At 35.2% G+C, this 57,671-nt stretch carries 29 protein-coding genes and 1 pseudogene (2 of these 30 only partly in view); 1 reads left to right on the plus strand and 29 read right to left on the minus strand.

The genetic code is table 11. From position 1 onward, the window contains the following. The 14 genes from BN1058_RS06915 to BN1058_RS06980 form a co-directional block, all read right to left on the minus strand. Window positions 1-2,624, minus strand: the beginning of a protein-coding gene (locus tag BN1058_RS06915; protein ID WP_090854809.1) for an NPCBM/NEW2 domain-containing protein. Its footprint begins 4,225 nt before the window's first position; 2,624 of the gene's 6,849 nt are visible here — the first part of the coding sequence; its start codon is at window positions 2,622-2,624; the stop codon falls past the left edge of the window. A gap of 318 nt (window positions 2,625-2,942) precedes the next feature. After that, window positions 2,943-6,116, minus strand: a complete 3,174-nt coding sequence (locus BN1058_RS06920) for a glycoside hydrolase domain-containing protein (protein ID WP_090854811.1) — start codon at window positions 6,114-6,116, stop codon at window positions 2,943-2,945. 151 nt (window positions 6,117-6,267) lie between these two features. Then, window positions 6,268-11,700, minus strand: coding sequence for a discoidin domain-containing protein (locus BN1058_RS06925; RefSeq protein ID WP_176694455.1), 5,433 nt, complete (start codon window positions 11,698-11,700; stop codon window positions 6,268-6,270). Window positions 11,701-11,842: 142 nt separating this feature from the next. Beyond that, window positions 11,843-17,410 carry a discoidin domain-containing protein gene (locus tag BN1058_RS06930; RefSeq protein ID WP_141652126.1) on the minus strand — a complete coding sequence of 1,856 codons (5,568 nt, stop codon included), beginning with the start codon at window positions 17,408-17,410 and terminating at the stop codon, window positions 11,843-11,845. A gap of 473 nt (window positions 17,411-17,883) precedes the next feature. Then, window positions 17,884-22,041 carry a family 20 glycosylhydrolase gene (locus BN1058_RS06935; RefSeq protein ID WP_176694456.1) on the minus strand — a complete coding sequence of 1,386 codons (4,158 nt, stop codon included), beginning with the start codon at window positions 22,039-22,041 and terminating at the stop codon, window positions 17,884-17,886. 530 nt (window positions 22,042-22,571) lie between these two features. Beyond that, a complete protein-coding gene (locus tag BN1058_RS06940; protein ID WP_090854823.1) occupies window positions 22,572-25,217 on the minus strand; it encodes an NPCBM/NEW2 domain-containing protein in 2,646 nt (881 codons plus the stop codon). A gap of 309 nt (window positions 25,218-25,526) precedes the next feature. After that, entirely contained in the window at window positions 25,527-26,750 is a 1,224-nt protein-coding gene (locus BN1058_RS06945) for an amidohydrolase (protein ID WP_141652135.1), read from the minus strand. 51 nt (window positions 26,751-26,801) lie between these two features. Continuing rightward, on the minus strand, window positions 26,802-28,079 hold the full coding sequence (locus BN1058_RS06950; protein ID WP_090854829.1) for a purine/pyrimidine permease: 1,278 nt from the start codon (window positions 28,077-28,079) through the stop codon (window positions 26,802-26,804). A 246-nt stretch (window positions 28,080-28,325) separates the two neighbouring features. After that, window positions 28,326-28,667 (minus strand): hypothetical protein, encoded by a 342-nt coding sequence (locus BN1058_RS06955; RefSeq protein WP_090854831.1) that lies wholly within the window; start codon window positions 28,665-28,667, stop codon window positions 28,326-28,328. A 195-nt stretch (window positions 28,668-28,862) separates the two neighbouring features. Further along, window positions 28,863-30,095: a Zn-dependent hydrolase gene (locus BN1058_RS06960; RefSeq protein WP_090854836.1), complete on the minus strand. Its 1,233-nt coding sequence runs from the start codon at window positions 30,093-30,095 to the stop codon at window positions 28,863-28,865. Window positions 30,096-30,483: 388 nt separating this feature from the next. Further along, a complete protein-coding gene (locus BN1058_RS06965) occupies window positions 30,484-31,209 on the minus strand; it encodes a transposase (RefSeq protein ID WP_255307016.1) in 726 nt (241 codons plus the stop codon). Window positions 31,210-31,501: 292 nt separating this feature from the next. Next, a complete protein-coding gene (locus BN1058_RS06970) occupies window positions 31,502-35,029 on the minus strand; it encodes a YhaN family protein (RefSeq protein WP_090854839.1) in 3,528 nt (1,175 codons plus the stop codon). Further along, entirely contained in the window at window positions 35,026-36,294 is a 1,269-nt protein-coding gene (locus BN1058_RS06975) for a metallophosphoesterase family protein (RefSeq protein ID WP_090854842.1), read from the minus strand. The genes BN1058_RS06970 and BN1058_RS06975 overlap by 4 nt, the downstream gene beginning before the upstream one ends. 187 nt (window positions 36,295-36,481) lie before the next feature. Continuing rightward, window positions 36,482-38,068: an L-lactate permease gene (locus BN1058_RS06980; protein ID WP_090854847.1), complete on the minus strand. Its 1,587-nt coding sequence runs from the start codon at window positions 38,066-38,068 to the stop codon at window positions 36,482-36,484. 196 nt (window positions 38,069-38,264) lie between these two features. On the opposite strand from BN1058_RS06980, the gene BN1058_RS06985 reads away from it, so the two are divergent. Continuing rightward, a complete protein-coding gene (locus BN1058_RS06985; RefSeq protein WP_255307017.1) occupies window positions 38,265-38,531 on the plus strand; it encodes a YuzF family protein in 267 nt (88 codons plus the stop codon). A gap of 242 nt (window positions 38,532-38,773) precedes the next feature. Here BN1058_RS06985 and BN1058_RS06990 read toward each other — a convergent pair. From BN1058_RS06990 to BN1058_RS07060, 15 genes and pseudogenes are all read right to left on the minus strand, one after another. After that, a pseudogene (locus BN1058_RS06990) lies at window positions 38,774-38,954 on the minus strand (glycerate kinase); the annotation flags it as partial. Window positions 38,955-38,984: 30 nt separating this feature from the next. Continuing rightward, on the minus strand, window positions 38,985-39,599 hold the full coding sequence (locus BN1058_RS06995) for an alpha/beta hydrolase (RefSeq protein ID WP_090854852.1): 615 nt from the start codon (window positions 39,597-39,599) through the stop codon (window positions 38,985-38,987). A gap of 83 nt (window positions 39,600-39,682) precedes the next feature. Then, complete coding sequence (locus tag BN1058_RS07000) at window positions 39,683-40,627, minus strand: ring-cleaving dioxygenase (protein WP_090854855.1); 945 nt, start codon at window positions 40,625-40,627, stop codon at window positions 39,683-39,685. A gap of 320 nt (window positions 40,628-40,947) precedes the next feature. Then, window positions 40,948-41,112, minus strand: a complete 165-nt coding sequence (locus BN1058_RS07005) for a tRNA-dihydrouridine synthase (RefSeq protein WP_090854859.1) — start codon at window positions 41,110-41,112, stop codon at window positions 40,948-40,950. Window positions 41,113-41,269: 157 nt separating this feature from the next. Next, window positions 41,270-41,902 carry a YesL family protein gene (locus BN1058_RS07010; RefSeq protein ID WP_176694457.1) on the minus strand — a complete coding sequence of 211 codons (633 nt, stop codon included), beginning with the start codon at window positions 41,900-41,902 and terminating at the stop codon, window positions 41,270-41,272. Window positions 41,903-41,964: 62 nt separating this feature from the next. Continuing rightward, window positions 41,965-43,044, minus strand: coding sequence for a sialidase family protein (locus tag BN1058_RS07015; protein ID WP_090854865.1), 1,080 nt, complete (start codon window positions 43,042-43,044; stop codon window positions 41,965-41,967). A gap of 296 nt (window positions 43,045-43,340) precedes the next feature. Next, complete coding sequence (locus tag BN1058_RS07020) at window positions 43,341-44,693, minus strand: sialidase family protein (protein WP_090854869.1); 1,353 nt, start codon at window positions 44,691-44,693, stop codon at window positions 43,341-43,343. Window positions 44,694-44,786: 93 nt separating this feature from the next. Then, a complete protein-coding gene (locus BN1058_RS07025; protein WP_090854872.1) occupies window positions 44,787-46,481 on the minus strand; it encodes a type 2 periplasmic-binding domain-containing protein in 1,695 nt (564 codons plus the stop codon). A gap of 23 nt (window positions 46,482-46,504) precedes the next feature. Next, window positions 46,505-47,383 carry a carbohydrate ABC transporter permease gene (locus BN1058_RS07030; protein ID WP_090854875.1) on the minus strand — a complete coding sequence of 293 codons (879 nt, stop codon included), beginning with the start codon at window positions 47,381-47,383 and terminating at the stop codon, window positions 46,505-46,507. Window positions 47,384-47,401: 18 nt separating this feature from the next. After that, on the minus strand, window positions 47,402-48,355 hold the full coding sequence (locus BN1058_RS07035) for an ABC transporter permease (RefSeq protein WP_255307018.1): 954 nt from the start codon (window positions 48,353-48,355) through the stop codon (window positions 47,402-47,404). 258 nt (window positions 48,356-48,613) lie between these two features. Then, complete coding sequence (locus BN1058_RS07040) at window positions 48,614-51,445, minus strand: sensor histidine kinase (RefSeq protein ID WP_090854878.1); 2,832 nt, start codon at window positions 51,443-51,445, stop codon at window positions 48,614-48,616. Beyond that, window positions 51,427-52,971 carry a response regulator gene (locus BN1058_RS07045; RefSeq protein WP_090854881.1) on the minus strand — a complete coding sequence of 515 codons (1,545 nt, stop codon included), beginning with the start codon at window positions 52,969-52,971 and terminating at the stop codon, window positions 51,427-51,429. The genes BN1058_RS07040 and BN1058_RS07045 overlap by 19 nt, the downstream gene beginning before the upstream one ends. Before the next feature lie 242 nt (window positions 52,972-53,213). After that, a complete protein-coding gene (locus BN1058_RS07050; RefSeq protein ID WP_090854884.1) occupies window positions 53,214-54,959 on the minus strand; it encodes a glycoside hydrolase family 35 protein in 1,746 nt (581 codons plus the stop codon). Between the two features lie 42 nt (window positions 54,960-55,001). Beyond that, window positions 55,002-56,273 carry a Gfo/Idh/MocA family protein gene (locus BN1058_RS07055; RefSeq protein ID WP_090854886.1) on the minus strand — a complete coding sequence of 424 codons (1,272 nt, stop codon included), beginning with the start codon at window positions 56,271-56,273 and terminating at the stop codon, window positions 55,002-55,004. A 638-nt stretch (window positions 56,274-56,911) separates the two neighbouring features. Further along, window positions 56,912-57,671, minus strand: partial view of an AAA family ATPase gene (locus tag BN1058_RS07060; RefSeq protein ID WP_090854889.1) — the 3' end only. 2,441 nt of this gene lie beyond the right edge of the window; 760 of the gene's 3,201 nt are visible here — the last part of the coding sequence; the start codon falls outside the window, past its right edge; it ends in the stop codon at window positions 56,912-56,914.

Raw genomic sequence — 57,671 nt, forward strand, 5'->3', positions numbered from 1 at the left:
AAACTAGGATCTGTTAATGTACTAGCTTGTAAATTTTCAGCCTCTGAGATCTTAGCATCGAGGGCTGATTTATCCGTATCTGGGATTTCAGTTAATTCAAATACTTTAATGGAATGTGGTTCAATTGTTGTATTGACTACATTTCCATCCGATCTTAAATCTGCTAATTTTTCTACTTGAACCCGATCACGATTCTCAACTGTATTAACCGAGAGAGGACTACCGCTTTCAAGCGCATACACCTCCGCACGATACGCTCCGTCAGGCAGATTCAAATTCAGCCCTTTCGCATGATTACGATCTGTATTGATAACAAGTGTATAAATTTTTCCATCATCATCTTTAGTTGTTAGTGCTTTAATAGCGTCCACATCAGAGAAATCTGCAATTTTTGTATTGTTAGATATCGTATTTTCTATCCTCATGTTACCTGTGTGATTATTTAAAAGCTCATACAGTCTGGCACTTGGAGTAGATACATATTCATATGTTCCATCCGCTTGTTTAAAGGCTTGAATGACCGCTTGCTTTCCAGGTCCAAGCGAATCTCCTGCTGGATAATCAATTAATGCATGTTTATTTGTGTAATCAACTCCCACATCCATAAAGTCAATAATGGAGTTAGCGATATAGATAGCATGCATTTGCGAGCTAATAAAATCTTCACTATAATTGTAAATTCCGAATTCAGAAAGTGCTGCATTCAACGCTTTACCAGATGCATCTCTCATATAGTCTACTAGATGCTTCACTTCTCCGAGTGCTTTATTTTTTCCCACTTTCATGATTTTTTCATAAAAATAAGAATCACTTGCATTTACACTATTCCCTGAATAAGGGTGAATAGCCATTCCATCGTATGGGTATTTCGCTCCCATTAAATCTAAGAATGCTGTACTCTCATACCCAGCATAAATTTGAATACTTGGATCGACTGCTTTCATTTGTTGATAGACCTCGTTAAAACCATCCTGAATGGTCTTATACTTAGCCAACAATTCAGCTTCATCCGCTGGTATGTTTCCATTTTCGCCATCACCAAATGTTATCTTGCCAGTTTCATAATCAATTTGATAAACATCTTCAGATCCTGCAGAGCTTAAATCATCCACACGATCCCATGACTCACCATCTACTAAAATTGTCTCTGAACCTTTGACAACAGGAGTGTAACGAATATATTTAACCTGATTGGAGGTTCCATCTGAAAACCTTTCTGATCGTCTCCAATCCTCCCTATCTACTAATTCTTGAGCTAGTCGATAGCTATTTATACTATTCACCGAATCTCTAGTGAAATCCATCTCTCCACCAAATACATAAGCATCTAACTTGCTACCATACGGATTTCCGCTCATCCAATAATCTTGAATCCAGAGTTGCATTTCATTTCCTATTTCAAATTGATTTACTCCATACGGCTCATAATGACCGTTTTCAGCTCTTACTTTAGCCCAATCCTTTCCACCGTTTGGATTTTCTCCAACCTCGGCATTTAAATACTCAACAAGGTCTGCAGCATCTTGAGCTGATCCATTACCTAAGCCATACACGTAAACCATTTCACTATTATTCGCTTCAAGCCATCTTGCAGCTTCATCTACTCCAAAGTTAGGCGAAATTGGTTCGTTAGCTCCAACATATGGTAATCCGTGTATTGTTTTTAGCCTATCCTCTTTAGGTCCAATCGAATTTTTCCATTCAAATAAATTGGATACTGTACCACCTGGGTACCGAACCGAACCAAAATTTGCTTTGTCAAATTCTTTTTCAAAATCCGCAAATATTTTTTCATTCTCAGAATCCCAGGAACTATAACCATCATTTGCATATCTGTGATTAATTCCAAACATTTTGTTTGGAATTACACCTAATTCATTTTCAGGCTGGATGGAAATAGTAGTTGTATCCTTAGGAGGACTTGGTTCATTTACAATACTATCTTTTTCTGATTGATAGTTGCTTTGTATTTCTTCAGAAGTTACTGGATTAGTTGATATATGTAACTGATCCAGCAATCCATCATATTTATTGACAGTGGAATCATTTAAATTTTTATGCGCACCAACCCTCAATGTAAAGTCTCCTGTACTTACATTGTTTGATTCTAATGGTTGTTCATCTGCCTTTTCGCCATTAATAAAAAGTTTGATTGTTGAATTCGCTCTATCAATTGTTACTGCTGCATTAACCCATTCACCTAAAGGAATATAATAATCAAACAAAATATCTTTACCATCAATAAATGTTCCAAACTGCCCTCCTCTGTGGAAAAGCACAGTTCTCCCTTTGTTTGATCCATCATCTAAAAACTGATAGATAATATTCGACATTGATACACTAGCATCAATATTTAACCAAAATTGCAATGTCAATGTGTCTGTTACGTTTACCTTACTTGTTGAATCTAAATAATTTGAATCTGCAGCATCAAATGATATTCCTTCTCCCCAAGGTGTCTCTGTTTTGTAAGCGGTTCCAAAAAAATCAACATCATCCGACAGTGTTGTTACTGTTTCTTCAGCAAACACTGTACCAACTGGGGGGAACATCGAAAACAATAAATTAAAGGCTAAAAGAATTATTGCAAATTGCTTTAATCTATTATTCTTCGCTTTTTTCACTATCTTTCACCTCCAAAGATATTAATTTCCAGTTTTTTTAGGGATAAATTTAAACACTCCTCCTTCTGTAACCATTAAGTTACTTCATCCCAAAAACTAAAATTATAGGATGTATATTCTGAAGATGTTAAAAATAACCTTGTTCACATTCATTATAAATGATGACCATTAATTTACAAGGGTGGTAATCTGTAGGATTTCAGAGAAAAATGTCGAGATTTTATTTATAATGAAGCTGGGGACAAATACTATCATAATTATTGCCCCAGCTAGCAAACTAATTTTTTATCCTTAACCCTTGTGTTCTGAAGAATATTATTATTCTTGTAACTTTTTTCTTTGATTCACTGTAACATAAAAGAAAATTCCCAATCCAGATAATAACAAACCTAAAATCATCCAATTAAAAATCGATGTTGACGTATTAGGAAGTTGCTGCCCATTACTTGAAGTACCCTTATCGTCAGCTTCGCCATCAGTTGTTACGGTTTCTTTATCATCATCTATATCGGCTCCTGGATCAGCCTTTTTCTTCTTTAATTCTTTTATCGCGTTCAAAAGCTCTTCTTGTATCGTGTCTACTTCTTGTTGTGCAGCATTTTCATCTGCAATAACTGCAATAGCTTGATGGAGTTTTGATTCAAATTCTTCGACACTTGACTCCGTATACACAGATGTATCAATGCCTTCTGCTTTAACGATGGCCGATTCTAATGCCGCTTTGTCTATAGATTGAGGCGGATCTTCCTTTATTTCGGCATCAGCATATATCTCTAGTGCTAAGCTTAATTCATCAACCACTTCATCTACTTCTTTTTGGGTTGCAAACTCACTTTTTAGCACTTGTTCAGCTCTTACAATCACAGCCTTAAACGCATCTCTTGCCTCACCGGGATACTGACCAGCCTCTGTTCCTTTTTCTGTTTCATCCAGTTTATTTTTTGCATCATTAATCGTTTGATCTAATAAAGCTTTATTCGTTTGCTCTGTCTTATTCCGATCTATATATTCTTTTGTAACATCATGTAAAACAGTCCTTAATTTATTAACCTCATCTGGGATACTTACATTACCAGACCCCTTAACTCCCCCAAATGGATCACGTGCAATTCCTACCTTTTTCATATTCCATAAAGCATTTGTAATTTTCTCACCTAAATCTTCTTCACGTTCAGAAATATACCTTACTTTTTCAGCATCTCGAATCCCTTCTTTCATTTTTTCAAAACGCACCGAGCTTGTAGCACCTGGATATACTTGGAATGAATCACCAGATTCCCACGTTCTAAAATCAGATGTTTCAAACGGATCCTCCACAAAAGAATCATACGCCCATCTTAAAAAGCCATCTACATTATGCCGCATTGTATTCCAAATGACCCAAACCGGTTCAGCAGGATTGGAACGGACAAAATTACTAGGATAAGTACCTACCATTGTATATAATGTTGTATTCAATCCAAGCGATCTTCTGTGTTGCGCTACATTACTTAACTCTTTACTGTTATGATTCACTAAGATCTGTGCCAGTGAGATATTATCGATACGATCTATTCTGTTATCAAAAAGATTGTTGTAATTCATTGCTGCAGTAATTTTTAAGCTACCATCGGATTTTTCATCAATTAAATCAGCAGCCTCAATCAAATGATTTAATGCTCTTTCATCATTGGCCATATATGTTTTATCGAGCCATCCTTTTTCTTCTAGATGCGGTACGAATGCTTCCAAAAATGCGCCCCACATCGTATACCATTCTGTAGTTCCCACTTCAACCTTCTTTATAATATCTTTCTGCTGTACTTCATCATAATACTTAATCTTACTTGCCCAAGAAACCATACTGTACGCATCAATTTGTTGATCTATTCCTAAATCCATCATAAATTGAACCCATTTATCAAACACTTCAAAATCAAACGCATACGAACCATCACTCTTCTTTGTCCATTTGACCATACTTTCGTAAGGATCATACGTCTGTGAATTCCATGGGTCATGTGTAACCGTTGTGGTGATAACTTTTTGCCCTGCGTCTGCCAACAATTTGTAATGAGGTCTCATCACATCAAAATGTTCCTTTGACCAAAGTTTGTCTTTTGATATACCATTAATTCTTGCTACTGCAAAAGGATTTTGCCATAAATCCAAGAAATATTCCCAATCCTTTACTTCTGGCAATGTAATATCAAGCACTTCCAATTTCAGCGTGAAATCCACTTCTTCTCCTGACTTTGTTTTTACTGAGAGTTCACCCGTGTAATCTCCCGCGACAGCATCCCTCGGAATATCAACTGAAATCCAAATTGGCTGAACATTAAATTTTTCTATATTTACCGGATCATCCGAACCAAGAATATCGGGAATCAATTCTTGTTTCCCTTGGGCTGGGTTACCTCGCGCCGCTTTCGTCGATTTAACAAAATTAGCTGTAATATTGGAGGAAGCTATTTTATTTCCCTTCCCATCTACTAAATCTTCTATATTCATAGAGACATTCTGTTTCGTTTTATTCGTAGTCCATAATACGAACTGTGCACTGGCACGATCACCTTTCCACGCAGTTCCTTCCCACGCTTTATCGGTCATCGTTATAATTTCATCAAAATCTATTCGCTTATAATCTTCTCTGAATGTATTTTCTTTAACATAATGCATGTCGGTTGTACCAACAGCACCTTTTAAAGAGTGCTCACCTTTTGTTACATTAACTTCTCTAGTTGCTGTAAAATCACCATCTTCTGTTTTCGCTGTAATAGTAGCCGTTCCAATAACATTTCCTGCCTTTAACCTTCCTTGGTCATCAACGCTGACTACATCCTCATCACTTGAAGACCAACGCACATTTTTATTTGTTGCATTTTCAGGTAATACATTTGCTGTTAACTGATAAGGCATTCCATCTTCCAATTGTAGTAATTCGCCTTCCATTTCAATACCTGTCACATCAATAACTTTCTGTTTTACTTCTGCATAATCAATTTGAACGTCTGGTCGTGTCGCCTGCTCATTTTTTTCACCAGTTGCTCTTAATTTCAGCGTATGATCTCCTTCTGTCAAATTCCCACTATCGTAAATCAGTTGTTTATATTCTCTACTAGGAGCATATGCATCTATTTCTTGCTCTTCCCCACCATCGATAGATATAGCGTAGATACCATGCGCCGGAGCTTTAATTCCAAACAACTTAATTTGTTTACCACTGAATTTGATTTCAAAGTATACATCTTCTGGCCTATCCCAACTACTTGAAGTGGACCAATGTTCATCATTATTATGATTGCCACTTCCAGCTGGACCTGTCGTAGTCCCCCATGTACCATGGTAGTTAAATTGATTTTGACCATCACCGATATCAAAATCATTAATTACCTCTGTAAAATATTCTTCATCTTCTTTGGCATCTACCTGTTGTAAAACAAATTGATTTTGTGTAAAAATGGTAAGCAATAGACACCATATAATAAGATTTGATAATATGGTTTTTTTCATTAGTATGATCCGCTCCCAGCTCAATTATTTTTGTTTACTTTTTATCGTAAATGAAGCAACATTTTTTAAGAGAAACCCGACTATATAACGAATGCCGAGTTTCTCTTATACTAGCTTTTATTGCATTTCATATGTTCCTTTAACTATTATTCTACGATTCTCTTCTGGAAATGTAAGTAATAAACACTCCAGCAATTAAAAGTAGTAAGCCTAATAGAAGCCAGTTAAACATGGATGTTGCTGTTTCTGGCAATTCATCATTCGTATTTTTGTCATCTTTTACGACTACATCGTCTGTTTTGATTACTTCGAGATCTTCCATTGCCGATTCTAAGGTTTCCATTATACTGCGAACGTGTTGTTGAGATTTTACTGTTTCTAGTTCAGCTTCTGCCTCAGTAATTGCTGCTTGTAAGGCTTGATAGGAATCTTCTGTGTACTTGCCATTTTTATTAGAGATAGCTTTTACTTTCTTTATTAATGCATTTACTTCTTTCATATCTAGTTCATTATCTGGGTCTGGATCTGGATCTGGGTCTGGATCTGTTAGTAGTTTTAATCCCTTTATCGCATCTTTTAATTCTACAAGTACATCATTTACCTCCGTTTGGTTTGCACTTGAATCATGAACAATATTTTCTGCTTTGGCAATCTTATCTACTAACACACTTACCGTTTCGTTCGTGTATTTACTTACATCCACTGCTTTTGCTTCTGCTAGCTTAGCCTCTAATGCTTCTGTGTTTACGGATTTAACTTCTAGTTTATTGAAGATAGCTTCGAAGTTTTGATTGTAATCAGAAAATACTTCATCAATATCCTTCTGGGAAGCGTTTGGATTTTCATAGAGATCTACAACTTTTTCTTTCAGTTCATTAAATCCAGATTTTTTCAGGCTTTTACTCGTATATAGCTTCTCATCTACTTGCAATATAGCTTGATAAGCTGTTGCTAATTCCGTAAAGTCTGATGCACCTTTTACCTTCGTATGCAATTTAATTTCTGCAGCTGATGCAAACGTATTTGCTGGATTTCCATAGGTTTCCTTAATATATAACCTGAAAAACTTAGCTTCAACTGGCTGATCAAACGCAATCAATGTGTTACCACCGTTCTCCATTTCTCCTGCTTTCAGTGTTTCCCAGCTATCATCTTCATTTGTATCAGAAACTTGTAGTTCGTACTTCTTCACATTTCCGTTTCCGTTTCTACTTACGTATTCATAAGCATCCACTGGTCCAACTTCCGGCATCTCTATCGTTATCCAGTGAGGAGGTTCAGGTGTTGCCCCATTATATTGTGTGTGCCACCATGTAGATTTTTTTCCATCTAGCACATTATCAGCAGAACCTTCATTTGCTCCGGCCTGTTTCTCTTCTGAATTTGCATAAGCCTGATATTCTGTTCGATCTAATTCTTTATATCCCTCAGTTAATTCTAAATCATTAAAAGATTTTTCAGCTTCATCATATGCGATTGCTTGATTCTTTACTTCTACTTCCCCTACCTGCATATTTGTCTCTTTACTACCAAGTGTAATAGTACCTTTCGGTAAAGTGAATTTATCTTTTACATATTTTGAGGAGACTAATTCTCCATCTACATAAAGCTTTAGCATGCCGTTTGCTTCTCTAACAGCTTTTATATCATGTAGGTTCCCATCATTAATTTTCCCTTTTACTGTTTCAATGGTAGTGGTTGGTTTGTAGGCATCTGTCCCAAATGTGCCTGATGCCTTTTCATCAACAGTAGTTATAGTGGTCTTTGAATTTATCACATTGTCTCCGACAGCAAAGGTAAGAAATCCATTGTCGTCAATGTTAAGCGCGTAAGCACCTTCTTGTTTCAAAATGGACTGGTTTTTCCCAGAAGCCCGAAGTTTTAATGATATGGAAAAGTCTTGTTTTCCAACCAATGGCGTTTGGTTATTAAAAGTATACGTTGTGTGCTTCATATCAAATAAATCAAGGTCAGGTCCATCAAAACGGATAGCTTCTAAACCTTCTCCATTTTTAATATCATCACTTTCAATTAACTTCGCAGCGTAACCATCTTCATACTCCAAAAATGTTTTTGTATCCGTATTTTTACTACCCCAGATAGTTTCAACAGTAAATGCTAACGTATTTTCTTCTTTAATCTTCTTATTAGATGTAAGATTAACTGTACGATAGTCTTCTAAAATAGTTACATCTGTCGATTGACCATTAATTGTAAAGGATGAATTTTGAATTCTTTGATCAAACTTAACTTGAAGATTGTGATCTCCTGTGTTCTTTAAAGATACAACCTTAGGGATTGGCTTATCCATTTCTGTAAATTGATAAATTCTTGATTCATGAGGTTCTAATGTGACTTCAAGCGTATCACCATAATTTTTCGTTTCCACACTCGTTTCTTCAACTCTAGGAAGTATTTGAACCATTTTCGCATTTGCTAATTCAGTTGATACGCCTACTTTGTTATCCAAGGTTAATGTATAGGTTTGTTCTTTATCACTAGCGTTTCTAAATGATACAATACCTTCCCCATCATTCCAGCTCGAATATCCATAAACACCACCTTGATCTGGTCTTTCTCCAAATAATTTTGCCTTTTCAAGTATATCGAAATTACTCTCTGCCCAATCTAAGACATCTGCGGTAATTCTCCATTTACCATTATTCATCATACTTGGAGAGAAGTATAGCTCCCAGAATGCTGTACCTCTTGTCGCATTAATCATTAAATAGTTTCTAAAATCATCATCACTGAACTCAATGCCTGCTGAAACGCCGTAGATCGGATCATGATTATATACATTTTTTAATGGGAATTGTAAATCATTTTTCTTAAAAATATTAAAATACACATTGTCTCTATAAGACATCATTTGTTCTGCTTGTGTTCCGCCATAGGTGTCTAAGAACCCATTGTCACCAGAATCCTGAATCCAGACAGCGTTTGCCCATTGAAGCAACCAAGGACTCGGATTCACATAACATGTTAGATTTAAAAATAAATCTCGGCCTTCATCCACTCGTTCTTGTCTCATTTTTTCAAAGGTTTTAATCCATGTTTCCCAAAGGTCTGAGGTATAGTACATCCCATCATCTCCACCAACCATATGGTCATTGTTTTCATCTGATGATGGTCTTAATGCAAATCCATCTAACTTCCAATATTCGATATCAAATCGATCTTGATAATCTAAAAATAATTTAGTTAAATTGTTTACATATGTCTTTGAACCGACATCTACACTTTTCCAATAATCATTTGTTACGTGTCCAGTACCATTCTTTTCTAAAAATTCAGCAAAACCACCAAAATAATTATATCCACCTTGAGGCCCCAGCCATAGTCCAAATGTTGATTCAAAGTTTTTTGCCATTCTACTTGCTGTATACAATTCATTAGGAAACTTTTTATTAAATTCCCAGAATCCTGTTTTATTATCGTATGGTAATTTAGTCTCTTCCCCGCTGGCATTAACCGTCTCATAAGCATTCCATCCGTCATCAACAACATAGGAATCTAATGGCTCTACACCATTTTTACTCAATTCTTTTTCTGTACCATAAAATGATTGTGCAATACTCTCATCCGTAATATCCATCATATTGTCATACCAAGAGTTGTACTGCTTCCTAAATTCAGTTGTCGTAGCTATTTCCTCGATATACGCAAATAAATCCGTTTGCACGACATCCTTTGCAGTTCCAGCCGCAGCTCCCATCACACTATTCCACGTGGTAAAAATTCCATCTTCATTAAGCTGATTGTCTACAGCTAACTTATTAAAATCTTTTCCAGAGTAGTAGCGAACCTGCATACTGTTATCTACTACATTTGTATCTGAAGCTGGAAATTCCGATCCAAAAAACATACCATTTGCATAGATAGGTTGACCTAAAACGAGTTCGTGTTTTCCAATCCACATGGAAGAAATTTCACTCAATGGTGGATGGTGAAACAGCCCTTCGACTTCATTAGGCAGTATGAATTTATCCACATCGATATAATCAATGGCGACTTCCTTGTTTGAAGATGCAATTTCTAAATTACTTCTTAAATATGGAGAAGCGTCTTCCACAAACACATTATATTTAATTGACCAGGTAGATTCATCGTTTTCGTATTCTTCAAATATAAATTGAACTTGTTTACCTGTTTCGTAATTCACTTCTTTCACTTCTTTAATGGTCAAATCACTTGCTTTGATTACATTTTCCGTTGTCTCCTCTTCCTGCTTAACACTTGTTGCAATTTTAAACCGGTATGGATCCTCATAAATATTCAACTCTGCTCCAGTAAAGGATATATCTTCAGATAAAGAACCACTTAATTGGATTATACGTAAATATCTGGCTTCCCTTGGTTGATCTAGACTTGCATAAACCAAATCTCCTACATTAAAAAGATTATCTTCTTTATGAAGGTTAAAATCTTCTTCGGTAAATTCTGACTCTCCAGCGTCAGTCCAAGTTTCTCCATCGTCACTCACTTGAAGCTTAAATTTTCCGATGGTTCCATTTAATCCCCATCCATCTTCATGAAATCCCGGTCTTTTCTGGTAGCTAAAAGAGCCAACTGTTTCCACTTCACCCATATCCACAGTCACGGTGTACGGCCATTCTTTAGCGCCGTCATAAAAATCTACGATGGTACTATCGTCTCCATCAATTAATTGTGATCCACTTTTTTCTTTTCCACTTGTATCTGTTACTTTTACATTCCAATCCGTACGGTCAATAACATTTTGTGGTGTGTTTTTTAAGGTATCTTCAAATAAAAATAGTTCTGCACCAGTAAAGGAAATATCATCAGAAAGTGCTCCACTAAGCTGAACAATCTTTACATATCTAGTAGTTGTAGGCTCTGTCAAGTTTGCATATACCGTATCACCTACATTAAAAAGTTCACCTTCTTTATGGAGATTATAATCATCCGATGTAAACTCGCCAGATCCTGCATCTGTCCATGTTTCTCCATCATCGCTTACTTTTATTTCATATTCACCTATTGTTCCATTGGTCCCATAGGCCTTATCTTCGTAACCCGGTCTCTTTTGATACCCAATAGATCCAATTGTCTTTTCTTCCTTTAAATCAATAATCACCTCGTATGGCCATGCTTTACTTCCATCCCAAAAATCTACATAGGTGCTGTTATCTGCATCAATCATATCTGCACCATCTTTAGATTCACCTTTAGAATCGTAGACATTCACTAGCCAATCTGTTCGTTCAATTTCATCTTTAGGCTTCTGTGCATCAGGAATACCTACATCAGCTACTTTAGATGGCTCTTCTGGCACCTTATCTTCAGAAGTCAAATGAATTGAAAAATCCTCTGAACCATCTTGTGGTACTAAATTTTTCTCAATTCTTTTATTTTCAACTACTTCCGTTTTTAATTTAGAATTTGTTAAATCAATGACCCTTTCAATGGAGTTATTCCCAATTTCCACTTTATTTTTGGTAATGTTAACAAAACTTGATCCCGCAGCTGAGACTGTGTTTTGATTAAAGTTATCAACAATTGGAAGCATAAGTTGGGCAGTAAGTACAACAGATGAAATAATCAAAAATGCCTTTTTCAATGTTTTCCCTCCGAACCTTTTTATAATAAACAGATAACTTAATATTGATAGAAATAGGAATGGGGTTCCCATTCCTATTTCTCATTCATTAGGTTAAAACATCAATCAATGATTCACATCACAACTATCATCGCTTCACCTATTATTCTTTTATTCTTTTTCTTCTTATAGCAACATAAGCAACGATGATTCCTGTAACAGAAAGAAGTAAACCAACGATTAGCCAATTATACGTAGATGTAGCAGTTGATGGTAATTCCTTATCCTTGCTATCATCAGATTCTCCCATTCCATCATCCGTATCCGTTGTCACAAGATTATCCAACGCAGACTGTAACGTATCCACAGCTTGATCCAATGCTGCTTTTGTTTGAATGCTGTCTAATTTAGATTCTGCCTCGGCGATTGTTGTTTGTAATGCTTGATAAGAATCTTTTGTGTATTTCTCATCTTCATTAGCAATAGCCTTCGCCTTCTCAATTAATTTTTCTAACTCCGTTACATCTACATGATCACCTTGGTTTTGATCAGATTTTTTCTCTAAATGATCCATTGCTTGTTGTAATTTAGTTAATGCATTTTCTACCTCTGATTTGGTTGCTCTTGCTTTTGCAATAACAGCTTCTGCTTTAGCTAACTTTTCATTTAAAGCCGTGACACTTGCTTCCGTATATTTTTCTTTATCTATTGCCTTGGCTTCTTTAACCTTAGATTTTAATTTTGATTTATCCACTTCTACTACTTTTTCTTCCAGATCATCCAATGCAGCTTGTAATGCTGCAATTGCTTCTTCTACAATCTCTTTAGTCGCGGTTGTATCTGCAAGAACTTTTTCAGCTGCAGCTTGTTTTTCTTTTAAAGTATCCACACTTGTTTCTGTGTATTTACTCTCATTAATTTTTTTTGCTTCTTCTACCTTCGATTTTAATTCAGATTTATCTACTTCTTCTACTTTTTCTTCTAGCTCATCTAATGCAGCTTGCAATTCTGCAAGTGCAGCATCTACCTCTTCTTGAGATGCATCTTCATCTGCAAAAACAGTCTGTGCATGAGTAAGCTTTTCATTTAAAGTAGTAACTGTTTCTTCTGTATATTTGTCTACGTCAACAGCCTCTGCTTCCACTAGTTTGTATTCTAATTGAGACTTATCTACCTCTTCTGGCTTCTTTTGTAGACCTTCAATCGCAGCTTGTAGCTCTCCAAGCGCTTCATCTATCTGAGCTTGCGTCGCACTGTCACTTGCTACGACATCTTTAGCTGCAGTAAGCTTTTTATTTAAGGCGTTTACTGTTTCTTCCGTATATTCAATTGTGTTAATCGCCTCTGCTTCTGTTATTTTTGACTTTAGTTCTGCTTTATCCACTTGGACAAGGGCAGTAAACTCTACTTCAGCTACAGAAAGCATTAGTGGACCGCTATGCGATTCTTCAAAAACAATATCGATTTTCGAGAATTTCGTCCCATTAGGAACTTCACTGACAGCATCATCAATGTTAAAAATTACCGATTCATCAGTTGAAGCCACATTCTTTGTACCAAGATCATATTCGTTATTATCTTCATCGTAGGCTTTAGCACTTAGAACTTTGAGCTTTCCATTGGTATATTGTGGACGATTGTAAACTTCAAACTTAGAAATTTGCTGTGGTTCTTCAAATTCAAAGTGTACATCTAGTGGCAATGAAATGCCATCCTCAGGAGTAAGGCGCCATTTTAATTCCGCTAGTGAACTCTCACTTATTTCTCCATCAATTAATCTAGCAAATGCATCATCGCCATCCTGCATCTTGCTACCATCACCGCTTACGATAATGTCTTGATTTGTTAATAAAACTTCTACTAAATCAGGATTTTCAGGTTCCTCTGGTTCTTCTGGATCATCAGGATCTACTACTTTTCCTATTGTGTCGATCGTATCGAAGCCAGTATTAACTAGCAAAGATCGTGTAATTGGTATGTTAAAATCGGTATCCTCTAATGACTTTAACTTTATTGTTGCTAATGTTTCTGTACCATTTAGGGTTTCTTGTTTTCCTTTATTTGAGAATGCAGCCATTACACGTTGTTCTGCATTTCCTATCCCTGAAAGTGTGGAATAATCTAGCATATCTTCTGTTACCTTTGTAGGTAATACCTCAATCAACTCATACTTATCTGAGTTAAAAGTTAGTTCTAAATTAAAGGCATTAATATCATTTAAGTCTTTTCCGACAATATCTACAGAAAATTCTTCTCCAGCTTTCAACTGTTTCTTATCTGGTTGAATATTTATTGCCCCTTTAATATCTTTACCTGTATCTTCAAGTGGTGTTTCACCTAATTGTCCTGCAACATACATGAGATCATAAGCATCAATCACACCATTGTAATTAATATCTACCTTTGATACTTGATCCCAAGCTGTATCTGTTTGATCCACACCCATATAGCTTGCAAAGAAGAGTAAATCTTCGTCATCTATTGATCCATTTGGTATATTCTCCCCTACAACTACACCTTCTGTTTTATCTTTCTTATACGGACGAAACTCTTGTGCGCTACCAAATCCACCTACAGCATCTGTTATTGTAAGCTTTATATATCGAGCAGTAACAGTTTCATCAAAGGTAATCGTTTTTAAATCACCATTTCTTTCGAATGTTCCCTCTTTTATAATGTTTTTGTACGTTTTCCCATCTAGACTTACATCCATGTCATATTCTAAAATGGTTCCATTTCCTGCATCTGTTCTTGGCAAATACTCAAATTTATCTAACTGATAGGCTAATTTCATATCAATGGTAAACGTATGTGGTAATACATTTCCATCAAACCATTGCGTATGCCATAACGTGTTTTCATTTCCGTCTACAGCTAAGGAAGGTTCACTACCTGGCTGATGACTGTTTGCAGTTGCTGACATATCTTTAGGAACATTTCTAAATCGGTCGAGGTTTGTTCGAATTTGTATCTCATCAGACCAATCGGATGCTCCCTTTGAGTTTACTGCACGAATTCGATAGGCATAATCTGTATCACTATTTAACCCTGTATGATGATAATATGGTACTTGCTCATCATCTTTCATTGAATAAACATTTGAGTAAACAACACCGTCAATCATTAAATCATACGTGACATTTTCACCATCAACTTGATCCCAATTTACCGTAATAGCGTTATCACTTATTTTTTCATCATTTGCTCTTAAATTACCTGGAATATTAGGTACTGTTTCATCAACTACATCTTTTTCTTGGATATTGTTAAATCCATCTACGGTTAGCACCACTTCATTGGCTGTAATATCTGTCTTTTCAACCTTTACGAATAATTTTGGTGACGTAGTAATTTCCTTCTCTTCAAAGGTCGAACCTGGTGTAGCATATTTATTTAAATTCGGATGCTCATTATAGAAGTACACATTATTACCACTGTTGTATGCTTCTTCTGACGTAACTTCTTGTAATGTGATTTCTTCTCCGCCTACAGTAACCGTAACGTTTTGTGGATCTTTTCGTGTATTCACTAAGAATTCTGTTCCTCGTTCTTTCACCATACCGTCGTACCCTTTTCCTTTTGCAGTACCAACGGTGATAACTGCTTGATTATCTGTAGCCTTGGAGGTAATTTTAGTTCTTGTATTCTTTCCTTCTTTATAATCGATCGTTTTTCCATCATCTTCATACAATGTAAACGTTGATTCTCCAGAAGGATAAATATCAAATATTCTATTTTCTGATCCATCTAATCCATTGATAGAATTATTTTCAGGTGCCATCGGAATAATTGCACCATTTTTCACAAATACTGGTGTCTTCCAAAGTGGAGCATCAAAATTGTTGACCACTGAGCCACCTTGATATTGATCACCTGTGAAATAATCAATCCAAACCTGATTCTCATCTGGTAAGTAAATCTCATTTCTTACTCCAGCTGCATGATCATCACCGTCATAGACTGGAGCTACTAATAAATTTGGTCCCCACATATATTGATATTGCGTTTGTGTACCATAGGTATATGGATCTTCTGGGTATTCTAACATCATCCCTCTAACCATTGGCATTGACTCTCGCGTTGACTCTTCAGCAATCGTATAAACATATGGCATCATTTGTGCTTTTAACTTTAAATACATGCGATTAATTGATGCGTATGGTTCTCCATAATTCCATGGATCTTTCTCATCATTTGTAGATGCCCATCCATCCATATCAATTTGAATTGGTGTAAAGGCTTTCCACTGGTGGTCTCTTGTTTGAATAACTGCATCTCCGCCAAAGATTCCATCCATATCAGAACCTACATTAGGATTTCCGGATAAACCTGCACCAATGTATGTCGGAATGTGCATTCGAATATATTCCCAGTTTCCGCCATACTGGTCACCTGACCATAACGTAGAATAACGCTGTGTACCTGCCCAACCATCAACAGTGATAACAAACGGGCGAGCACCACCTGAATTTTCCTCTTTCATAATACCCTCTGCTGCTTGCCGAGTCGCATTTAAAGCCATGGAATATCCTTGCCCTACCCAAGCTACATCTGTTTTTATCGCTCTTGTTCCTGCTTGCACTTCTCCATTAAGATCTCTTCGCAATGGACTATCTTCTGGCAAACTAGGATCTGGATAAAGATTACTTTGTGTCCACAAACCAACTTCTACCTGTTCATCATCTGCTTCATCAACAAATTTTTCAAGATTATCCAGACCACCATACCCACAACCATAACCATCATTTGGCAAAAACCAACCTAATGGCATATCATTGTCCACATATTCATTCAACTTATCTAGCCCTTTTCCGAGTAATGTCCGCTCATCTCCTCGGCCATTATGCGTACCATTAAAACAATCCGCATGACCTAAATAGAAACCAAATTCAGGCATAAGCGCTGCCTTACCCGTTAATTCTGTATACTCATTGATTATTTCGGGGATAGCATCCTCTACAAAATAATAGGCATCAAAACGATCTTCTTTGTGGCTAAAGGATGCGGTCTTTGAAAAATCATATACCCCTGGTTTAAAGGTGTTACGCATCACGCCATACCCTTCCGTACTTAAATAAAACGGAACAGGACTTGATGCAGCTCCAGCATCCCATCCACCACCTATAGCAATATTAATCGTATTATTTTTATGAGCGTAGTAGCCATTTTGTTGTCCACCACCATAAAAATATTCACTATCTTTCGTTTTTAATGTTTGGATTGTCTTATTCCCATCATATTTCAATGGTTCACTTTCACTCCACAATAATTCTTCCTTATTTTTATTATATAGACTCATTTTTGAGGATTCTTTTTCAATTCTTAATTCTACTGCCTTCGTAGAAATTTTATAGTAGGTATCATCACTATCATCAACTGTCACGTCAATCAGACCGTATTCCTCTTTGTATTCATTAAAATCTTTATCAACCATTTTTGTTACATGGTCAGGACTATTAGGTGTTGGATATTCTGGAAATTCCCCTTCCTTATCCAGATGGATACGTAATAAATTGTCTTTTAAAAAACTTATTTTCATTTCCTCACCCGTTGACAATTCCAAGTAAACATTACTATCCTTCTGTGTAATATTATTTATTGTACCGATTGTCATAGGATCATTCTGGCCTTCAATTGCTTTAACATCTGTTGCCGAAGGAATACTAAACAATAAATATCCTAAAAGCAACAGTCCAGCTAATTTTTTAAACATATTAAAATTTTTATACAACCTGACACCTCCATTACCAAATGTTAATAAGAACTTATTAATGTTGAATGGAATATAACTTTGTAAAGTACCTTCTTTAATTATGGTTTCTTCTAATGATGTTTATTTACAAATTATGTACTCCCATAACAGCTGAAGTTCCATTCTCTAAAGATTAAATTAATACCGATCCCCCTTTCCTTTTAAATTCATATAAATTAAATTAAATTTATATATCTAATACAGATAACTACATAACAATTTTAATAAGATTAGTGATATAAAATTGTTAGTTAAAGAAAATAATTCAAAAACAATCGTCCTGTTTTCAAGATACTAGAATCAAAACGAAAATATGCATACCAATCTTTAACAAACTATTGGCATTTTTGTTTTAATAAGAAAACGGGCATGAGTATCCTGTATCTATGGATGTACTCATGCCCGTTTTGTATTATTCTTTTAATGATAGTTCTTTAGATTCATTGAATCTATCAACTTTCTTTCTGCTTTTTTCGTCTAGTAACAAAGATGGATATTCCACCTAAGCTTAATAAGAGAAGACCCATAACTAGCCAATTATAGATAGACGTCGCTGTGTTAGGAAGCTCTTTATCCTCATCTTCCTCCGCTTCATCTTCATCTTCATCGGTATCATGCTGATTTTCTTCTTCTTTACCAGTTTCATCTTCACCAGTATCGCCTTTATTCTCATCACCATTCTCATCTGGATCATCTTGGTCATCTTCGTCATCATCAGGCTTTTGCTCTATTTCTTCTAGATCATCTATGGCTGTTTGTAACTTAGATAACATATTGGTTACTTCTTCTTGATTAGTTGCATTTTCCAACACATTTTCAGCTGAAACGATTGTATCTTGTAATGCTTGGAAACTTGCTTTTGTATACATGTCATCTGTGTTTGTATAACTTTTAGCTTCAGTAATCAAATCCAATAGTTCGCTCACATCAACTTCTGGATCAGGTTCCACATGTTGATCAACTAATGTAGTTAATCTTTCAGTAGTTTTATCAACTTTTTCTTGATTTGCAATCGCATTATTCACCAATGATTTTGCCAACACAAGTGTATGGAAAAGATCCTCATTTTCAGCTGTTACATTCTCAAATGCTAATTCTTTAGCAACTGCTTCAGCTTTGGCAATAGATTCATTTAAAGCTGTCTTATCGACATCTTGTAGTACGAACATTTCATACAAGGAATAGACTTCAGCATTCATGAAAACCCCTTGAAGTTTCACATATCTAGCTTTTACCGGCTCATCAAATGCCACAATAGTCTTGGCAGCTGTATTTCCAGTTACTGTTTCTGCAACAGTGAAATTCTCTCCATCATTAGACACTTGGATTTCAAAAGAATTCCCTGCCTTTTGAGCCCACCAATGTAGTTCAACTCCATCTAGCTCTCTTTCTTTCTGCAAGTCTACCATTAATGAATCATCAGCATTCCCTGTACCTTCCCACATGGAATCTGGCTCGGTATATTCGGTTGTACCTTCAAGATCTAAACCATCACCATCAAATGCCTTCCAGCCAACATGTAGCTTCTTCCAACCTACATCCCAGCCTCCTTGGCCAGGTCTCTGAGAATCATAGCTATTTGGCATGTTTTGCGCAACATTTGCCTGGTCTTCAATTGTACCAGCTATAATTTCTGGTCTTAATGCTTTATTATAAACTTTTATATTTGCAATATTCCCTTTAAATCCTTCACCAATTTTTTCTAATGGTAGAGGGAATGATCCATAGGTATTATTACCACCTATTGCTTCAGCTTTATCCAATTTATTTGCACTTATAATTTGCCCATCAACGTAGAGCTTGGTATTTTGTTGTGTTCCTACGACCGTAACATGAACCTTTTTATTTAATGGAACATCATAGCCAAAATCAAACGAAAACATTTTTCGATTGTTTGAAATGTTTCCATTCTTCCCAGCAACTTGTAACCTACCATCATATCCAGAGAATATAGATGCTTGTGCATCATTTTCCTCCGTTATCAATAAATCAAATTCAGCTGTGTACGGATATTTAATCGTTTTTAATGGTGTAGTCATTACACCTTCTCCATCAAAAGAGCCGTAAAATTCACCATCAATTTCAGCTATTTCCACCCCATCTAATACAGCATCATAACCATTTCCACTAGCATCATAAACCTTCTTATCTGTAGCATTTTCAAAATCAAATTCCATCGCTACCTCTGTTTTGCTATCAATATCCATTGCAATTGCTGTTCCTGGTCCTTCTTCTAACGTTTCTACTCTTGTCCAGTAATCTTCAAAAGGAACTGTATCTTCTTTATCACTCCAAGTCTTTTCAGCAATCACTGCCATTGAACGGAAATGGCGATCATTTGTATCAGATTCTAAAATACCTCTTCTATTCTCATCACCCCAAATAGCCGTTTTAGCACCTAAGAGTAGTGGCTCACCTCGAAGTACATTATCATTTGCAGCATCAAAATTATAAGGCGTCCAATTCTCATACGTATACTCATAGTTCATCACGTCTCTGCGATCGCGCCCAGGATTTCCGTAAACCCAACGATTAGATGCATTAATAATCTTATTCCCTCTATCAATCTCAAAGTTTGGATCATCATAACCATTTGACCAAATATCAATAACTACATCCTCAGGAACTGCATATGACCTGTTTCCCCACATTCTTACTGTTTTCCCTGCATCGTTAGCAATATCATATAGATCGCTAATATAGTTATCTACTTCAGCATCTTCTGCTGCTGTTGCGCCCCAATATTCGTCCGCACCGATATGTACGGTATCACTTGTAAATACTGGATCTTCACCTGTTACATACTCTGATAATAAAGTAGTAATAAATTGTCTTGCTCTATCAGCATTATCCCCAACCAAATCCAACAGTTGGAAATTTCTTGGGTTTTCTGTTCCGCCTTCTAACCATCCAATGTTATCAGGATTTTTATGCGCATAACTATTAAATGCTGCAGAATGTCCAGGACCATCAATTTCTGTTATCATATCTATTCCATAGTGATCAGCATTTTTCTGCCATGTTTTGTATGTTTCTTGTGAATAGTGTGGATCACCAAAAACATCATAGTAATAATTAAAATCATATTTGGTTGCATTTCTATCATTTTTTGTTGTTTTTAAACTTGGAAATTCTTTACTTTCTAAACGAAACATCCCTTCAGGTAAGTTCTCCCAACTCGTTCCACCACCGAAGTCATCATTTATATGCATGTGTAGTTCATTTAACTTATACCATGTCATCATTTTTATCGTGTCTTCGATAAACTGTTCACGTTGTGGATTTCTTGCTATATCTGGCATAATTCCTCTAATTTCAAATTTAGGATAGTCTCTCATAATTCCCATCGGAATCGTGTCATGTGTCTTATCTAACCAAAGTATTTGCTCTAATGAAATCGTTCCATATAAAGCACCCGTTTGAGTCGTTGCTTCAATAATGATTCCATTCTCATCTGTATTAATCATATACCCTTCATTACCAGTTCCATAGGTATCTGTATCAGTTGTTTGAATAAAAATATCATCAGCACCGTACGTTGTTCCTGGTTGTACAGATAACTCCATTCCAGTTATATCTAGTAGATCCGCTTGCATATTATTCGCAACAAATTCTAGGCCTGTAGAATTAGTATCATTGTAAATAATTTTGGATGCTGGTGTTAATTCAAAATCACCCTCAAATCCATACCATTCTTGTATCTCTGGTACTACTCCTGGAATCTCGTTATGTGTCTGCGTTGTTTGATGATACGCAGCATAATTTTCATAATGATCAGGTACAACGACTGTAAGATTTTTCTTCGCGACATCACTTTCATCATTCTTATTTTTCACTTCAATTAATAACGAAACTGTTTTCTCTCCAATATTGTGAGACGTCACTGTACCATCATTAGCAATGGTCTGTTCATCATCGGAACCTTTAACATATATAGAATGACTCTCTGGAACTTCTGGCAACTTCACCTTCGTATCCGATGAGGATAAGGCTTCAAGCTCCGTTATTCCCTCCAAAATATTTTCAGCTGTTAACTCAGGTTCAACCAAACCATCCTGTGCCCCATAAATTTCAATTTCTCTCACAGAAATTGCATTCCCCCATGCGTTCGTATTCATTTCATTAAAATAAACACGCATATACCTTTTCAATTCCAATGAAGTAAACGTATCAGTTGGATTCTGTTCATTAGATGAACCTTTACTTTTTTGATCTACTGTTTCCCATGTACCATCCTCAGCTGTTGCAGAGGTTTGGATTTCATAATCAGTACCCCATACTAATTTGTAAAAACTTATCTTTATTTCATCAGCAGTCGTCTTATCTGCTTCTAAATCAATAGCTATCCAAGATGGTTCTTGAGGTCCATCCGATCCTTTCATTACGTTTCCTGACCATCTTGAATTATCTGATTGTTTATCTCCATCTACTGCCATTTCCCCTGTCCATTTCCCATCAACTTCAAGTCCTGAAACGGTTACAGGTTGATTTAATGCTAAATTGGCTTCTTCAGCAGATGTAGGTGTAGATATCACTGAAGAGAATTGACTGAAAACCAATAAAAAGGCAAGAGTCATATAAACTAAACGACTAATTTGTTTCTTTTTCACCAAAGCTTTCCCCTCTTTCATTTTTAGTTACTATACTGGAACAACAATTTCAACTGAACGTAAATAGGCTGTTCATATCTATACATTATGTTGTTGACCTTTATTACTAAAAACCATCTATGGAAGCGTTATCATTTTTCTGCATTTTTTTTTGAACAACTTATTTTGTTTTCTATCATTTGTCGAAATTGTAACTATAATCAATATGAATAGCATAAGTAGGTAAACATTAGCTATTTAAAGCCTTCTTTATTAATTATTCCCCCTCTCTTTAAGATCAATTTTTTCGTCTTTCCATTTTCACCCTTTTAAACCACCTCCTTTAAAATCATTTGATTTCATGCAAACAAGACAATGTGAAAAATCCGTTATTTTTAATTGAAACTTAACATAACTTTAATGCAAATGTTGTCGTTTTTTATCTTTTTTATTTTTTGCTAAACATTATATGCTTTTCTTGAATCATTGAAAAAACGGGCATGTGCAAGATTGCATAAACATACCCGTAATTCCCCAAAAAATTCTTAAACTTATAGATGTCGTCTTTTTCTTTCAGTTAAAAAATAAACCGTTGTGATTCCTGCGAAAATCAGAAGAAAACCTATTATCATCCAGTTAAACATTGCTGTTGCTGTATTTGGAAGTTCAGTATCTTCTCCTTCTATTTCCTTATCATTTGATTCTTGATCCTGATCATCTGGTTGTTTGGTCAGTCCATCGATCGCGGCTTGTAGCGCTGCTAGTGCATCTTTTAATTCTTGCTCTGTTTCGATGGTTGCTTGCGCATTTTTCGCTGCTACAATTACTTCTTCTAAGGCACTAAATGACGATTCGGTATATTTACCCGTTTCATTCGTGTAGCCTTCCGCTATTTCAATTAAGGAAGTTAATGCTGCTTGATTAATAGTTAACCCATCGATTGCGGCTTGTAGCGCTGTTAATGCATCATTTAAATCTTGTTCTGTTTCAATCGTTGCTTGCGCATTTTTCGACTCTACAATCGCTGCTTCTAAGGCACTAAATGAGCTTTCTGTGTACTTACCAGCTTCATTCGTGTACCCTTCCGCTGTTTCGATTAAGGAAGTTAATGTCGCTTGATTAATAGTCAATCCATCGATTGCGGCTTGTAGCGCTGCTAATGCATCTTTTAATTCTTGCTCTGTTTCGATCGTTGCTTGCGCATTTTTCGCTGTTGCAATTGCTTCTTCTAATGCACTAAATGAGCTTTCTGTGTACTTACCAGCTTCATTCGTGTACCCTTCCGCTGTTTTAATTAAGGAAGTTAATGTCGCTTGATTAATAGTCAATCCATCGATTGCGGCTTGTAGCGCTGTTAATGCATCTTTTAATTCTTGCTCTGTTTCGATCGTTGCTTGCGCATTTTTCGCTGCTACAATTGCTTCTTCTAATGCACTAAATGATGATTCGGTATATTTACCCGTTTCATTCGTGTAGCCTTCCGCTATTTCAATTAAGGAAGTTAATGCTGCTTGATTAATAGTTAACCCATCGATTGCGGCTTGTAGCGCTGCTAGTGCATCTTTTAATTCTTGCTCTGTTTCGATGGTTGCTTGCGCATTCTTCGCTGTTGCAATTGCTTCTTCTAAGGCACTAAATGACGATTCGGTATATTTACCCGTTTCATTCGTGTACCCTTCCGCTGTTTCGATTAAGGAAGTTAATGCCGTTTGATTAATAGCTAAACCATCAATCGCTGCTTGAAGCGCAGCTATTGCATTATTCACCTCTTGGGCAGTTTCTGGATTTGCCTTCACAGTTTCTGCATCCTCAATTGCTTGTTGTAACGTATTATAAGAGTCTATAGTATAAATATTTCCTTCATTAGAAATATTTTCCGCAGATTCAATAGATCCAGCTAAATCATCTATATTAAACGACAACCATGCATCAGCCCAATCGCCATGATCATTACCGTTACCATTTCCTCCATCCGTTACAATTAGTTTAAGTTCGTTTACACCTTCAACATTAACATCAATTTTTTTCGTTTCTGAATTAACGTTCATATGCCCACTATCATAGGTTTTTGTACCGTCTGCCCAAACCTGAAAAACAATTCTTGCATTTGCAGACGTTTGTTGATCATCTACCCCCACAAAAGAAGTAAAATTAGAATATTTTCCATCTAAGTTATAAATTACTTCTGAAGGAGCATGAACACCCAATCCTTTATCAAACACTACTCCATTCAAAGTAAGTGGTGCACCATCACCTGTACCTTGACCACCATTACTTTGATCTTTTTCTACTGGCCCCCACCCGTTAGCTTCAGATTCCCAATCTAAGTTACTGAGATAGACACCTTTTTTCTTTAACTTATTTAGTGATAACTGTAATTCCCCTACTAATTGATCAACTTGAGCAGGGTTATTAATCGTATCAAGAGACGTTTCAACGGTATTAATCGTACTTTGTAAAGCTGTATATGAATTCTCATCATATGTTTCATCTATATTAGAAACAGCCTTAGCTTCTGTTAATAAATTTTCTAATTCTGTTGTATCTAGGCTTAAATCTGGATTACCAGTCATCTCTACTAATTGTTGATCAGATAATGGTTCACCATAAACCTCTGCCTTATAAATATCACCAGAAAAATCATATTCATCTCCTGATGATCTTTCGGTATGCCCTAATTGTGCACTATTTGCTTCGGTAATCTTACTTAAGAATTTAACTGGAGTACTTGTATCTTCATATACTAACCCACCATCGTAAAACATCTTATACCCTTCACCTATCGTTGCTTTAAATGCAACCGTATGTAAAGTGTTTGATTCTACAGATAATGAACCAACGGATACGGCATCATTTGTACCTGCATACCTATTTTCTACCCCTACTTTCGTTGCTGGCCATGCATATAAGTGAAAATGATCATTCGCTACTTCATTATTACTCAGAGAAAAAAGTGACATAATACCTGACCCTGAATGATTAAAACTAATCACAATCGTTCCTTCATCTAGCTGTTTTAATTCATCAACATACGTATTTAAATTTGTGAAATTATTACCACCAATGGATTCATTCTCCACCCGCAAAACTGGTTCTATTCCATTATCAACGGCTAAAGTCCGCATTATTGGTACTGTAATCATTGCTACGACAGCTACCAATAAAACTACTTTTAAAAAACTTTTGTGCCAATTCATAAATAGGCCTCCCTGTTTATAATCTCAAGGAAATAATCTAGATGCTAGACGACTGAAAAATAATTTTTCACTGGTCTTTTTATGAAGTTGTCAACATTTCCTATGTTTTTCGTATTAAAAAACAATTAAATTTAAAACCACCCCCCCTTTTTTTAAAACGCTTACATTTATAGCGAAGTATTTATTCACCTCCATTCTTACAAACTGGTTAAAAAAGACCAGTCAAAATAGGTACTTCTACTCAAATAATATTCAAGCTAAATCATTTTTTTTCCTTCTTTTTAAACAAATTCTTCACTATTTTGTTCATCACTTACTTAAACTACCTGCAACAATGTTCCCTTTATAAAAAACAACTTTTCTTTCGGAACGTCTTGCAATGGTCTCTGCTGAACAACTTGCATCAACTAAAATCATATTTGCCTTAACTCCTGGCTTTGGCCAAGCCTGATTTCCATCTTGGTCTAACGATGTTATTCCCCCAGTTATATAACGTAAAGCCTGTGAAAGGGCAAATTCGTTCGTCCATCTGTATTTTTCAATTAAACGTCCAACTCTCTCCAGAATATCTCCATTTCCAGTCGGCCACCAAGAATCAAAAATATTGTCATTTCCAATCATCACTTCGACACCACATTCATCGAGCAAATCTACAGGCACCCCTCTACCTATTGGAAGACTTGTAATAATTGAGATGCCTGCATCCTTCAACATATCTGCCATACTGCGTGCTTCTTCCTTTGAAACATCTCCTAATCCAAAGGCATGACTAATAGCAACTCTTCCTTCCCACCCAGCTTGCTTTGTTAAATACGCAAAACGTTGCATGGTAAAAACACCTAAATGACCCGGATCATGTAGGTGTAAATCAATATCTGCGTTTCCTTCAACTGCTATATCAATTAACTGTACTAAAGATTCCTCAATATTATTATCCGCCGTAGCCGGATCTACCGAACCTACAATTCCTGCGCCACTTCTTACTGCTTCTCTCATTAAATTTACTGTTCCGTTTCCAAGCAAGCCATGCTGTGCAAATGCTACAACTTCAGAACCAACTTTATCATCATATGAATCAAGTGCTCGCTTAACACCTTCAAGATTCTGAAGCTTTACCTCTGGATAAATATCAACATGCGTCCTTACATGTGTCGATCCAGCTGATAATAAAACATCTAATAACGCTTTGGCGCGCGCCTCTATACTTGAAGATATTGATGCTAAAATATCTTTTTCAATTTCACATCTTTCTAAGACACCATTAGCTGGTCTACTAGCTCTCCACTTATCCCCCATGTATGTTTTATCTAAATGAACATGCTTTTCAACAAACGAAGGAATTAATAACAAGCCCCCAGCATCCTTTACTTTACTATTAGAAGGTATTTCTTCTAAACAGTCTACAATTCTACTAATCTTTCCTTCACTAATAAATAAATGTTTTATCTCTGTTTCTGTACCAATAACTTGTCCATTGTCTTTTTTATAACCGATCTCTAACCGTACATTTTTCAACCAGTAACTCATAGTAATCATCCTTTCTATAATTAAATAGCCAGTTCATATGTATGTTGTCTTTTTAATTCACCTCTTTATCTTTAAAAACTGTTCAAGGGAAATTGCCATTATCGTTCCTATTAATAATCCATTCGAAAGTATATACTGAAAAACTGTTGGTAAATCACTATAGATTTCCCTAGGAATGTTCATTGAAGTTACTCCTACGACAAGTGAAACGACAATTATTATACCGTTTCTTAAATCAAATGGTTGTTTCCTTAACGAACGATATGCAATACCATACATTTCAATCAGCGTAGCTAATAGTGCAGCACTGGCAACTTGTAGTGGAAGTGATGATAGTATACCTACAATACTAGGAAATAATGAGATTGCAATTAATAATCCACAGGCAAAAATAAATGGAGTTATTCGATATTGCTTTGTTAACTTTACAAATCCAGCAGTTGCTGGTAACGGAACTATACCTACGGTTGAAAAAATAGAAGTTAATAAATGTGTAATCCCTCCAACCCATGTTCCAGAATATAGTCTTTCTATATATGGCTTCTGGGAACTAGGGATAGCTTCTTCAATCGAAGAGATCGAAGCAATTGTATTTGAAATTAACAAAAATGTAAAAAGGATTGCAGTAATTACAATACTTATATTCATCTCCGGAAATCCCCATACAAATAATTTTGGTAATTCTATTATTTCTTTTGATATTGATAAAGAACTCGCATCTCGTTTCAAAATGGCAAATAGTAACCATCCAAATAAAATACCTATTAATACAGCATAACTTTTTATCCATCCTTTTCCCTTTGTTGATAAAAGAATAATAAGAAAAAAGACCATTAATGATAGCATAAAGCTTCCTAAATCCATTTGACTCTCATTATCAATAGCCATCCCCTTCAGAAAAACACCACTTAGTTGTATGGCTAATATTAATAGAAATGTACCTGTTACTATTGGAGTAAACAGGAAGACGATGCTTCGAACCCATTTTGTGATTCCTAATAAAAATAAAATTAATCCAGAAATAAACAAACCTGCCATCAAGATTTGTAGGACCTCCGTCATAGATTTTCCTACCTCCATGCCGATACTGGCATAGATAACGAAAATACTTACCCAAGATCCAGCAGGTCCGTCAGCAATCGGATAACGATGACCAAATTTTGCTTGTATAATTGAACTAAGTCCAATAATGAAAAACACTCGTTGCATAAGTGAAGATATCTCCGCAGCTGACAATTGAAAAATATCTCCAACAACAATTGGAATTGCAATAGAATTAGCTAGTAAATAAATAAACCACTGAAATATACTTAATATTTTATTCTCTTTCTTCATTAGATATTTTTTTCACCCTCCACAAACCAGAATCATCCTTGTATTTTTACTATAACGGAAATGATAAAATTCGGCATTAAAAAAACCGGATTTTATCTATTATAATAGAATACAAAAAAATGGCGCCCAACGGACACCAAAACCAACGTCTTTATTAAATTTTCAACTGGTCCTGTTTATTTTTTTATTTATATAATTGCTTTTCAAAAAGTTTTCTTTTAAGTCTAGAGGACACACACTCAACCTTTAATAGTCTAATTGCCGCAAATAAAGTAGGAGCTCATTGTCTTTCCAGCCTTTTAAGATATAGTTACGCATTTTACTATCAATTTTCTTTTGTTGCTTGCTTCCTTTGCTAAAGAAATTAATGATAGCAAAAATAATTCCTCCACCAATTGCTGCACCACCATGTGATCCGAGTTGCAATCCCATAAGCTCTTTTTCAGTAAAGGGGAGCTCTGTATTTTCTAGGAATTCCTTCTTATATTCTTCTTTAACAATAATATAAGATTCCTTATTATTTAAAGCAGTAAGTAGTTCTTCGGCATTAATTACTTCTACATATTCATTGCTATCTTTCCATTCCATTCAATATCATCTCCTTAGGAAAAAGTAAATCAGATATTCTAATCACTTTTCATTTTAAATTTAGACCTACTACTCACTACGAAATATCTGAGCATAAGTTTCATTTACTCATAAGAATCTAGACTTACTATTGATCAATAATGGAATAGCAATATGAATTGCTTTCTGGTTTGTACATTCATTTTCGATTAATCTTTATTCTTCTGCCTCTGTTAATTGCTTCGCTGTCTGATAGAAAATTTCTACTGCATTTGCAATATCTGCGGCATCAGACCATTCCTCAGGACAATGACTCAAACCCGCTTTACTTGGAATAAATAGCATCCCCACTTCAGTAAAATCAGAAAAGACCATCGCATCATGACCTGCTCCACTATTAATGGAACAGTAGGAGATATCTTTATTCTCGCTTTTCTCTTTTAGCAGTGATCGGATCGTTTCACTAAGCGCTTTTGGTTGAACATATAATTTTTCTTCTATATCGATTTCAATTCCATTACCCTGGTGAGCCTCAACACTTTGTTGCATTTGTTCAATCACATGCTGTACATTTTCTTCTTTACCGGAACGAATATCCACTGTAAAGATCACCTTGTCTGGAATAACATTGGCCCCATTTGGAAAAACATTTAACTTTCCTGTTGTTAAAACTGTTCCATTTCCTTCTGCAATCGCAAAACTAGGTAATTCACTAATAATCTTAGTTGCTGTAACCAATGCATCAGATCGCTTATTCATCGGTGTTGTTCCAGCATGACCAGCCTGGCCTTTTACAGTGATATGATATTCGGCTTGCCCCACAATGGATTCTACTACACCAATTGGTATATTTTTTTCTTCTAAAACAGGCCCTTGCTCAATATGCAATTCTAGAAAAGCCTTCATCGTTTTAGGGTCTCTTACTTTAGGAAGCGAAGGATCTAACCCAATTGATTGCATGGCTTCTTTCGGCGATATGCCATTCTTATCTTTTAACTGACTGAATTCCTCTTCACTTAATTGTCCGGTTATTCCTCTGGATCCCATTAATCCACCACCAAAGCGAGAACCTTCTTCTTCCACTAATGCAACGATTTCCAATGGATAGGTTGGTTTTATATTGTGCTGGTAAAATAGATTGGCAACTTCAAGCGCAGCCACCACTCCTGCTGGTCCATCATAGGAGCCACCATTTGGTACGGAATCAAAGTGTGAACCAATCATCACACTCGGAGCGTCTGGATTACTACCAACTAATTTACCAAAGATATTACCTAATCCATCTTCTTTAACATTCAGACCTGATGCCTTCATTTGTTCTTTAATATAATTTCGGGCTTGCAAATCCTCTTTACTGTAAGTAAGACGGCTTGTTCCTTTTCCAGGTGTTGAAGTAAACGTTGCTATGGTCTCTATATGTCTTTCAATTCTCTTTTGTAAGTGTTTCATTATAACATCTCCCCTTTAAAAGAACTCTAGGAACAGCAGCTACATTCCAAATATAATATGTATCCCTATATTTCTCTTTCATCCGAAATGAAAGAATATTCAAACATAAAATATGATAGCATGATAATATACTTGTTAGATCTAGTCAATTATTTCTCGGGAAATATACGGTTCTCTGTCAAATGTGGTGGTGTGGTTCTCGCTCCAGCATCTCTTTTATAAAACGTTTATTATAAGCAATGCTTGTACCTAAACCGCAGGGGAAATACACTCGCTTTCCGCGGGCACGGCCGAAGCTAACTTGGTAAAGAAATTCACTTTACCAAGTTAGCTTCGGACTCGTGCTGTTCCCGCAGGAGTCTCGCATATTTCCTCTGCTAAGGCGCTTTTATAATAAAACTTTTCTTATCTCTTGTCGCCATAGTATTTTCTTTTTCAAACGCTCAAAACTCTTAATTCCATAAGACATGCGTTTCGTCACTTTTATCGTGTTGTTCACACCCTCGATGTATCCATTATTAAAGGGGTACATAAAAGATTGAAGGATCTCTTGTTTCCAACGTTTAAATGTCTTCACGACCTTGTGAAAGGATTCAATATTTGACATCCTCATTTCTTTCAGACATGTCTCTAATCCTTCTTTGGCAGTCTTTTCATCACTTTCTTTAAACCACTGATCAAGCTTGTTCTTCAATTGGTATGCTTCATCTAATCGGACATCTATTTTGAGTAATTGCTTTACTTTTTCTTGTTCTTCTTCGGTCAATTTATAGCTGGACTTCCAAAGTAATTTTTTACTTCGTTTCATACGAATGCGAGCCTTCTTATCTAACGTTCGTTGCACTTCACGCCTTACTTCATCTAGTGCCCAATACACTGCCGTATAAGTTAGCGCAGTTGTTTGAATGGACCGTGTACTTCGTTGATATCTTTCCACCATGTCAAGTTTTTCGTAGAATGTATGATGGCCTGGTTTATTTGAAATAATAGGCCCTTGAATATGCTGGGTACGATAATTATGAACACGCTTTGTTTTCTTTTTACAGATCGGGCATTGTTGTTTCTTAACCGCTGTAATTAACTTTACATAAAAGGCATCTGATTCACTACGCATATCCCAAATATCTATATGCTTGTCTTAATCCCTAACATTTCTATGATAAAATTGTTTTGCACGCTTTCCCTCTCCTTTTCCTTTTTGTCTACAACTTTAGGGTAACAAAAGAGAGGGGAATGCGTGTATTTTTTTGCTTCTATTGATGCCTTGAAAGATCAAGGGGGCACCACCACATTTAGTATAGAGCCAAATATACTTGTTTGCTAATTGTTCGCTATTGGTATAAAAAAGTAGAAGTTTACTTCCTTATGAAGTTAAACTTCTACTCTTTTTTTAATCCATCAAACATTTACATGAATACACTTTGTTTGCTGTTGTTAAGTTCAATGGATTCAAATAAGTTTTCGGCAACTATGTCACGCATTAATTCTACGAGTCTCTCGTGATGTGTAAAAAATATAACTTGGGTTTGATGGGATAACCCTACTAAGATCTTTAACGTTTCCTTTGCACGTGCATCATCAAAATGAACAAGAATATCATCAACAATAAAAGGGATCGGCTCATTTTCTGAAACGTATTTTTCAATACTTGCTATCCGAAGTGCCAAATATAGTTGATCTGTTGTTCCATCACTCATTCCGGCTATCTTGATTTTTTCATCATTACGAATCCCCATCATTACGGGTTGATCTTTTTCATCAAAGTCGACGATAATGCCATCAAAAGAATCAAGAGTTAATCTCCTAAATAGTTCACTTGCTCGACTCATAATTGGACTTTGATTCTTTTCGCGATAATATTCTATTCCTTTTTGCAACAATAAGGAAGCTAACTTATGGTTGACATATTGATCTGTTAGCTTTGTGATATTAGCTAATACACTCTCCTTCTCCTCTGCAGCTTGAACTGCAGCAGAATTGGCTCCTGCTATCTTGTCTTTATATTCTTGTTTCACTACACCATGGCTTTGTTCAAGATCAGATCTAGTTTTATCTAACTCCTGTTTCTTTTTACTTATTTCCTCTAAATGGTAATCTATTGCATCATGATCGACAGTTTTTGCTTCTTCAAGTAATTGTTCTAACGTTAAACCATCGCCCACTTCTACTATCTCTTCTTCTCTCCGTGCTAATTTTTCATGTTCCGATTGTTTTTGTTTAAATGCTTCTTCTATTTGTTCTAGTTCTTCTAATGTGTCACAGCCTGCTTGTTGCATCAATTGGCTTAACGTTTCGTTTGCCTTTTTAATAATACTTTCTTCTGTTCTTTTCTCTTGTTGTAGTTCTTGTTTTCTTGCGGTTAAATTTTCCAAATTCACTTTATCCTGTTTTGCATTATTTAACTCTTTATATGCTGTTACAACAATCATCTCTATTGACATATCCATAAATGACTGCGGTAGAGCCTGCTTAAGTTCTAAAACTTTTTGTCGGAAGTTTTCCACCTGATTTTTTGTTTGTTTAATTATTTCTTCGTTTTGCTGCAATTCTTCATACTGTTGCACAGCAGCTTCAAATGTTTCTAGAAGATCTGGTGCGATAGTTGGCATTGTTGTTACGGAGATCGGGACTCCATCTAATATATTTACCCACGCTTCATGCCATTGTTCAATCTGCGTAATCGCATTATCTTGTCTTTCCTTCGCATGATCCAATTTCTCTTTTAAATCTTTTTTTCTATCTTGTAGATTAACCCTGTCATTCTCTTTTTTAGTTACCTGTTTTCTTATTTCTTCCGCTTTATCTAGCAACTCAGCTAATGTCAAATCTTTAGATAATGTAATGAGGGCTTGTAAAGAAGATTGTAATAACTTTCTACATGTATCACGTTTCTCTACTAACCTAGTAACCTCTTGTTCTAACTTTTGTTTATTAAAAATTAACGAAAGAATATATTCATATTTTTCCATCCATTCAATCATTTCACTAGGTGTCAACGGATCAATCTTAGCTGGTCGCCATTCATTTTTCCATTTTTCATGCCAAGCTTTTTGTTTTTCTTCTATGCTAGCATATTCCTTTTCTAAACCATCTACCTTTGCTCTAGTCACTTCTATATCAGCAATAAGCTTATTTTTCTCTCCCAGCTTTTCTGCCTCTCTTCGCATCAGATCAGCCGTATCATCTGCTTTACCTATACTTTTTTCAAAAGCTAAATCTAGTGGAAGACCTTGGGTAAATGCTTGAAGATCTTGATCTTCGACAGATTGATTGTTTAGTCTATCTCGAATAATCAACCACCCTTTATCTCGATGCTGCCTTAAGTCTTGCAAGAGTTTTTCTGTTGGAATATCAGCCAATGATTCCAGTTCTCGTATCCGTTTTTCATTTACTTCTATTGACTTATTCCCCTCGGATATTTTTTGTTTAATTTGCTGCAATTCTTGGGTGAGCGCTTGCTCCTTTTGCTCATATTTCTTAATGGTGTTTTTTAAGTTTGGTATTTGTAATTGCGTGAGCTCATCACTCGTTCCATTCCAAAGCGAAAGACGATCAATTAAGGTGTTGATTTCTTGCTCCAATTGGACTAATTCTAGTTGTTTTTCATGAAGTTGTGTTTCTATTTTCCCTTCTTCTTTCACTTTATTTATGGCACTTTCCAATGATGTAACATCAACCGATTCATCAAGTTGCGCCAATCGTTCGTTTTGCTTTTGGAGCTCCTTCTTTATGTCGGCAACTTCTTTCTCTGAATTCTTGCTCTCTTGTTCCAGGAGTGGATATTGCTCGCTTAGTTCTCGAATTGCTTTCTTATCTACAGCAGAAATGCGATACTGCTCAATATTTTCTAAACGAGTATGCTTTGCGTCTATTTCTTTTAATGCAGAAAGAACTTGTTGCTCAAGCTGACGCTGTTTTCCTTCTAAACTTGGTAACTGCTCACTATTATGTTGGTAACCATCTAGTTGTCGATAAAGCTCTTCAATTCGCATTTCTTGATTAAGTATCTCCGTTGGAATAGAAAGATTCTCTATATCTTGCTGGATATTATTTATTTTTCCTTCTACTGTTTTCCAATTTTGTTGAGCACTTTCCTTTTGCTGCAAGGCTGCTTTTTTATCTTGTTCCGCATGATCAGGAAGATCTGGTGTATCGCTTAATTCATATAATTTTTCGATTGTTTTGTGGCGAAGTGCAATCTTTGGTAATGTTTGTTTTAATCGACGGTATTTTGTTTCTTCTATTCCTACATTCTTTACTTCTTCTTTTATCTCTTCTATTTGTCTTTCTCCATCTAAATAGCTTTGCTCTAATGCTTTCCATTCCTGGACTTTCAACTGACTTTCCGTGATTTGTTTCGTTAGTTCTTTTTCTTTCTTTATCGCTTGATTAATCCTTGGTTTTGAACCGCTTTTTAGATAAATACTTCTAGCGGTATTATCCAATTCTTCTAGTACTTCACGAAGCTCACTAATTCCCGATGCTGCAGAAAATAAACTTTCCCCAACATTTCCATCGCTCTGAAACAGACTTTCGCCACCTTGACGCAATCTAACATGATCAAGGGCAAACATATTGGAAAATTGTTGTTCACTTATGCCATTAAGAAACTTTTCTACTTCTTTTTCATTCAATGGTTGATTATCGCTATCAAGCACTGTGTTCTTTCGGCCTTTTCTACGATAGAAAACTAATGTTTCCCCGTCTCTTTTTCTAAGCTGTCCTCCAATCCGTAATTTTTGATTACTGTGAAGAAAGGAATCTGTTGTTTGTTGCGGGAAACCATACAATAGGTTAGATACCGAACGAAGAATGGTACTTTTACCTGCCTCATTTCGACCATAAAGAATATGGATGTTTTTTTCACTATCAAAAGGAAGTTCAAAATTTGTAAAATGCCCAAATGCTTGTAGATTTAAATGATCAAACCTCATTTTCCAACACCTTCTTTCGTTTGAAAATGATATAAAATTAAATCCTCTACCTCTTGTAATCTATCTTTTATCGATAATGGATCAGTGAAATGAAACCCATCTTCCCCACGCTTTAATTCATATGGTAAGGCATGATGGATGTCCTTGAATTCCTCAAGCAACAATTGTAACGTTTCTTCATCCTCTTTCACGTTCTCAAGAAACTCTAAAATTGTTGCGACAGGCGTATGTTGTTCCTTTAATTGATCCAAATCAATTAAACGTGTCGTATGGAACTTTACTTTTTCTACCCACACATCACCTATTGTCATCGCCAGGGAACGAAGATTATTCATCACATACTCTTTATTTACGATTAATTGGTTATGCATTGAACTTGCACCTGTTAACTGAAAACGAACAGCTAAAAATCTTCCGTCAGCTTGTTGTTGCAATTGCTCAAGTTGCATCCTTGCTTCCTCCATCACATCATCCATTGTCTCAGCAAAAGATACATCTACTTTACAAACTTCCCAACGTATGACATCCAAAGAATGATGTGCATAAGAAACGATTTGTCCATTTTCTACATCTACAATGGTACATCCTTTATCTCCTGGCTCACGAATATGTCTTCCTTGAATATTGCCAGGGAACAAAATAACTGGATCATTATCGTGTAATACTTCTCGCAAATGAATATGGCCTAATGCCCAATAATCATATCCTTTAGCAACCAGTTCCTCAACAGAACAAGGAGCATAATTTTCGTGACCCTCCCGTCCAGTGGCACTTGTGTGTAAAATACCAATGTTTAAATATCCATCTAATTTCTGAGGATAATCTTTAGCAAGGTTTTCAGTTACAGAGCGTGTCATAAAACCTTGTCCATGTAAAGCAACTTTACATTCCTCATCTACTTCCGTTATGGCTTGATTAACAGAAAATTCTATTACATTATCTGGTAGATTTAGCTCTTTTGTGATAATACTTTGCGCATCATGATTTCCACGAATCATATATACTTTAATACCTGCTTGCTTCAGACGCGTCATCTGGCTCACAAAAAACAAACCTGTATTATAATCTTTCCAATCCCCATCATATAAATCACCAGCAATAATCAGAAAGGCAACTTCCTTCTCTATTGCTAGAGTAACTAAGTTTTTTAGCGCTTCTCTCGTCGCATTTCTTATTTCTTCTACTGGAGCTCCTTCATACTTTTCCAAGCCCTTTAGTGGACTATCTAAGTGGATGTCAGCAGCGTGTATAAACCTGAATGACATACCGATTCTCCTCTCCATTTGAAGCTTCGTCATTCCTTTTCCCTTGTAAATGCATGAAATACATTTATCCATCCTAATTTTACAATTATATTATTTTTCATAAAATCATTCTATACTTACAGAACATTTACCTTCTTTTTCTTGTTCTGAAATAATCGATAAAGACTCTAATAACCATGAATCCTTTTTACAATAACTGAATTGCAACAAATCCTGCTATTCCGATCAATACACCATAAATGATGGCAGGTACTAATGTTTTTTGAATAATTTCGCCTTCTTTTCCTGTTAAGCCAACAACTGCACTAGCTGCCACCACATTATGAACACAAATCATATTCCCGGCACCAGATCCAAGCAGTTGAGAGGCCAACACCACATTATGGTCCAATTGGATTTGGCTTGCCACACTATATTGAATTGGTGCAAATGTCAAGGTCGAAACTGTTGCACTTCCTGTAATAAAAGAACCAAGTTCACCTAAAAATGGTGCAACAAAAATCCAAATGGAACCTAAGTTATTCGCAAATGACAATGCAATATATTGCGGCATGCTCGTCATATCAGTCATATTCAATCCAGAGTTACTAAACACTTGTACCATGGCAAGCGTTGCAAATAAAGCAAATACAGTTGCTTTAATCGTTGAAACAGACTGTTTTGCTGCCCTTGTTATCGTAAGGAAGGATTTACGTTGAATAACAAGAGCTATCAAAGCTGATACAGTTAAGATCGTTCCTGGTGAGTATAGAAATAACCAATCTGAATGAATTGCTTCGATTCCTAATATATTATTCCATGATAAATTCAATACTGTTTTGGTAAACGTATTTAACCATGGAATAATACGAGTGAAAAGAAGTAAGAGTACGACGACAAGATATGGTGCCCAAGCTGTAAAGAGACCCATCTTTGATTTTTGTTTATCCATTTGAAAATTTTCATTCTTAGCTTCTTTCCATTCATCTTTTGGTAATAACCAACCTTTTCGAGCTGTTAAGGTCGCTATCACTAAAACGGTTAGTGATGCTAAAACAGAAACAAATTCGTGGCCAAATAAACGTGCAAAAATAAATGCAGCACCTGTGTAGGTAATTCCAATAAACAAGGTCCATGGTAACATCGATAAAGTCGCTTTTAATCCACTTTGTTTACCAAAAAAAGTTGTTAAAATTACTACTACTATAAACGGAATAAATGTACCTGCAAATAAATCAAGTAATGTTGCTTGGCGTGCAATTTGATTAAAAAACGGCACGCTAGCACCTGAGATATTACTTAATCCAACCGCAACTGGTGTTCCAACTGCTCCAAATGCGACTGCTGTACTATCAGCTATCAAAGCAGTTGTTGCTGCTGCAATTGGTTTAAATCCTAAAGCAATTAGGAGTGGACCCGTAACCATTGCTGGTGTGCCGAAACCCGCAGCGCCTTCAATAAGTGATCCAAATAAAAACGCAACAATGACTGCTTGTACTCGCATATCCTCAGAGATAATTTGAAATCCTTGATTGATTCTCGTAATAGCTCCGGTATTTTGCAATGTATTTAATAAAATAATAGCACCGAATAAGATCCAAAGAATCGTCAGTGTTTTATGCCCTGCTTGAAGAATTGAGGAGAAAATAACCATCGCTTCCATTCCCCATGCTGTATAAGCAACAAGAATTACTACTAGTGCACTAATAGTCATTCCTCTTGTTGCAGGCATTTTTAATAGGACTAACGTAATAAACGGAACAATAATTGCACTTAAAGCACCAATCAATAACATACTATCCACTCCTTGCTTTTTTGTATAAAATCGTTTTTTTCTTTTAACATGCCACATCATTCTTATAACATGTACAATTACTGGTTTTTTATTTTTATGACTAACATGAAATGAAATGGGGGAATGACTATGGCAATTTGTCTTGCCGTTGAATAACCTAACGTGTATGAACAACAAATTAACGGAGGTAATAAATATGAACGACCCTTATATGCAAATGTTTTCACCAAACCAACCAAATACACCTGATCAATTAAAACAAGTGATGGTAGTGGAACCATTTGTATTTGCAGCTGCAAGCTCCTTAGTAGGTAAATATGCAGTTATAGAGACAACCAGAGGCAGTGTGTCTGGTATGGTTAGAGACGCAAAGCCAGATCACATCGTTATTCAAGAACGTGATTCAACCTTTTTTGTACGTCTTTGCGAAGTTATTTGGATTATGCCAGATACTACAAATTAAATAACTATAAATAAAAGGACGAATCTTATACTACGCTTGGTGTAAAGATTTGTCCTTTTTCATTAAATGTCTTCTTTTTATATAACCCCTTTAGCCTTTCGAGAAACCTAAGATTCAGATAATTTCGAATTAAATTGGGGTTTTTAATACGTAAGATATCCATTCAAAGAGGTATTTTTTAGTTCGAACAGTTTGTGGGTAATTAAGGGGCTAAATAAAGAGGAAAAAGTCATCTATGTCATATTTAATGACATCAGTAAAGATTGAATTATGCCTTCCCCACCATCTGCCATTGGAATTACATCATAGATTACAGATCCTTGATAACCTAATTCAAATCCTCTTCACTGCCTCTGCCGCCTGTTTTGCAGTCATACTTTCTTTAAAAGAATCTGGTGCAATGACAATTTTCTTAATACCCATTGCTCTCTCCCCCTTTAACAAGAAACGCTGTTATTCTTTAAAATTTAAACTACGATACCATTCACTAGCAGAAGCTACCTCTGCATGTGTTAATTGATGTCCACTGTTTTCCCAATGTAGTTTAACATTCGCATTCGCGTTTCTGAACAGTGATTGCAGCTCTGTCGACTCCTCTGAGGAACAGATAGGATCATTTGTTCCAGCTGCAATAAATATCGCTTTTCCTGTTAAATCTGGCAATATAATTCCTCTTCTTGGAACCATCGGATGATGAAGAATAGCGCCTTTTAAGGCATCCTGCTCATGAAATAACAAACTCGCTGCTATGTTTGCCCCATTTGAATAGCCAACCGCTATCATATTATTCCTATCAAAACTATAATCCTTAGCCGCATCATTAAGAAATTGATTTAATTCATTCGTGCGATATATTAAATCCTCTTCATCAAATACACCTTCTGCTAATCGTTTAAAGAAACGTGGCATGCCATTTTCAGAAATATTTCCACGAACACTTAAAACAGATGCTTGATCATCTATTCTTTCAGCAAGCGGTAATAAATCTAATTCATTCCCACCGGTTCCGTGTAATAATAGTAACGTTGGTTTCTTAGGATCTTTTCCTTTATTAAATACATGCTTCATTATCTATCCTCCTAAGTACAATCGGTTTAGTTGTAGTACGCTTTTTGTTGATTTTGCATTCTAATCAATGGAAACTTTCAAAATCATTTTTTATCAAGTTTTCTTAGTTTTATTGGAATCAATCTTTCTTCTAATTTTTCTCTGTATTTTTCATATCGAGTGGGTAACATTAACCTTTCTCCCATTCTTTCATGAGGTTCATCAAGGGCAAAGCCAGGAGGATCTGTTGCAATTTCAAATAAGATTTCCCCATGTTCTCTAAAGTAAATCGAATTAAAATAGTTTCTGTCTTGCACAGGCGTCACACCATATCCATGTTCTGTAAGATATTTTTGCCACTCTAATTGATCATTATCATCAATCGCTCTCCATGCAATATGGTGAACCGTACCTGCCCCCATCATTCCATTCCCTGAAGGCCTTAACTTTACATCAACCACATTTCCAATGTCACTAGAAGATCGAAAACGCAGCATATCTCCTTCTTCTGCCACTTTGTTAAAACCTAATACCTTCTCCATTAATTCTGCCGTTTTTTCTGGGAGTTTGGATAAAAGTGTTGCTCCTCCAAATCCTTTAATTGCATATTCTGATGTTACTTCACCAAACCCCCAAATATTTTTTTCTCCTTCTTCTCTTTCAACCATTTCTAAGTGAAGCCCATGTGGATCTTCAAACGACAAGTATTCCTCGCCAAAACGTTTTATTTTTGTATAAGATACATTGAATTTTGTTAATCGACTTTCCCAAAAAGCCAATGCGCCTTCTGGAACGACATAAGATGTAACGCCAACTTGCCCATCTCCAATGACCCCTTGACGGGCACCTGCCCAAGGAAAGAATGTAATAATCGTCCCTGGCTTACCACCTTCATCACCGAAATAGAGATGATATGTACCTGGATCGTCAAAGTTAACCGTCTTTTTCACTAAACGTAAACCTAGAACACCAGCATAAAAATCCACATTTTCTTGCGGATGACCTACAATAGCAGTAATGTGGTGAATCCCACTTGTTTTCTTCATCATTTCACTTCACTCCTCGTACATGTATTAAAGATTGTTGTTCAATTATTTTTTATTCCAAAGTCATATATTCTGAATTCGAGATATTATATTAAAAAAATTTTATGTTTTGCACATGGAAGCCTAGCTTTTTCAATTGTACAATTTAATGACAAATCTCTTCATATTTCTCTATATATTCATTATTCATTACATCTATTTCTTTTTATTATCTTGAATTTGAGATAATTTTATATTATTAAAGTACTTCTGTCAATTTCTAATAATGATGGGTTGGATGGATTTGTTATCCTCAGAGATATCAAATGCTCAGTATTGTTTTGTCACGCTTTTAATCCTTTCGTAAATGATTTAGTAATTAATTGTGGCCTAGTAATTGCACTTCCAACTACAACAGACCAGGCACCAATCTCCAACATTCTTCTAGCCTGCTCCGGTGTCTGAATTCGCCCTTCGGCAATTACAGGAATAGATGTATTTTCAACCAAGTATTCTACAGGACGTTAAAAAGGGAAAGAAATGATTTCGTTAGTAATGGTTAAATCTGAAGACTGATATGAACGAAACTCCTCATAAGTATCATAAGTAACTATTTCTTCCCTTTTTGAAATTTTAAAATTCTAGTGGCTTTCATTCGCGTTTCAATCAGACATGCTGTTCATTAATCTTTTTCTCCACACTGATAAATGCTGCAATAGCTATTCGCATAAGTATATAGGTGAATACACTAATTCCGATAAAAGGAAGTAAAACTGGAACCATATCGGTTAAAAACCAAAATCCAATAAAAGTGAGTACCATAAGTAAGACATGTAACGGATTTGATATTGACATAACTAGTGCATGCTTAACTACTTCTGGAATGCTAATATTAAAGTGAACATAAACCGGAATGATAAAGAGCAGTGTCATTAAAAATAATAGAATAAAGGTAAAAGTAATCACTACTAACACAATTGAAGTAATTCCACCAATAGCACTAAACAAGTTCATATAATATATAAAACTTGCTCCTACTAAACCAAGACCAAAGCCTAATCCATTTGCTTTCAGAAAGTTTTCTTTATAAGTTTGAAAAAAAGTTTTTCCTACAGCGAAATCCTGTCCTAAAACCCACTTTCGATTAATCGCAAACATTGCAAATGTAGCAGGAAATATACCACCTATAACAAGTCCAAGCAAAGTACCTAACACCCATAAGATTTGAACGTGCAACATTTTTGTTATCCATTCCATAAACTGCATTAACTTACTATCGCTACTAAAAATTGAATTCATTTTTACACCATCCTTTATGTTCCAACACCTGCTGATTCTTAATTTCATAAATCAAAACTAGGTTATGAATGTACAAAAACATCCTCTGTAAAACTATATCCCCGTATTTGACAGTTGTTTGAGTCATCAGAAAGATACTGAACGACATAGATTTCCCCATCATCAAACTGTACCCAACCAGAATAGCCATTATCAGCTACTGGTGAAGGATCATAATCAATCGGAAGAACTCGGATAAATTGCTTATTACGTTCTATTTCTAGTGCAGCATCCTGATCGAACCAAGCTGCAAAGAAGTTCTGAGTCGTACCATATCCTGTCGGTCCACCAGGGTAAAAGCGATACGTAATCATAATCTTGCCACTCTGTAATAAACGTGCAACAGGTCTTTGGCATCCTGGAATAGGCATACGATACGGACCTTCCCATGTCTTTCCATTATCTTTTGATATTGCCTTATAACAATCCCATCCTTCGCCGGTATTTTCCCTAAGAAATGCAACTAAAAATTCGTCTGGTAGCTCAAGAATCGATACCTCACACAAATTCAACCCCTCAACACTTGCCAAAGTAATCGGACCAAGCCAATCCTTACCCTGATTGTCTGTAAACCAAAGCATTTGTTCTAAGCAGCCATGGTCCTTACTTTTTCGATGTGCAGATAATAGCCATCGACCAGATTTCAATTCACAAAGGGTATCAGGAACGATTCCTTTTACTGGCGTTTCGATTGGTTCCGTCCAATTATTACCTTCTGGATCTCCAATGTATAAATAAGTTAATGCTTCATGAAAAAAACCTTTACGATAATCCTCATTAAAATAGATTTTATTCATTGCAATAACTAATCGACCATCTGATAATCTTGAGATACTTGGACAATCATAGAAATAATTTTTACCTGTTGTTCCCTCTGTTAAATCCCGCTTTTCACTCCATGTTCTACCACGGTCATCGCTTGTCTGATATACCACTTTCGTAAACTTGCGATCTAAATGACTATTACATTCAACAAAAACACATATAAGTCGACTGTTTCCTGTTAATACAAGCGATGGAAAAGCTTCATAAATAGTATCATCTTTACTAACTACAAATTTATTTATTATTTTAGCTCCCTCTTTTCTTTTAATAATTTCCATCCAAAAGAGATAGGAAAATTAACTTTTTTAAGTTTATTTAGGTGCTGAATATTATTAATAGAGATCTGTATGTTAGCTTTTTTTATGAATAATCTGAATAAATCCAATCAACGCTGCCTTGAAAGTATGTTCTGATAATGTATCATCTTTGCATTATATTAATACCTGGGTATAATGCAATGAAATCAGGTGATATTCCGCGAAACATATTTTCTGACAAATAAAATTGCTTCATGGTTTATCACCCCATTCTCATTAGGAGTTGTATTACACTTGCACTATTTTGAAAATTAGCCTTATGATTTAAGCCATTCAAGATTAAACGCTATAAACTTAATTATAATACTGTCATCATCATGTGAACTTTTCTCATATAAGAGACCAACTTCCCCATTAGAAAATACAGTAAGACATGAATAAATAAATCCAGTCGGTTCGATTTGTTTTGCGTACGGCCATGTTTTGCCACCATCTTCGCTAAGTCGAACGGTTCCTTTTGTACGGTATTGTTCATCTGCTGGATTAGAAAATAGCAATCTCGTTTTCCCATCCTCTTGATCTGGATATTTAAGAATAGAAGATTGACAAGTAGGATCAATTAGCTCATCATGGTAGCTAACATCAGACCAAGTATTACCACCATCTTTACTTACTGCTAATGCAATACGTTGTTTTCCTGAGTGATTTCTCATATAAACATGGATATCCCCATTTGGCATTTCAACAATTTGTGATTCAGTTAGATCTGAATTTTTCTCAGACAATGTCTCCGCATCAAGCGTAACTCCATTGAATGCTCTTCCATCATTTGGGGACTCACTACGTTTCCATGTCACCCCGTGATCGTCACTATAAATAAGTGCACATGACATCTTTCTATGTTTATTAGAATAGTAAATTGGAAAGAGTAACCTACCTTTATGCTTCCCCTCTTTTAACTGCAAGCCTCGGCCTGGTCCTGCACCAATAAATGCCATCCACGGCTCTTTTACTTGGGTATTTAAATCGATTGGATCAGACCATGTCAATCCATCATCATCACTTCGAATTATTTGTAAAAAAGATGTCCTCGCTTCAAGCAGTGATTCATTCATGTCAACCCCTTGTTTTAGGAATATGTTCCCTTTTTGTACACCGTTTACAAATACATTTCCTTTGCTATCTACTAAATAGGATGTTTCCATTTCTAAGGAATCGTACACTTTTCCCTTTTCATCGAGATAATATTCATTATGATCTACGTCATACAAGACCCTTCTACCTTTATTATCAAACCCTATACCTGTATCACTATTCCATAGTCCTACCCCACCTGGTGTGTGACACACAGTTAGCCATATGGTACCTGTTTCTTCATCTTGTAATAAAGCTGTGTCAATCGCAGCAGCTCCATCTAAACCCTCTCCAGGATATGCCACTAACTTTTGAATCGAACTCCAATTTTCACCATTATCTAAACTTCTACGTATTGCAGTTTCAATTTTATTCGGGTTATCTCGTGAATCTACAATTCTAGCATCAATGCTGGCTATAATTGCTCCTGTTTTAGTTGTAATCATGGAAGGAATCCGATAAGCCATAGAACCAGCAAGACGCGGATAGAATAAGTCAATCGGATCTGTTATTCCATTTTTCAGCTTCGTTTCCATACGCTACACCTCTTTATATAAAATTTATATATATTTAAAAATAGGAGAGATTTATAAGCCCACCATTGTGCTTATAAATCTCCCATAGAATTCTTACTGTGCTAACAAGTCTTCTACTTTTGGCGCTTTTTCAAGCTCATCTAAGATCTCTTGCCCACCATTATTTAACCAATTCTCTACATAACCATCCCACTCTTCATCGATGTCTATTTCTCCAACAATGGCACGCATCCGGAATTCGTCTACGATTGTGTTTAACTGCCCGCTATATCGTTTGTCTAGTTCCATACCATTTGTTTCATTAAATAGGTCATAGCGATATGGTCTAATTGCCATTTTCTCTACCACTTCTGGCTTAGCAAAGAATTTCTCCATTAATTTAAATGTATATTCTGATGTTAACCATTTCAAACGTTCACCAGGATATGTCCTAAAGTTATATGCCCAGAATCCCATATCGCCTTCTTCTGCTGGATATTCAGGTTTTGTAAGAATAGCTGATTCATTTGGTTCGCCTTGCCATTCAGAATGTTTACCGACTTCACCATATAATGTCCATCGCGCTTCATCATCATGGTTAATATAATCAAAAATTTGCAAAATTCTTGCTAATTCTTCGTCTGTTACTTCATTAGAAATATGATATGCATCACCTAGTAATGTTACTGGCATCCATGCGCCTTGACCTTGTTCTCCATCTGGACCAATTTCAGGTGCTGTAACAAGGATTTTAACATCTTCATCTGCTGCAACTAGATTTTGTGGGGCACGTGCCTTCGTCCAATCTTCCATTGCTACATAAGAACGTTGTGCAGTGAAATACCCAGTATTCCCAACTTTATATTTTTCCCATGCTTTTTCTACATCTAATGTTGTCCACTCTGGATCGACAACCCCCATATCGTACCATTTTGCTAATAGCTTCAAACCTTCTTTGTATCGGTTAGAAATTTCTGCTGCTTTTAACTCTCCATCTTCCATTAAGTTATACCCAGCAGCAACACCGTGTGCACCCATAAGTGTATTCATCCAATGCAACTGGTTGTTATAAGGTAATAAGCCATACGTATCGTTTTTACCATTTCCATCAGGGTCATTAAACGTAAATGCGTGTAAAATCTCTTCAACTTCTTCTGTTGTATATGCCTCATCAGTAAAGTAGATTCGCTCGAGTCCACCTTCCGGTCCAACTGGCTCTATTTCACCCGGGGGTTCAATACCTAAATTTTCCAACCAATCTAATCGGAATGTTGGCGCCCATAAAATCCCCCTGGTATGTGACTGTAAACCAGTTAAAGCAAGATACTCATCTTCTGTATCTTCGGCTATATTCATCTGCCAACCTGGTGGGTTTTCATCAAGCATTTTCGAGTAACGTGGTGCATACGTTTCAATCATTTCTTTTGGTATTGTTCTTGTTACTCCGCCATCAAACATTTCTTTTGAGGTTAACGTACCTGATGTGAAAGAAAATGTATCTGGTACATCCCCAGAAGCAATAGCAAGAGATACTTCATCGGCATTCCATGTGTCAATTTTAGTATTTACAATTTTTACATTAAACTTTTCTTCTATCTTTTGTTGTACCCAGTTGTCATCTTTAATGTCACCTTGTGTCCAAGAACCTGATAAATTAAGTGTGAGTTCTTTTGAAAAATCACCTACTTCTGGTAATTCGTCTGCAGTATCTGACTCTGAACTACTTTCGGTGCTATCATTACTACAAGCAACTAAACTAAAGGTGACAAACATAGTGATGAATAAAAATAAAAATTTACTATTCTTCATGTGTTATTTCCTCCCTTTTATTATTATCCTTTTAACGAACCAATCATAATACCCTTAATAAAGTACTTTTGTGCAAATGGATACACTAGTACGATTGGTCCAATTGAAACCATGACAGTTGCTGCACGTACGTTACTTAGTAATAATTCAGTATTTTGACCTGTCCCTGAAACTTGGGCGGCTTCTGCTGTTGGTGCAACATCAATCAGCATGTTTCGCACAACCGTTTGTAGTACTTCTTTAGTATCATCTTGGATATATACCATGGCATGGAACCATTCATTCCAGTGGAATACAGCTGCCCACAATGCAATGGTTACTATAACTGGCTTAGATAAAGGAATAATTATTTTCCACAAAATAGTGAAATAATTAGCCCCATCCATCAATGCCGATTCTTCTAATCCTTTATCAATTGTCATAAAGTAATTACGCATAATTATAATGTTAAACACATTGACAGCTGTCGGTAATATTAATGCTAACCGTGAATCTAGTAACCCTAAATTTTTGATTAGTAAGTAGTCAGGTATAATGCCACCAGAGAAGAACATCGCAATTAGGAATATAATTGTAAGCGTATTACGATAAGGAAGATCTCTTCTGGATAGTGGATAAGCTGCAAGTATCGTAAGTGTAACAATCAGTATTGTACCTACTACTGTTCGAAAAATCGTGTTTAAATAAGCAATCCCCACATCACTGTAATTAAAAATATATTCATAAGCAACAACTGTCCAATTTTCCGGCCACAGATTCATACCTAAGTTTGATGCTTGTTCAGCGTCCGAGAAAGACAGTGTAAATGTATTCCAAAAGGGATATAAAACAGCAATTGAAAATAAGATAAGCCCGATTATATTTAAGGTTTCAAAAAGTGATAATTTCTTTTTATTTGCCATTTTAAAAAAACCTCCTTCCTACCATATTCCATGTTCACTACGCTTGCGGATAATTGCATTAGAACCGACAATTAGCAAAACACCAATGATGTTCTTAAACAATCCAACCGCAGTTGCATAATCTAATTGGAATTGTTCTAGACCAGCTCGGTATACATACGTATCTATGATGTCGGCTACTTCATATACCATCGGATTGTAAAGGTTTAAAACTTGGTCAAAACCTGCATTTAGCATGCTACCAAGTCTTAGAATAAATAACACAATAATCATTGGCATAATTGAAGGTATAGTAATGTGTATCATTTTGTGAAATCTGTTTGCTCCATCCATCTCTGCTGCTTCATATAAACCTGGGTCAATCGATGACATCGTAGCCAGATATATGATTGCCGCATACCCTATCTCTTTCCAGATATCAGTTCCAATTAAAATTGGAATGAATGCACTTTTGCTCGCTAGGAAATGAATTGGCTCTACACCAAAAAGAGTAATAAAGAAATTAACAATTCCTCTTTCAGGTGAAAAGACTTCCACAATCATTGAAGAAAGTATTACCCAAGACATAAAGTGAGGTAAATAAGAGATAGACTGCGTAACCTTCTTAAAATTCATCTGTCTTACTTCATTTAATAATAGCGCAAATATAATTGGCGCCGGGAACGAAATAATAATTTTTAATAAACTAATGATAATCGTATTTCGTAATGCGCGTAAGAATAAAAAGTCATCAAACATTCTTGTGAAATGTTCAAAACCATTCCATGGACTTCCCCATATGCCAAGTCCAGGTGAAAAATCTTTAAAAGCAATCAAAATACCATACATTGGTCCGTAGCTAAAAATAGCCAACATAATCATTGGTACTACTAACATGATATAAAATGCTTTGTTCTTTTTAACCTCTTTCCATTTTGTATCCGCTTTCATTAATGTGTTTAGTGGTGAATACTTTTTTTTAGCTTGTTGCAATTGGACCCCCCCTTTTATTAATGTAACCGCTAACAATTTTTATTTTAATGAATTTCCTGAAAGTTTTGTAAAAATATTTTTATAAAATTTTGCACTATTTTAATAAAGTTTTTACATTCAGATTTTGTTACTTACTTTTCTCAATCAGATAGAAGGAAACAGTTCCTACTACCAAACCTATAGTTGACTTTTACAACCAAGTAATAAGTTCAAGCCGGCAAACAAAAAAACACATCTCAACATGAGAGATGTGTTGATTTATTCTACTGTTTTAAGCTTCTCTTCCTTCAGGTTAATCGGAATTTCTACCGTTACTTCAGTAACTTCTCCTTTTTTACTATCGATGTCAACACCATATTTTTTTCCAAAATAAATATTAATCCGCGCATTCACATTATAAATGCCTGATTTTTTTAATGTCTGTGATTGTAAGAGTCTTCTCACTTGTTCTAGTTCTTTTTCGTCCATTCCATTTCCATTATCGGTAACAACAAATCTAAGCTTGTTCTCTTTGTCAACCTTGTGACAAGCTATATGAATTCCTACCATTTTATCTGCTTTTTCTACGCCATGCTTTATTGCATTTTCTACTAGAGGTTGTAAGATCAATTTAATGGTTTTATAATCATATAATTCTTTGTCAATATCCCACGTGCAATAAAAGTTCTCGAATCGTTGTGACATAATCTTTAAATAAGATTTTGTAAAAATAATCTCTTCACCAATTGTGATAATATATTTTTCTTGGTTTGTAATAAACCTAAAATATCTACTTAATGAACTAATCATATCAACAGCTTTGTCTGTTTGCCGTGATTCAACAATAAACAATAGGTTGTCAAGTGTATTGTATAAAAAGTGCGGATTTACTTGCGACTGTAACGCATTCATTTGTATTTCTCGTTTTTCATAATTTATTTTTATCACTTCTTTATTTGCTTCTAAAGTTTGATTAATCAATGTATTCATTTTCTTCATACTTTTATTAAAGTTTTGCTGAAGCAAATCAAGTTCGTCAATCCCAGTCATACTTTCAATTACAGTACTAGTTGAGCCAACAAGATCCAATGTCCCAAATAACTCATTTACATGCTCCAATGGTTTGATTACTCGTCGGGGGATCCAATAAGAAAATATTGCTACCAGAATTAATATAATAAATAGTAAGTAACTATCACTTAAGAACAAACGATTAATTTCACTTTGTGTGTTTGCATATCTATACTGTGAAACGAGCTTCAAATCATTTACAATTAAATCTGTAGTAAAATCATAATGTTCTGTTTTTGTATTAACTAATGAGTCATCGGTTAACATCTCGTCAAAAGTAACGAGTTGGTCTCCTATACGTTTGGGATTTTGGGCAGAAATAATTGAATTATCTTTGTTTAAAATGAGTGTTACTTCATCTTCCCCTTCATAATTCCTATATAGTGTACTTAAATAATCATTTGCAATAGCAACGGTCACAAAACCAATGATTTGATCTGTTTTTTTATTACTTATAATTGGCATCCCTAACACTAGTGAAGTATTATTAAAGCTATCGGTTTGAATAGTATGGGACAATTGATTTTTAGAATTCTTTAACTCTTGAAAAAATTGTTCATTTGAAATTTTATTAGCATTTGAGTTGTTAGAAAAAATTAATTGATTTTTATTACTATACAAACTAAGTGTTTGATAAGGTTGGATAACAAATTTCTTGTCTCTTAAAAATGTATCTAACAAGCTGGATTGATCATTTTCTAAAATATTTTTTTGAAGGTTAAAGTCTAGTGTCACTTTCGTTAATGTTAGTTTTGACTGCTCAATATGGCGGTTTATTTCTAACACTTTTTTCTCATGTTCTAAATAATTGCTTTTTTTAATATCTTCCAAAATAACTTCGGATGTTTGCCAATAATAGATTGCTGCAAATACCAAAAGTGGGACAATAATCGTCATAAAGAAGTATAGAAATAGCCTTTCTCGTAACCCTGCCTTTGTTTTCGTCTTATCATCTCGGGAAACAACATCTAAATCACAAATACTATCTTTTTTGAGTACACTTAATAAACGATATAATGGAGAAAGAGCTGACTTAGCAACCTTACTTGAAAAAATAAAGGCTGTTAAAATAGTTAGAATGAATGTAATCAATACTACCTTCCATATAAATTGTTTCTGGAGATTATACACATCCAAGTCATCTACATACAATAGTTGGAAGTCGAAAAATGGAATTCTTTTATTATATACTTCTAAATTGTTATCGCTAACAATTAAACCTTCAGGCAGTTGACTATAATCCTTGATTTTATTAGTAATATCAATCTCATTATCTAAGCCTTTAAAAATAATTTGATCTTTACGATCCAATAGTAAGAACTGATCAGAATAAAACGATTGATTAAATAATTCACTTTGATTTAAAAAGAGAAGGATCGCTCCCTTTATTGTCCCCTCAGCGTCAACGATATTTGTACCAAAGAATGGTTTATGATTTAATCCTTCAAGATTAATGCCATTATTTTTAGAGGATATCGAATCCCCCAGATATACCTTTTGACGCGCTTCACCAATGGAGACAAAATTACATTGCGCATCAACCTCGTTATCTAATTCTAAGCCATTATAATCAAAGTTAATATACGATCTATCGGAACTGTATTGAGTATTTGGCGTAACAATCAAAACATTTTCAATAATATTATTTTCAATTTGTAGAGAGTATAAATACCGCTCTAATTCTTTGGATAAATAATAGTTATCTACTTCTGATGACTGTGGATCTGATAAATGGTTTAAATGCGATATAACAAAGTCATTGTTCTTTAATTTCATTACTGTTTGGTAAGCGTTGTTCAGTTTTTTCTCTAAGTCTAAAGATACTTGGTTTATCTTCAGCTCAATTGACTCCGATTTTTTTTCTATTAAAAAATGATTTATTTTGCTATTAAATATGTAGCTAATTATTCCAGTGAAAACAATTGTGGTTATTAAAGAAATTAAAATGAGATAATTTTGTAGGGTAAGTTTCTTTTTGGATCTTCTAAATTTTATTAAACGTATTACATTAGCCCATTTGGCTATCTTTTTCTTAGACATAAGGGACTTTTTCCTGTGATTTTTTTAAATACTTTATTAAAGTAAGAGTTACTCTGAAAACCTACCCTATTTGAGACTTCTTTCATTTTTAAATCGGTATTTTTTATAAGTTTTGTTGCCTCTTCTACTCTTACTCGGTTTACATAATCAATAAAGTTTTCACCTGTTTCATTTTTGAAAATGGTACTGAAATATGCTTGATGTAAGTATAATTCTTCAGCCATTGTTTGTAGAGTTATTTTATACTGATAGTGGTTTTTGACATAATTTTTAGCAACCGTAACATAACGATTATTGTACTTTTCATTGTGTTTAACTATGTCTACCGCAAATAGTTGTAATACATGTCGCAACCATTTTTTTAGCTCTTGCAGTGATTGCAGTTGATAAATTTTCTGTAATACATGTTCTTCATCAATGGAAGTAATTGTATATCCTTCTTCTTTAAGTTTAAGAGAAACCATCATAATTAATTTATAACTTTCTTTTTTTATCTTAACAACATTTTCACCTTTATAATGAATGATCAAATCAGTATATTGATTAACAATCGTTGTAATTTTCAGGGTTTCTTTTGTCAAAATTGATTCAACTAAGTTGCCTACACAATTTTGAATCTTGTCATCAAAAGAATCTTTTTCTTGCTTAACTAGATTATGAGCACTAGGTTTAAGGTCTTGATAGAAAATAATGTATTTATTCGGATTGAAATATTTGTAACTACAGGCATATATAGCTTCCTTATATGACTTATTAATTTGCTCCAATCCCTTTGCTAAATTCCCAACACCAATGTAAACAGGTTTTAAAATTATTTCCATATCGATTAATAATCGTTCTACAAAAACTAAAAATTGTTGTACAATAGGTTGGATATCATACTTAGAAATTGGTTTATGCTTAAAAATTAATAAAATTAAACTATTTTTATAAAATAATATCGGTATTTCTTGTTGATTAAAATAACTTGTGATTTTTTCTTTTAAGCTTTGTCTAAATGTAAAGGTTGCATACTCCTTAAGTATTTCATTTAAGCAGCAGATAACAATACGATTATAATCATATTTCAAAATGTCCTTGTATTTCTCAACATCTTTCCCTTCTGTCAGGTCTAATAACATTTGTTCATCATGTCCAGCCACCTTTTTTTCTTCTTTAAGCTCCATTACTAGCTTGTTCATCACTTCGGTAAATTCTTTTTTCAGTAAAGGTTTTAGCAAATATCCTTTAACTCCAAATTTTATTGCTTGTTGCGCATACTCAAAATCATCATATGCACTTAAAATAACAATTTTGATCTGAGGGTAAGATTGCTTTATTTTTTCAACTAGTTCAAGTCCAGTCATTTTTGGCATCATAATATCTGTCAACAAAACATCTGGCACTTCTTTGTTAATTATCGTTAGAGCTTCCTCTCCGTTTTCTGCCATTTTCACGACACCAAAGCCTAACTCGTCCCAAGGGAAAAATGTTACTAATCTATCTCTAATATTTTTTTCATCATCAACTATTAGTGATTTATACATAGAATCACTTCTCCCTTTTTTCTCTCAGATTTGATATAGCAATAATGATAACCTTATCATACTATGTTGATAGTCAAAACGGCAATACGGCATAACAGGATTATTTTAGCCTAGCTTATTACTACATAATAAGGAATGGCCATATAAATGGAACCATTCCTTATTTGCATCATATAGAAACGATGAATTTTTCGAGACACTTTTAACTATATATAAAATCATTTAATATATTCAACAGTCTACTATTCTAGTTTATGCTCATCAATTAGAGATATAACTTGATTATCTGGTTTTTGTAACTCAAAGATAACAATCTCATTTTCCCCCTGTTTTAATAGGGGACCAGGTAAGTATAGGGTTTTTTGCGGCCCGATTTCCCAATATCTACCTATGTTAAATCCGTTAACTAGTACAAAACCTTTCTTCCATCCAGCTAATTCAACAAACGTATCCCCAATTTCATCAATTTGAATACTACCACGGTAAAAGGTCGGTGTACTACTTATTCCCTTGACGTTTGTTTGGTAATTTAACTTTTCTAAATTATCCATAGGTAAACAAAAGATCTCCCAATCATATTGGAATTGAGAAGCAAAACGAACTCCTTCGGTAATTCCCTTCATATCTTTCAACTTCGGTCCATAGTTAATACGCCCCATGTTCTCTACTAAAATATCTAGCTGTGCACCTTTTTCAGGTACTTCGATCTCTATGGTATTATTTTGCCACCTGTCAATCACAGAGTGAAACTTTTGATCAACGAAAACAAGTGCTCGGTCTCTTACTTCTTGAATGGCTAATGGTCCCTTTTCTTTTGGCCCTTTAAGTATAGTGCGATATAAAATAAAACCATAATCCTGTCCCATTTCTTCCATAGATTCTGGATTGGCCTTTCTCACCGAAGAACTTATGTCAGGTAATGCATCAAATAAATTGGTAGATTCCTTCATTTCAACTAACCCGTAGTTTATCTTAGGAATTGGATCAGGTAATACAAGCTCTCCAATATCCTTATGTTTAGCAATTGCTTCTCTGATAGCATAGAATTTTGGTGTAATATCGCCTGTTTCGCTGATCGGACAATCATAATCATAACTCGTTATCGTTGGTTCATATTTTTCACCGTGGTTCGCTCCATTATAAAAGCTGAAATTAGTTCCCCCATGGAACATATAAAAGTTAACAGAATCTCCGTTACCAAGCATATGTGCAAAGGTATCTGCAGCATCTTGTGGATCACGTGTATGATGCTTCTCCCCCCAATGGTCAAACCAGCCATTCCAAAACTCCATACAAATATTTGGTGTATTTGGATAATGCTTTTGTAATAAATCAAATGCTTTAACTGGACGCGAACCAAAGTTAATTGTTGCTAACACTCCATCCAACGTACCACCTTGTAACAATAAATCAGATGGACCATCTGAAGTAAATAACAGTACATCGATACCTCTTTTTTCCATAGACTCTTTTAAATATGTTAAGTACTGTTTATCATTACCGAAACTACCATATTCATTTTCGATTTGCATTGCAATAATTGGACCGCCATGTGTACTTTGCAGCGGTTTTAACCTTTCCAGTAGTACATTATAATAGTTATCTATTTTTTCTAAATATGGTTCGTAGTAAGATCTAACTTTCATGTTTCGATCTGCTAACAACCAAGATGGTAGACCACCAAACTCCCATTCAGCACAAATATATGGGCTTGGTCTAACAATTACATATAAACCTAATCGGTCAGCAGTCTTTATAAATGCTTCAACATCTGAAAGTCCCTCAAAATTATATTCACCTTCTTTAGGCTCATGTAAATTCCAAGGAATATATGTTTCTACACAATTAAATCCACACGCTTTTAATTTTAATAGCCGATCTTCCCAATATTCGGGAACAATTCGAAAATAATGAATTGCGCCTGATATCAATTGAATGGCTTCACCATTCAGGTATAAATACTTACCACGAACTTCTAATTTAGACAAACTTAACACTCCCTCGCCCTAAATGAAAAGTCAAATGTCACTTTATTCCTGACTCTGAACCTTAAAACGATTATAATAGTCATCTAAATCTATCGATTGACCTTTATTTAGTCGTGACTCCTCAGCTGCAAAGGCCATTAAATGACTTTTTAGCGATACAGAGACAGAGGATACACCTTCCATTTTATCTTGATTTTTGATTTCATGTAAGAAAGTGCGTACGATTCCTTGATCTCCGCCACCATGCCCACCAACTGGGTTGCTTAACTTTATCACTGTCTCCTGTTTAGTTAAAAAATCAAAAATAGATATGCTATTTTCCTCCATGTTGCCACGTATTTCTCCTTTCGTACCCATGATTTGTACGACACGAGTTTGATCGCGTGTGAAACCACACATACTAAAGGTGGCGGTTGCTCCATCCTCAAATTCCATGTTAACAACTTGATGATCTACAACATCATTATCTGATTGATACACACATTTGCCATAATCCGTTTCATGTAACGCTTTGATTATGCCATCATTGGAAGTATCTTCTGTAAATTTACTTGCCCAGCCCTTTCCTTCACCAAGATAATAGCGCCCGGCATGGAATGGGCACTCTAACTCTACTGGACAACCATCTAAGCATCGTTTAGGTGCACCTATTGGAGCATTTTCTTCTTTAAAATGCATAAGTGAACCATAGGAACTCACTCGTTTACATTCTTTACCCATAACAAAATTAATAATGTCCATATCATGACAAGATTTTTGTAAAATCATTGGGCTTGAGTTCTTTTTATTATTCCAGTTACCTCTAACAAAGCTGTGTGACATGTGCATGATTTCAACATTTTCATTTAGTTGAATGGAGGCAACATCACCAATCGTACCATCCTGCACAACCTTTCTTATTGTTGACCAAAAATCGGTGTATCTCAGCACATGACAAATACTTAATTGACGGTTGTATTTTTTAGCTATTCGTTCCATCTCAATACATTCTTTTGGATCTGGTGACATTGGTTTCTCTAGTAATACATGATAACCTAACTCTAATGCCTTTATAGTGGGTTGAAAATGTTGATTATCTAACGTACAAATCATTGCGACATCCGCAATCTGTCCTTGCTCATACATCTCTTCCCAAGATTCAAAGCAATCTTCTTCTAATAATTCAAACGCATCTCTAAATTTATTCCTTCGTTCTACATGCGGCTCTGCCACAGCTACAATTTTTAGTTCATGTGGATTTTCTAATGCATACGGTGCATACGCTCTAAATCCCCTATCGCCAGCACCGATTATCACGGCCGTCATCTGTTGCATGTAATCGTCTCCTTAAAATTATTAATTTTTTAAAAAGGAATGAACATATCTAATTAACAAATTCGGTATTAAAATGTGAATGTTCAGTAATTGTTTAATTTAAGCAGATTTCACTGTTTAAGTAATCACTGCTTTGTATCCCCTTTTATAACTACAGTTACCTTCATTACTTTTTTATATAATAGGATAATTATATCCTACAATAATTTTTAAATAAAATGAAAGCGCAATCATAATAAATCTTGGAATTTTTTCATTCTTTCTATAAATAGTACAAAAACTAATATCTTGCTGCCTAAGACAGTTAGATATTAGTAAGATAAAATAGGAATTTTGCTAACTCCTATTTAAGAAAATAAAATAATCCACTTTTTAAAAATTAGTATTATGAGGTTTATTTTATAATTATTCTTGTGTATCTTATAATAATTTCCACATTATAAAAAAACTTGTTATATAGTAACTTAATAAGCGACTTGGGATCTCATCCAAATCGCTCTACCTTTATTTTAAAATATTGGTGGGCCGATACGTTAAACACATGAATTAAAAGTAGCTGCATATTGTTATAAATAATTTTTCTAAATCACTTTCATATAAGTCTCCATTTCATTTTCTGTCAACTTTTTCCTGATCCTTCACTTTCTTCTCACCTTAAAAATTTTACTCTGTGGAATGTTGGGATTGTGATAAACGACATATACTTTAGAAAAACGGTATAAGTATTCTGCTTCATGAGACTTGGGGGTTAAGATTATCATTTTTCGGTTTAGTTCATGTTCATATAACTCGAATACTTTATCTTTACGTCCTTCATCTAGCGCACTATCAAACTCATCGAGTACGATATAGCCAGGTGATGCTTGAATCGTTTGTAATAATGCCAAAGCAAACAGTAAAGAACTAAGAGACTCTTCCCCACCAGAAACCCCTTTTCCTACTTTACCTCCTCTTGCTTTGACACTAACATCCTCCAACTTTCCTCGATGTCCTTCCTTACGTGCTTTAATATATAATGCATAGTGAATTTGATTACGGCGGTCTATTCTCATATCCCAATCTATTTCACCTTGAAAACCAAACAAAGACATATAATGAACAAATTTTTGATTAAGACCAATAACTTTACTATTAATTGTGCTTTCTAAATCCTCTTTTAGTCGCTCCATTCGCTCCGTATATTCATCTAACAATAATTTGGATTTCTTCACTTCTGTTGCGGAACGATCATACTCTTCTTTCATTTTTTGATAATTTTCTGGTGCAGCTTCATCAATCCCTGTTTCATTTACTGCATGGGTATATTGAATTTTTCCACTCTCGCGCATATCATCTGCTTCTGGTTTAGTTACTTGTGGTAATTCGGTAAGCTCTAATGCAAAATCTTTTAATTCCTGT

The organism is Paraliobacillus sp. PM-2, from assembly GCF_001368815.1.
Taxonomy (GTDB): Bacteria; Bacillota; Bacilli; order Bacillales; family Amphibacillaceae; genus Paraliobacillus.

Excerpts from the sequence above, each read along its gene's own strand:
- BN1058_RS06975 (WP_090854842.1), bottom strand. The coding sequence starts at position 36,294 with ATGTCATTCAGGTTTATACACGCTGCTGACATCCACTTAGATAGTCCA.
- BN1058_RS06985 (WP_255307017.1), top strand. The coding sequence starts at position 38,265 with ATGAACGACCCTTATATGCAAATGTTTTCACCAAACCAACCAAATACA.
- BN1058_RS07040 (WP_090854878.1), bottom strand. The coding sequence starts at position 51,445 with ATGTCTAAGAAAAAGATAGCCAAATGGGCTAATGTAATACGTTTAATA.
- BN1058_RS07030 (WP_090854875.1), bottom strand. The coding sequence starts at position 47,383 with ATGGCAAATAAAAAGAAATTATCACTTTTTGAAACCTTAAATATAATC.
- BN1058_RS06965 (WP_255307016.1), bottom strand. The coding sequence starts at position 31,209 with ATGCGTAGTGAATCAGATGCCTTTTATGTAAAGTTAATTACAGCGGTT.
- BN1058_RS06995 (WP_090854852.1), bottom strand. The coding sequence starts at position 39,599 with ATGAAGCATGTATTTAATAAAGGAAAAGATCCTAAGAAACCAACGTTA.
- BN1058_RS07010 (WP_176694457.1), bottom strand. The coding sequence starts at position 41,902 with ATGAATTCAATTTTTAGTAGCGATAGTAAGTTAATGCAGTTTATGGAA.
- BN1058_RS06920 (WP_090854811.1), bottom strand. The coding sequence starts at position 6,116 with ATGAAAAAAACCATATTATCAAATCTTATTATATGGTGTCTATTGCTT.
- BN1058_RS06955 (WP_090854831.1), bottom strand. The coding sequence starts at position 28,667 with ATGGAATGGAAAGATAGCAATGAATATGTAGAAGTAATTAATGCCGAA.
- BN1058_RS06940 (WP_090854823.1), bottom strand. The coding sequence starts at position 25,217 with ATGAATTGGCACAAAAGTTTTTTAAAAGTAGTTTTATTGGTAGCTGTC.
- BN1058_RS06950 (WP_090854829.1), bottom strand. The coding sequence starts at position 28,079 with ATGAAGAAAGAGAATAAAATATTAAGTATATTTCAGTGGTTTATTTAT.
- BN1058_RS07055 (WP_090854886.1), bottom strand. The coding sequence starts at position 56,273 with ATGCAACAGATGACGGCCGTGATAATCGGTGCTGGCGATAGGGGATTT.
- BN1058_RS06970 (WP_090854839.1), bottom strand. The coding sequence starts at position 35,029 with ATGAGGTTTGATCATTTAAATCTACAAGCATTTGGGCATTTTACAAAT.
- BN1058_RS06980 (WP_090854847.1), bottom strand. The coding sequence starts at position 38,068 with ATGTTATTGATTGGTGCTTTAAGTGCAATTATTGTTCCGTTTATTACG.
- BN1058_RS07025 (WP_090854872.1), bottom strand. The coding sequence starts at position 46,481 with ATGAAGAATAGTAAATTTTTATTTTTATTCATCACTATGTTTGTCACC.
- BN1058_RS07020 (WP_090854869.1), bottom strand. The coding sequence starts at position 44,693 with ATGGAAACGAAGCTGAAAAATGGAATAACAGATCCGATTGACTTATTC.
- BN1058_RS07045 (WP_090854881.1), bottom strand. The coding sequence starts at position 52,971 with ATGTATAAATCACTAATAGTTGATGATGAAAAAAATATTAGAGATAGA.
- BN1058_RS07015 (WP_090854865.1), bottom strand. The coding sequence starts at position 43,044 with ATGGAAATTATTAAAAGAAAAGAGGGAGCTAAAATAATAAATAAATTT.
- BN1058_RS06960 (WP_090854836.1), bottom strand. The coding sequence starts at position 30,095 with ATGAAACACTTACAAAAGAGAATTGAAAGACATATAGAGACCATAGCA.
- BN1058_RS07000 (WP_090854855.1), bottom strand. The coding sequence starts at position 40,627 with ATGATGAAGAAAACAAGTGGGATTCACCACATTACTGCTATTGTAGGT.